Source organism: Nonomuraea sp. NPDC003727, assembly GCF_053586935.1.
Map to the genome: position 1 here is coordinate 1 of NZ_JBSFNE010000022.1, position 55,589 is coordinate 55,589.

The 55,589-nt window shown below is 71.4% G+C and carries 54 protein-coding genes and 1 tRNA gene (1 of these 55 running past the window's edge); 36 read left to right on the forward strand and 19 right to left on the reverse strand.

From position 1 onward, the window contains the following. Window positions 1–101 precede the first annotated feature (101 nt). The 3 genes from ACWDLG_RS37635 (at window position 102) to ACWDLG_RS37645 (ending at window position 1,993) form a co-directional block, all read left to right on the forward strand. A tRNA-Glu gene (locus tag ACWDLG_RS37635) sits at window positions 102–174 on the forward strand. An 83-nt stretch (window positions 175–257) separates the two neighbouring features. Beyond that, window positions 258–1,370 (forward strand): sensor histidine kinase, encoded by a 1,113-nt coding sequence (locus ACWDLG_RS37640; protein ID WP_449929273.1) that lies wholly within the window; start codon window positions 258–260, stop codon window positions 1,368–1,370. After that, the gene (locus ACWDLG_RS37645; RefSeq protein WP_449929274.1) at window positions 1,361–1,993 is read left to right on the forward strand and encodes a response regulator transcription factor; all 633 of its coding nucleotides are present in this window, start codon (window positions 1,361–1,363) and stop codon (window positions 1,991–1,993) included. Before ACWDLG_RS37640 ends, ACWDLG_RS37645 begins: the two co-directional genes overlap by 10 nt. On the opposite strand, the gene ACWDLG_RS37650 is transcribed toward ACWDLG_RS37645, so the two are convergent. Next, on the reverse strand, window positions 1,983–3,350 hold the full coding sequence (locus ACWDLG_RS37650) for a serine hydrolase domain-containing protein (RefSeq protein ID WP_449929275.1): 1,368 nt from the start codon (window positions 3,348–3,350) through the stop codon (window positions 1,983–1,985). The genes ACWDLG_RS37645 and ACWDLG_RS37650 overlap by 11 nt on opposite strands. A gap of 137 nt (window positions 3,351–3,487) precedes the next feature. Here ACWDLG_RS37650 and ACWDLG_RS37655 point away from each other — a divergent pair, with 137 nt between their 5' ends. Continuing rightward, a complete protein-coding gene (locus ACWDLG_RS37655) occupies window positions 3,488–3,868 on the forward strand; it encodes a hypothetical protein (protein ID WP_449929276.1) in 381 nt (126 codons plus the stop codon). Window positions 3,869–4,006: 138 nt separating this feature from the next. Here ACWDLG_RS37655 and ACWDLG_RS37660 read toward each other — a convergent pair whose 3' ends face one another. Both ACWDLG_RS37660 and ACWDLG_RS37665 read right to left on the reverse strand, forming a co-directional pair. After that, complete coding sequence (locus ACWDLG_RS37660) at window positions 4,007–5,725, reverse strand: hypothetical protein (RefSeq protein WP_449929278.1); 1,719 nt, start codon at window positions 5,723–5,725, stop codon at window positions 4,007–4,009. 144 nt (window positions 5,726–5,869) lie between these two features. Beyond that, entirely contained in the window at window positions 5,870–6,586 is a 717-nt protein-coding gene (locus ACWDLG_RS37665) for an IclR family transcriptional regulator (RefSeq protein WP_354909607.1), read from the reverse strand. Window positions 6,587–6,649: 63 nt separating this feature from the next. Here ACWDLG_RS37665 and leuC point away from each other — a divergent pair, with 63 nt between their 5' ends. The 4 genes from leuC (at window position 6,650) to ACWDLG_RS37685 (ending at window position 9,282) form a co-directional block, all read left to right on the forward strand. Continuing rightward, window positions 6,650–8,035, forward strand: a complete 1,386-nt coding sequence (leuC, locus tag ACWDLG_RS37670) for a 3-isopropylmalate dehydratase large subunit (RefSeq protein WP_449929280.1) — start codon at window positions 6,650–6,652, stop codon at window positions 8,033–8,035. Between the two features lie 40 nt (window positions 8,036–8,075). Next, on the forward strand, window positions 8,076–8,663 hold the full coding sequence (gene leuD / locus ACWDLG_RS37675) for a 3-isopropylmalate dehydratase small subunit (protein WP_354909601.1): 588 nt from the start codon (window positions 8,076–8,078) through the stop codon (window positions 8,661–8,663). Next, window positions 8,642–8,881, forward strand: a complete 240-nt coding sequence (locus ACWDLG_RS37680; protein ID WP_354909598.1) for an SCO5555 family protein — start codon at window positions 8,642–8,644, stop codon at window positions 8,879–8,881. Before leuD ends, ACWDLG_RS37680 begins: the two co-directional genes overlap by 22 nt. 101 nt (window positions 8,882–8,982) lie before the next feature. Continuing rightward, the gene (locus ACWDLG_RS37685; protein ID WP_354909596.1) at window positions 8,983–9,282 is read left to right on the forward strand and encodes an HU family DNA-binding protein; all 300 of its coding nucleotides are present in this window, start codon (window positions 8,983–8,985) and stop codon (window positions 9,280–9,282) included. Between the two features lie 88 nt (window positions 9,283–9,370). Here ACWDLG_RS37685 and ACWDLG_RS37690 read toward each other — a convergent pair whose 3' ends face one another. Next, on the reverse strand, window positions 9,371–9,574 hold the full coding sequence (locus tag ACWDLG_RS37690; RefSeq protein WP_354909594.1) for a hypothetical protein: 204 nt from the start codon (window positions 9,572–9,574) through the stop codon (window positions 9,371–9,373). A gap of 56 nt (window positions 9,575–9,630) precedes the next feature. Here ACWDLG_RS37690 and ACWDLG_RS37695 point away from each other — a divergent pair, with 56 nt between their 5' ends. Next, window positions 9,631–10,863, forward strand: a complete 1,233-nt coding sequence (locus ACWDLG_RS37695; protein WP_449929283.1) for an MFS transporter — start codon at window positions 9,631–9,633, stop codon at window positions 10,861–10,863. Here the strand turns inward: ACWDLG_RS37695 and cofC are convergent. Then, the gene (gene cofC, locus ACWDLG_RS37700; RefSeq protein WP_354909589.1) at window positions 10,835–11,473 is read right to left on the reverse strand and encodes a 2-phospho-L-lactate guanylyltransferase; all 639 of its coding nucleotides are present in this window, start codon (window positions 11,471–11,473) and stop codon (window positions 10,835–10,837) included. The genes ACWDLG_RS37695 and cofC overlap by 29 nt on opposite strands. Before the next feature lie 79 nt (window positions 11,474–11,552). On the opposite strand from cofC, the gene ACWDLG_RS37705 reads away from it, so the two are divergent. Genes ACWDLG_RS37705 through ACWDLG_RS37720 form a run of 4 tightly spaced genes read left to right on the forward strand, consistent with a single transcriptional unit; the run spans window position 11,553 to window position 15,323 of the window. Then, window positions 11,553–12,263 (forward strand): lysophospholipid acyltransferase family protein, encoded by a 711-nt coding sequence (locus ACWDLG_RS37705; RefSeq protein WP_354909587.1) that lies wholly within the window; start codon window positions 11,553–11,555, stop codon window positions 12,261–12,263. Window positions 12,264–12,268: 5 nt separating this feature from the next. Next, window positions 12,269–13,279, forward strand: a complete 1,011-nt coding sequence (locus tag ACWDLG_RS37710; RefSeq protein ID WP_449929286.1) for an NAD(P)H-dependent glycerol-3-phosphate dehydrogenase — start codon at window positions 12,269–12,271, stop codon at window positions 13,277–13,279. Beyond that, window positions 13,276–14,217 carry a trans-sulfuration enzyme family protein gene (locus ACWDLG_RS37715; protein WP_449929288.1) on the forward strand — a complete coding sequence of 314 codons (942 nt, stop codon included), beginning with the start codon at window positions 13,276–13,278 and terminating at the stop codon, window positions 14,215–14,217. The genes ACWDLG_RS37710 and ACWDLG_RS37715 overlap by 4 nt, the downstream gene beginning before the upstream one ends. A gap of 11 nt (window positions 14,218–14,228) precedes the next feature. Continuing rightward, on the forward strand, window positions 14,229–15,323 hold the full coding sequence (locus ACWDLG_RS37720; protein WP_449929290.1) for a D-alanine--D-alanine ligase family protein: 1,095 nt from the start codon (window positions 14,229–14,231) through the stop codon (window positions 15,321–15,323). 88 nt (window positions 15,324–15,411) lie between these two features. On the opposite strand, the gene ACWDLG_RS37725 is transcribed toward ACWDLG_RS37720, so the two are convergent. Together ACWDLG_RS37725 and ACWDLG_RS37730 are read right to left on the reverse strand one after the other, a co-directional pair. After that, window positions 15,412–15,834 (reverse strand): DUF3515 family protein, encoded by a 423-nt coding sequence (locus ACWDLG_RS37725; protein WP_354909578.1) that lies wholly within the window; start codon window positions 15,832–15,834, stop codon window positions 15,412–15,414. Next, window positions 15,831–16,064: an Lrp/AsnC family transcriptional regulator gene (locus ACWDLG_RS37730; protein WP_449929292.1), complete on the reverse strand. Its 234-nt coding sequence runs from the start codon at window positions 16,062–16,064 to the stop codon at window positions 15,831–15,833. Before ACWDLG_RS37730 ends, ACWDLG_RS37725 begins: the two co-directional genes overlap by 4 nt. A 122-nt stretch (window positions 16,065–16,186) precedes the next feature. Between ACWDLG_RS37730 and ACWDLG_RS37735 the strand changes: the two genes are divergently transcribed. From ACWDLG_RS37735 to thiD, 3 genes are all read left to right on the forward strand, one after another. Further along, window positions 16,187–17,155 (forward strand): thiamine-phosphate kinase, encoded by a 969-nt coding sequence (locus ACWDLG_RS37735; protein WP_449929429.1) that lies wholly within the window; start codon window positions 16,187–16,189, stop codon window positions 17,153–17,155. Between the two features lie 230 nt (window positions 17,156–17,385). After that, on the forward strand, window positions 17,386–19,032 hold the full coding sequence (locus tag ACWDLG_RS37740; RefSeq protein ID WP_449929294.1) for a cellulose binding domain-containing protein: 1,647 nt from the start codon (window positions 17,386–17,388) through the stop codon (window positions 19,030–19,032). Window positions 19,033–19,049: 17 nt separating this feature from the next. After that, a complete protein-coding gene (gene thiD, locus ACWDLG_RS37745; RefSeq protein WP_449929296.1) occupies window positions 19,050–19,838 on the forward strand; it encodes a bifunctional hydroxymethylpyrimidine kinase/phosphomethylpyrimidine kinase in 789 nt (262 codons plus the stop codon). A gap of 3 nt (window positions 19,839–19,841) precedes the next feature. Here thiD and ACWDLG_RS37750 read toward each other — a convergent pair whose 3' ends face one another. The 3 genes from ACWDLG_RS37750 to rpmB form a co-directional block, all read right to left on the reverse strand. After that, complete coding sequence (locus ACWDLG_RS37750; protein WP_449929298.1) at window positions 19,842–20,273, reverse strand: hypothetical protein; 432 nt, start codon at window positions 20,271–20,273, stop codon at window positions 19,842–19,844. Then, window positions 20,273–20,575: a hypothetical protein gene (locus ACWDLG_RS37755; RefSeq protein WP_354909563.1), complete on the reverse strand. Its 303-nt coding sequence runs from the start codon at window positions 20,573–20,575 to the stop codon at window positions 20,273–20,275. Before ACWDLG_RS37755 ends, ACWDLG_RS37750 begins: the two co-directional genes overlap by 1 nt. A gap of 156 nt (window positions 20,576–20,731) precedes the next feature. Next, window positions 20,732–20,917: a 50S ribosomal protein L28 gene (gene rpmB / locus ACWDLG_RS37760; protein ID WP_354909561.1), complete on the reverse strand. Its 186-nt coding sequence runs from the start codon at window positions 20,915–20,917 to the stop codon at window positions 20,732–20,734. A 193-nt stretch (window positions 20,918–21,110) separates the two neighbouring features. Here rpmB and ACWDLG_RS37765 point away from each other — a divergent pair, with 193 nt between their 5' ends. The 8 genes from ACWDLG_RS37765 to mutM all read left to right on the forward strand — a co-directional run bounded on the left by ACWDLG_RS37765 (window position 21,111) and on the right by mutM (window position 28,896). Beyond that, entirely contained in the window at window positions 21,111–22,667 is a 1,557-nt protein-coding gene (locus ACWDLG_RS37765; protein WP_449929300.1) for a DAK2 domain-containing protein, read from the forward strand. A 36-nt stretch (window positions 22,668–22,703) separates the two neighbouring features. Next, window positions 22,704–24,878 (forward strand): ATP-dependent DNA helicase RecG, encoded by a 2,175-nt coding sequence (recG, locus tag ACWDLG_RS37770; protein WP_449929302.1) that lies wholly within the window; start codon window positions 22,704–22,706, stop codon window positions 24,876–24,878. Between the two features lie 355 nt (window positions 24,879–25,233). Then, window positions 25,234–25,797, forward strand: a complete 564-nt coding sequence (rsmD, locus tag ACWDLG_RS37775) for a 16S rRNA (guanine(966)-N(2))-methyltransferase RsmD (protein WP_449929304.1) — start codon at window positions 25,234–25,236, stop codon at window positions 25,795–25,797. Window positions 25,798–25,811: 14 nt separating this feature from the next. Continuing rightward, window positions 25,812–26,288: a pantetheine-phosphate adenylyltransferase gene (gene coaD, locus ACWDLG_RS37780; RefSeq protein WP_354909550.1), complete on the forward strand. Its 477-nt coding sequence runs from the start codon at window positions 25,812–25,814 to the stop codon at window positions 26,286–26,288. Window positions 26,289–26,341: 53 nt separating this feature from the next. Beyond that, on the forward strand, window positions 26,342–26,911 hold the full coding sequence (locus tag ACWDLG_RS37785; RefSeq protein ID WP_449929431.1) for a YceD family protein: 570 nt from the start codon (window positions 26,342–26,344) through the stop codon (window positions 26,909–26,911). A 1-nt stretch (window position 26,912) separates the two neighbouring features. Beyond that, window positions 26,913–27,092, forward strand: coding sequence for a 50S ribosomal protein L32 (rpmF, locus tag ACWDLG_RS37790; RefSeq protein ID WP_183656428.1), 180 nt, complete (start codon window positions 26,913–26,915; stop codon window positions 27,090–27,092). 235 nt (window positions 27,093–27,327) lie between these two features. Continuing rightward, window positions 27,328–28,068, forward strand: a complete 741-nt coding sequence (rnc, locus tag ACWDLG_RS37795) for a ribonuclease III (protein WP_449929308.1) — start codon at window positions 27,328–27,330, stop codon at window positions 28,066–28,068. Further along, window positions 28,069–28,896, forward strand: coding sequence for a bifunctional DNA-formamidopyrimidine glycosylase/DNA-(apurinic or apyrimidinic site) lyase (mutM, locus tag ACWDLG_RS37800; RefSeq protein WP_354909548.1), 828 nt, complete (start codon window positions 28,069–28,071; stop codon window positions 28,894–28,896). Here mutM and ACWDLG_RS37805 read toward each other — a convergent pair. Beyond that, on the reverse strand, window positions 28,844–29,992 hold the full coding sequence (locus ACWDLG_RS37805; protein WP_449929311.1) for an MFS transporter: 1,149 nt from the start codon (window positions 29,990–29,992) through the stop codon (window positions 28,844–28,846). The two genes, mutM and ACWDLG_RS37805, sit on opposite strands and share 53 nt — an antisense overlap. A gap of 80 nt (window positions 29,993–30,072) precedes the next feature. Here ACWDLG_RS37805 and ACWDLG_RS37810 point away from each other — a divergent pair, with 80 nt between their 5' ends. The 7 genes from ACWDLG_RS37810 to ACWDLG_RS37840 all read left to right on the forward strand — a co-directional run bounded on the left by ACWDLG_RS37810 (window position 30,073) and on the right by ACWDLG_RS37840 (window position 39,929). Further along, window positions 30,073–30,951 (forward strand): LysR substrate-binding domain-containing protein, encoded by an 879-nt coding sequence (locus tag ACWDLG_RS37810; RefSeq protein WP_449929313.1) that lies wholly within the window; start codon window positions 30,073–30,075, stop codon window positions 30,949–30,951. Beyond that, window positions 30,944–31,222, forward strand: coding sequence for an acylphosphatase (locus ACWDLG_RS37815; protein WP_354909542.1), 279 nt, complete (start codon window positions 30,944–30,946; stop codon window positions 31,220–31,222). The genes ACWDLG_RS37810 and ACWDLG_RS37815 overlap by 8 nt, the downstream gene beginning before the upstream one ends. 190 nt (window positions 31,223–31,412) lie before the next feature. Further along, window positions 31,413–31,607, forward strand: coding sequence for a hypothetical protein (locus tag ACWDLG_RS37820; RefSeq protein WP_183656443.1), 195 nt, complete (start codon window positions 31,413–31,415; stop codon window positions 31,605–31,607). Window positions 31,608–31,784: 177 nt separating this feature from the next. Continuing rightward, window positions 31,785–35,471, forward strand: coding sequence for a chromosome segregation protein SMC (smc, locus tag ACWDLG_RS37825; protein ID WP_449929316.1), 3,687 nt, complete (start codon window positions 31,785–31,787; stop codon window positions 35,469–35,471). 64 nt (window positions 35,472–35,535) lie between these two features. Continuing rightward, window positions 35,536–36,708 carry a signal recognition particle-docking protein FtsY gene (gene ftsY, locus ACWDLG_RS37830; protein WP_449929318.1) on the forward strand — a complete coding sequence of 391 codons (1,173 nt, stop codon included), beginning with the start codon at window positions 35,536–35,538 and terminating at the stop codon, window positions 36,706–36,708. A gap of 363 nt (window positions 36,709–37,071) precedes the next feature. Beyond that, window positions 37,072–38,724: a tetratricopeptide repeat protein gene (locus ACWDLG_RS37835; RefSeq protein ID WP_449929320.1), complete on the forward strand. Its 1,653-nt coding sequence runs from the start codon at window positions 37,072–37,074 to the stop codon at window positions 38,722–38,724. Between the two features lie 5 nt (window positions 38,725–38,729). Continuing rightward, window positions 38,730–39,929, forward strand: coding sequence for an MFS transporter (locus ACWDLG_RS37840; protein ID WP_449929322.1), 1,200 nt, complete (start codon window positions 38,730–38,732; stop codon window positions 39,927–39,929). On the opposite strand, the gene ACWDLG_RS37845 is transcribed toward ACWDLG_RS37840, so the two are convergent. From ACWDLG_RS37845 to ACWDLG_RS37855, 3 genes are read right to left on the reverse strand one after another with little or no spacing between them, the layout of a single operon-like run. Beyond that, the gene (locus ACWDLG_RS37845) at window positions 39,895–40,713 is read right to left on the reverse strand and encodes an ABC transporter ATP-binding protein (RefSeq protein ID WP_354922007.1); all 819 of its coding nucleotides are present in this window, start codon (window positions 40,711–40,713) and stop codon (window positions 39,895–39,897) included. The two genes, ACWDLG_RS37840 and ACWDLG_RS37845, sit on opposite strands and share 35 nt — an antisense overlap. Continuing rightward, window positions 40,710–41,753, reverse strand: coding sequence for a FecCD family ABC transporter permease (locus ACWDLG_RS37850; protein WP_449929325.1), 1,044 nt, complete (start codon window positions 41,751–41,753; stop codon window positions 40,710–40,712). Before ACWDLG_RS37850 ends, ACWDLG_RS37845 begins: the two co-directional genes overlap by 4 nt. Next, window positions 41,750–42,745 (reverse strand): FecCD family ABC transporter permease, encoded by a 996-nt coding sequence (locus ACWDLG_RS37855; RefSeq protein WP_449929327.1) that lies wholly within the window; start codon window positions 42,743–42,745, stop codon window positions 41,750–41,752. The genes ACWDLG_RS37850 and ACWDLG_RS37855 overlap by 4 nt, the downstream gene beginning before the upstream one ends. A gap of 100 nt (window positions 42,746–42,845) precedes the next feature. Here ACWDLG_RS37855 and ACWDLG_RS37860 point away from each other — a divergent pair, with 100 nt between their 5' ends. Next, entirely contained in the window at window positions 42,846–43,841 is a 996-nt protein-coding gene (locus ACWDLG_RS37860) for an ABC transporter substrate-binding protein (protein WP_449929329.1), read from the forward strand. Between the two features lie 112 nt (window positions 43,842–43,953). Here the strand turns inward: ACWDLG_RS37860 and ACWDLG_RS37865 are convergent, their stop codons facing one another. Then, a complete protein-coding gene (locus tag ACWDLG_RS37865; protein WP_449929331.1) occupies window positions 43,954–45,024 on the reverse strand; it encodes a PLP-dependent cysteine synthase family protein in 1,071 nt (356 codons plus the stop codon). Window positions 45,025–45,261: 237 nt separating this feature from the next. Here ACWDLG_RS37865 and ACWDLG_RS37870 point away from each other — a divergent pair, with 237 nt between their 5' ends. From ACWDLG_RS37870 to ACWDLG_RS37880, 3 genes are all read left to right on the forward strand, one after another. Further along, window positions 45,262–45,858 carry a sigma-70 family RNA polymerase sigma factor gene (locus ACWDLG_RS37870; RefSeq protein ID WP_354922027.1) on the forward strand — a complete coding sequence of 199 codons (597 nt, stop codon included), beginning with the start codon at window positions 45,262–45,264 and terminating at the stop codon, window positions 45,856–45,858. 653 nt (window positions 45,859–46,511) lie between these two features. Next, the gene (locus tag ACWDLG_RS37875; RefSeq protein WP_449929333.1) at window positions 46,512–47,300 is read left to right on the forward strand and encodes a polysaccharide deacetylase family protein; all 789 of its coding nucleotides are present in this window, start codon (window positions 46,512–46,514) and stop codon (window positions 47,298–47,300) included. Next, window positions 47,297–48,814: a helicase HerA-like domain-containing protein gene (locus ACWDLG_RS37880; protein WP_449929335.1), complete on the forward strand. Its 1,518-nt coding sequence runs from the start codon at window positions 47,297–47,299 to the stop codon at window positions 48,812–48,814. Before ACWDLG_RS37875 ends, ACWDLG_RS37880 begins: the two co-directional genes overlap by 4 nt. A gap of 56 nt (window positions 48,815–48,870) precedes the next feature. On the opposite strand, the gene ACWDLG_RS37885 is transcribed toward ACWDLG_RS37880, so the two are convergent. Together ACWDLG_RS37885 and ACWDLG_RS37890 are read right to left on the reverse strand one after the other, a co-directional pair. Beyond that, window positions 48,871–49,629, reverse strand: a complete 759-nt coding sequence (locus ACWDLG_RS37885) for a MerR family transcriptional regulator (RefSeq protein ID WP_449929337.1) — start codon at window positions 49,627–49,629, stop codon at window positions 48,871–48,873. Window positions 49,630–49,639: 10 nt separating this feature from the next. Next, the gene (locus ACWDLG_RS37890; RefSeq protein ID WP_449929339.1) at window positions 49,640–50,524 is read right to left on the reverse strand and encodes a DUF2268 domain-containing protein; all 885 of its coding nucleotides are present in this window, start codon (window positions 50,522–50,524) and stop codon (window positions 49,640–49,642) included. 401 nt (window positions 50,525–50,925) lie between these two features. Here ACWDLG_RS37890 and ACWDLG_RS37895 point away from each other — a divergent pair, with 401 nt between their 5' ends. Continuing rightward, complete coding sequence (locus ACWDLG_RS37895; RefSeq protein WP_354921982.1) at window positions 50,926–51,576, forward strand: DUF2461 domain-containing protein; 651 nt, start codon at window positions 50,926–50,928, stop codon at window positions 51,574–51,576. Window positions 51,577–51,939: 363 nt separating this feature from the next. On the opposite strand, the gene ACWDLG_RS37900 is transcribed toward ACWDLG_RS37895, so the two are convergent. Continuing rightward, window positions 51,940–54,489, reverse strand: a complete 2,550-nt coding sequence (locus ACWDLG_RS37900; protein ID WP_449929341.1) for a hypothetical protein — start codon at window positions 54,487–54,489, stop codon at window positions 51,940–51,942. A gap of 218 nt (window positions 54,490–54,707) precedes the next feature. Continuing rightward, on the reverse strand, window positions 54,708–55,589 hold the 3' portion of the coding sequence (gene typA / locus ACWDLG_RS37905; RefSeq protein WP_449929343.1) for a translational GTPase TypA. 972 nt of this gene lie beyond the right edge of the window; the window shows 882 of its 1,854 coding nt (coding positions 973–1,854); its start codon lies off the right edge, out of view; its stop codon occupies window positions 54,708–54,710.

Sequence of the window (55,589 nt, forward strand, 5' to 3'; positions counted from 1 at the left end):
TGATCGCGGGCCCGCTCGTCGGCGGCTTCATCACCGACCACCTCGACTGGCGCTGGGCCTTCTACGTCAACCTGCCCGTCGGCGCCGTCGCCCTGTGCTTCGGTCCCGTCGTCTAGTGGCCCAGGACGCCGCCCTCTCAAGGCGGTAGCGCCGGTTCGAATCCGGTCGGGACTACATCGGCAGAAACCCGGATGCCCGTCGGCATCCGGGTTTCTGCGTTTTCGGGTGGATCACCGGCCCTGGCTAGACTCCGCCTCATGCGACGATCGGCCACGACGCTTCCCCGGCGCGCGATCGGCCTGATCGCAGGCGTTCCCACCGGGCTGGCCGGGCTCGGCTGGTGCGGCCTCGCCTGGGTGGCGGGGGAGCGCCGCGCCCGCACGGTCACCGCCACCCTCGTGCGTCTGGAGCGGGCCCGCCTGGCCGCCTGGTACGACCACCACGCGGGCGGCGCCCGGGGCGGCCGCGCCTACCTGGCGCTGCGCGGCCTGACCGGCCTGCTGGGCGGCTACCTGGCCGCCATGGGGGCGTTCGTCGCCGCCCTCCTCCTGTACGGCGGCGCCGCCCAGCTGGCGTCAGGGGAGGCGGACCTGCTGCCGCTGGAGTTCCCCGGCCTCCGCCTGATCGGCAGCAGCTGGGCCTACGGGCTCGTCCTCGGCGCGATCGTCCTGGCGCTGACCGGTGCCTGGAGCGCCGCGGTGATCGGTGTCGAGCGCCACCTCGCCGACCGCTTCCTCGGCCCCGATCCGAACGAGGCCATGGCCCGCCGGATCGCGGAGCTGACCGTCTCCCGCTCCGGCATCGTCCGCGCGGTCGACGAGGAGCGCAGGCGGATCGAGCGCGACCTGCACGACGGGGTCCAGCAGCGGGGCGTGGCCCTGGCGATGCTGCTCGGCCGCGCCCGCCACACCGCCGACCCCGCCCTGCTCGACGAGGCCTACGTCGAGTCCAGGAGACTGCTCGACGAGTTGCGGAGCGTGGCCTGGCGGGTCTATCCCACCGCGCTCGACACGCTGGGGCTGCGGGAGGCGCTGACCGAGGTGGCCGACCGCTCGGCCGTACCGGTGCGCGTCGCGTACGCGGTCGACGGGCGGCCGGCGCCGGAGATCGAGACCGCCGTCTACTTCGTGGCCAGGGAGGCCGTCACGAACGCGAACAAGCACGCGGAGGCAGGCCTGATCGTGGTCGAGGTGCGTGCGCGGGAGGGGGAGGTGGCCGTGACGATCACCGATGACGGCAGGGGCGGCGCCGTACCGGGCGGTGGTCTGTCGGGGCTGGAGCGGCGGGTGCGCGCGCTGGACGGCAGCTTCGCGGTCGACAGCCCACCGGGCGGCCCGACCACGGTGACGGCGAGGCTGCCGTGCGCCTGATCCTCGCCGACGACTCCGTGCTGCTCAGGGAAGGGCTGGCCCGGCTCCTGCAGGACGCCGGACACGAGGTGACGGCCGCGGTGGGCGACGCCGACGCGCTCATGGCCGCCGTGGCCGAGCACCGGCCCGACGTGGCGGTGATCGACGTGCGCATGCCGCCCTCCCACACCGACGAGGGGCTGAGGGCGGCGCTGGAGATCCGCGGCGGGTGGCCGGAGGTGGGCGTGCTCGTGCTCTCGCAGTACGTCGAGCAGGCCTCGGCGGCACGGCTGCTGGCCGGGCCCTCGGAGGGCCTCGGCTACCTGCTGAAGGACAGGGTCTCGGAGGTGGCCGAGTTCCTCGACTCGGTCGAGCGGGTCGGATCGGGCGGCACGGTGTTCGACCCCGACGTCGTCCGGCGGCTGCTGGCGGCCGCCCCGCTCGGCACGCTGTCCCCCCGCGAGCGGGCCGTGCTCGAACACCTGGCCACCGGCATGGTGAACACCGCGATCGCCGAGCGGTTGCACGTGTCGCAGAGCACGGTCGAGAAGCACGTCAACGCCGTCTTCGACAAGCTCGGGCTCGCGCCGACGCCCGGCTACAGCCGCAGGGTCCTGGCCATCCTCCGCTATCTCAACGGCTGAGCCGCACGGCCGTCACCACCACGCCCGCGGCGGCGGCCGTCACCAGCCAGAGCATGAACGTGGGGTACAGGTAGAACACCTGGATCCACATGGCGTCGCGCCCCCGGGCCAGGAACCTGAAGACGGGCGCCGCCGCCGCGCACAGCGCCAGGGGCGCCAGGAGCGGCAGCACCCACAACCGTCCCCATCCCGTACGGCGGGCCGCCCACCGCCGCGAGCGGGCCAGGCCGCGCGCCGCCAGGGCGACGGTCACCAGCGTCAGCAGCAGGAACACCAGGTCGGTGACCAGGTAAGGGTCCGACGGCGGCTCGGGGGTGCCGCCCTCGATCATGGCGACGAGACCGTCGAGGAGGGCGGAGCTGTCGCCGAAGGCCATGCCGGTGTTGGCCATGACCGCGATGCCGTAGCCGGACTCCGGCATGAGCAGTTGCTCGGCGGTCGAGGTGAACAGCTCGCCGCTGTGCCCGATGGCCAGGTTTCCGCGCGGGGTCCTACCGATCGACCAGCCCAGCGCGTAGGTGTCGTTCTGCCGGGACGGCGTGCGCAGCTCCGCCGTGCTCGCGGGCGAGACGATCCCGGAGCGTTGCGCGATCAGCCATCTGGCCATGTCGTTCGCCGTGCTGATCACGCCGCCGGAGCCGTTGCCGAAGCCGGGCGGCTCGGGCACGGCGACCGCCTGTCCGAGGACGGTGAGGTGGCCGCGCGCGCTGTCCGGCATGTCGCGCTCGGTGTCGATCGTGGTGCTGTGGCTCATGCCGAGGGGGGTGAACACGTGGGTCTTGAGGTAGGCCGCGAACGGCTCCCCGCTGACCACCTCGACCAGTCGCGCGGCCACCTGGTAGTTGGTGTTGTGGTAGCTGAAGGCGGTGCCGGGCGCGGTGGCGAGCCGGGCGTCCTTCAGTCGCGCCACGGCGCCCTGGAGGGAGTCCGGCTGGGGCAGGCTCTTCTCGCGGAAGGTGGTGTCGGCCATGCCCGAGGTCTGGTTCAGCAGCTGGCGAACGGTGATCCGCGCGGCTCGTGGATCGGCCATCGTGAACTCGGGCAGGTAGCCGCGCACCGGCTGGTCGAGCCGGATCGTGCCCTTCTCCACCAGCTGCATGACGGCGAGCGAGGTGAACGACTTGCTCACCGAGGCGACGGCCATGGGGGTGTCGGCGGTCAACGGGGCGCCCGAGGCGGTCCTGCCGTACCCGGTGGCGTGGACGACCCTGGATCCCCGGGTGATCGCGACCGCCACCCCCGGCAGGCCCGTCCTCTCCCGGTAATCGGCGACGTAGGCGTCGACCTGGGCGGGGGTGATGTCCACGGCGGGTGGCGGGGCGGCGAGGAAGAGCGCGGTCAAGACGGCTGTGAGCATGCGCCGACGCTAGTGACGGCGCCCTGCCCGCGACCATGGCGAGAATCCTTCGCGTTCGTTACGGGAAACCGCCAGTTGACTGGATAGTGAAGCTATCCAATAATGGAGAGTGTCACTATCCAATCAGGAGGTGCCGAATGGCGATCATCACCCCGTGGATTCCCGGCCCCGCCGCGGCCCATGACCAGCCCGTGCAGGTCATGGCGTCGCGCTTCGAACTGCGCAGCCTGTGGCACGTGCCCGGCTTCCTGTTCCAGTCGATGCGCATCCTGCTGCAGGCCCGGCGGAGCCCCGGCGCGGTCGGCGCCGCGCTGAAGGCCGCCCCCCTGCGCCGGACGTTCTGGACCCTGTCGGCCTGGACGTCCGACGAGGCCCTGTCCACCTTCGCCCGCAGCCAGCCGCACCGGAGCATCATCGGCGCCTACCGCGACCGGATGGCGGGCTCCACGTTCAAGTTCTGGACCGCCGAGCGGCCCGCGGACTGGGCCGAGGCGCACACCCGCCTGAAGGAGGGGTGAAGGCCCGCCGGCCGCACCCGGCCCTCACCCGGACCCCGCCGGTCGCCACGGCCACCTCGCCGCCGCGACCAGGCAGGTGATCCTCCGCCCGGAGACGCGCAAGCCCCCCGCCGGGCACCGGCGGGGGGCTGCGGAGGGTCAGGAGGTCGAACGGGCCTTGAAGAGCGCTCGCTTGGCCGCCTTCGCCACATGCTTGTCCGGGTGGACCTGCGAGATCAGCTCCAGCAGCTCCTCCACATGCGCGTGCGGGATCTTCCAGATCACCTCGAGCAGGTTGTTGAGCAGGTCGGGCCCGATGTCACGCAGGCTGCTCACGAACTCCGCCCGCCCGAGACCGGCGGAGATCGTCCACATGTCCAGGATGAGCCAGTGGGTGTCGTCCTGGGTGGGCTCGGGAGCGCCCTCCACCTCCAGCTGCGTCAGGTGGGTGGCCGCGTACGGACGCAGCGAGGGCTCCTTCAGCGCCGCCTGCCAGGCCGGGATCGCGTCCTCGCCGAGCGTGCCGACCACGCTCGCCGCCTGGACCCTGATCAGCGCGTCGGTGTCGTCCTCGCCGGCCGCCTCCAGCAGCTCGCGGGCGGCCTCGCCCGGCTCGCGCAGCTCCATCCACGCCGCGAACTCCGCGTCGGCCTCGTCCTCGGGCAGCTCGGCGCTGAAGGCCAGCAGTTCGAGGGCGGTCATCGCGTCGATCGCCGGGCGGGCGTCGAGCTCGATGTCGGCGTCGTCGACCAGGTGCACGACGCCCTCGGTGCCGAGGGGAGTGAGCGTGACCTCGTCGCCGGTGACGGTGAGCATGCCGTACCCGACGAGCCAGTCGAGCACCGGCGCCAGCGGGTCGCCGTAGTGGTCGCGGGCGGCGGCCCAGGCGTCGGCGCCGAGCTCGTCGATGTCGGCGGCGGCCTCGGCGAGCTCCTCACGCAGCGCGGCCAGCCCGCGCGAGCCGCCGCCCAGCAGCAGGCGGACCAGCAGCCCGCGGCTGAGGCCGCCGAGCGCCATCGTGAGGTCGTCGTCCTCCAGCTCGGGGTCGCCGTAGTCGACGGAGTGGAGGCCGAGCATCCAGGCGTCGAGCACGTCCTCGTCGTCGTCGAAGGGCCACTCGGCGGTGTCGTCGTCGACGCTGACGGTGTCGTCGCCGTCGGGTTCGAGGAACTCCAGGTCGACCGCGAGGTTCCAGATGTTCCACAGCTGGGGGACGGCCTTGGACAGCGAGCCCTCGGTCGCCGGCCTGGGCAGGCCGATGACGGCCAGCGCCTCCTCCACCTCGGCGTCGGACAGCAGGCTGTCCTCGCCCACCTCGCGCGCGTCGCCGACCCAGACCGCGAGGTCGCGGGCCTTGGCGATGAGCGGGACGGCCCGCGCCGCGGCGGCGAGCTCGGCGTCGGGGCGCAGCCGGATCGTGGGCAGGTCGGCCAGCTCGTCGGCGAAGGGCTCGAAGTCGCCGAGGTCGCCGGTCTCCTCGCGCACGTCCTCGTCGTCGTCGATGAGGTCCTCCATGGCCTCGACGAAGTCGTCCTCCAGATCGTCGAGCTCGTCGAGCAGATCATCGAGGGAGTCGGAGCCCTTGGCCAGCTTGTCGGTGTCCGACAGGAAGGTCAGATAGGCGCGCACCGCGCCGATCATCCCGTCGGCCGCCTCGTCCGGATCCTCGACGACCTTGGGCATGCGGTCGAGCAACACCGTCCTGAGGTCGGCGCGGCGCCACCGGGCGACGTCGTCGGAAGCGGACAGCCGGTGCCACAGCGCGGCAGGGCCGACCAGGTCGGGGTCGCTGGCCGGGGCGTGTTCCCGTGCCCACACGATGAACTCTTCGAGCAGGGGACGCAGCTCATCGGCGGCTAGCTCGATGCGATCTGTCACCCACTCAGGCTAGTGCGCTCCGGCCGCGGTCGGCCCACGAAATCGACGGAGCGCCGATCACGAAAAGTCGCGAAACGGGGGGACGGAGCGCGTGGGAGCGCGTCCAACCGCTCCCACACCGGTCATCCCGTACGGCACGCGCGGTCAGTTGGCCCGGCGCATCGCCTCGGTGATCCGTTCGGCGGCGGCCATGACCGGCACCGCGTGCAGCCTGCCGGGCGTGCGGGTCAGGCGCTCGATCGGTCCGGATACCGAGACGGCCGCGACCACCTTGCCGCCCGTGCCCCTGATGGCCGCCGAGACGCTGGCGACGCCCTGCTCGCGCTCGCCGACGCTGTGGGCCCAGCCGCGCCGCCGTACGGAGGCGAGGGTCGCGGCGGTGAACTTGGCCCCGCGCAGACCCCTGTGCAGCCGGTCGGGCTCCTCCCAGGCCAGCAGGATCTGCGCGGCGGACCCCGCCGTCATCGGCAACGCCGAGCCCACGGGGACGGTGTCGCGCAGGCCGCTGGTGCGCTCGGCCGCCGCGACGCAGACACGCTCGTCTCCCTGGCGGCGGTACAGCTGCGCGCTCTCGCCCGTCAGGTCCCTGAGCTGGGTCAGGACGGGCGAGGCGACCGCGAGGAGCCGGTCCTCGCCGGCCGCGGTGGACAACTCCGACAGTCGCGGGCCGAGGACGAAACGGCCCTGCGTGTCGCGGGAGACGATCCGGTGATGCTCCAGCGCGACGGCCAGCCGATGCGCCGTGGGACGGGCCAGTCCGGTGGCCTGCACGAGCTGGGCCAGCGAGGCCGGGCCCGCTTCGAGGGCGTTGAGCACGAGAACGGCCTTGTCCAGTACGCCGACTCCGCTAGAGTTGTCCATACACCGATACTGCCGTCTCGACATATGAGAAGGCAAGTCGGGGCAATCTCAAGGAGGAGATCAATGGGCCGCACACTCGCGGAGAAGGTCTGGGAGCAGCACGTCGTGCGCCGCGCCGAGGGCGAACCCGACCTGCTCTACATCGACCTGCACCTCGTTCACGAGGTCACCAGCCCGCAGGCCTTCGACGGCCTGCGCATGGCGGGACGCAAGGTGCGCAGGCCCGATCTCACCATCGCCACCGAGGACCACAACGTCCCGACCGTGCTCGGCCCGATCTCCGACCCCGTCTCCAAGACGCAGGTCGAGACGCTGCGCAAGAACGCCGCCGAGTTCGGCGTCAGGCTGCATCCCATGGGCGACGCCGGCCAGGGCGTGGTCCACATCATCGGCCCGCAGTTCGGCCTGACCCAGCCGGGCATGACGATCGTGTGTGGCGATTCTCACACCTCCACCCACGGCGCCTTCGGCGGCATCGCGTTCGGCATCGGCACCTCCGAGGTGGAGCACGTGCTGGCCACGCAGACGCTGCCCGCCTACCGCCCGAAGACCATGGCCATCGAGGTCGGCGGCGAGCTGCCGGTGGGCGTCACGGCGAAGGACCTGATCCTGGCGATCATCGCGAAGATCGGCACCGGCGGCGGCCAGGGCTACATCGTCGAGTACCGCGGCGAGGCCATCCGCAAGCTCTCCATGGAGGGCAGGATGACCATCTGCAACATGTCCATCGAGGCGGGTGCCCGCGCCGGCATGATCGCGCCCGACGAGACGACGTTCGCCTACCTGAAAGACCGCCCCCACGCCCCGAAGGGCGAGGCGTGGGACCAGGCCGTCGAGCACTGGAAGTCGCTCAGGAGCGACGACGACGCCGTCTTCGACAAGGTCGTGGAGATCGACGCCACGACGCTGACGCCGTTCGTCACCTGGGGGACCAACCCGGGACAGGGGCTGCCGCTGGGCGCGGCCGTACCGTCGCCCGAGTCCTTCGCCGACCCCGTCGAGCGGTCGGCGGCCGAGCGGGCGCTGGAGTACATGGGTCTGACGGCCGGCACGCCGCTGCGCGAGATCGAGGTCGACACCGTCTTCGTCGGCTCGTGCACCAACGGGCGCATCGAGGACCTGCGGGCCGCGGCCGACATCCTGCGCGGCCGGCAGGTCAAGACCCGCACGCTGATCGTGCCCGGCTCGATGCTGGTGAAGCTGCAGGCCGAGAAGGAGGGCCTGGACGAGGTGTTCGAGGCCGCGGGCGCGGAGTGGCGGCAGGCCGGGTGCTCAATGTGCCTCGGCATGAACCCCGACACGCTCGCCCCGGGCGAGCGCAGCGCCTCGACCTCCAACCGCAACTTCGAGGGCCGGCAGGGCAAGGGAGGCCGCACCCACCTGGTCTCGCCCGCGGTCGCCGCGGCCACGGCCGTGACGGGCCGGCTGACGGCTCCGGCGGACCTGTAACCCTCTCCGGCCTCACCACACGACTTCAAGGACAGCCACGATGGACGCTTTCACCACGCACACCGGCACGGCGGTGCCGCTGCGCCGCAGCAACGTCGACACCGACCAGATCATCCCCGCCGTCTGGCTCAAGCAGGTCAGCCGTACCGGCTTCGAGAAGGGCCTGTTCTCCGCCTGGCGCGAGGACCCCTCCTTCGTCCTGAACGACCCGGCCTACCAGGGGGCAAGCATCCTGGTCTCCGGCCCCGACTTCGGCACCGGCTCCTCGCGCGAGCACGCCGTCTGGGCGCTGCAGCAGTACGGCTTCCGCGTCGTGATCGCCGCCAGGTTCGGCGACATCTTCCGCAACAACTCCACCAAGATGGGCCTGCTCCCCGTCGTCCTGCCGGGCGACAGGGTCGAGGCGCTGCAGGCGGCCGTCGAGGCCGACCCGAACCTGCCCGTCACCGTCGACCTGGCCGAGCGGCAGGTCCGCTGGGCCGGCGAGGTCGTGGCCTTCGAGATCGACGACTACACCCGCTGGCGCCTGATGGAGGGCCTGGACGACATCGGCCTGACCCTGCGTCACGCCGACGACATCACCACGTACGAGAATGGTCGGCAGTCATGGCTGCCGACGACCGTCTAGAGGACGACGAACTGGCGCGGCGGTTGCGCGAGGCGCACCGCCGCGTCCGCCTGCTGCCCACGGCCCACAGAGAACGTTTCGCGCGCCGATACCTGGCCATCTGTGATCTCGCCAAACGTGATCCCGAACGTGCGGCGACCCGGTTGGCGACCTTCCTCGCCGAGCTGAACAGCGAATCCGACACGCCGGGTGCCCAAAAAAACGCGTCTGGTGATTGAGTTCCTTCGCAATCCCCCTTTAGATTCAACCCGTAAGGGGTTTCTCGACCGTTGGACTCGTTGCTGGAACCCCGAGCCGTAACAGGGGGAGCGAAACCTACATGAACAAGCGGGAACTCGTCGACGCCATCGCGGACCGGGTGGGCGACAAGAAGACGGCGACCGAGGCCGTGAACGCCATTCTCGACGCCATTCAGAAGGCCGTCGCGAGTGGCGACAAGGTCTCGATCACGGGCTTCGGCGCGTTCGAGATGGTCCACAAGCCGCAGCGCACGGCCAGGAACCCGTCGACCGGCGCTGAGATCAAGGTGGCCGAGAGCTGGGGGCCGAAGTTCCGTCCTGGCTCGGACTTCAAGGAGCTGGTCAACGCCGGAGGCAAGAAGGCCGCCAAGAAGAAGTAAGTAACTACGGAGCGCCCGGACACCCGATAAGGGGGTCCGGGCGTTTTATTTGCGAAATCCAGGTGTGCTATTTGCGTAAGCGGGCCGCTCAGCCGGGCACCGGGAAAGTCGACAGCGTGACATAGGTGATCTCCTCTCCGGAGACGCCGAGATTCACGCGCTGTCCCGTACGCAACAGCCGTAGCGGCCCCGCGTCGAACGCCTCCGCGCCGAACTCCAGCACACTTCCGTCGTCGAGGAACACCGACCCCGAACGGGTCTCCGGATCGAAACTCCGCACCGTCGCCTGCACGAGCCCCAGCGTAAATCGTTTGACCTCGCACAGGGAACCGGTGAGGATCCCGCTTCGTGCCCGTTGCGCAAAGCGTCTGGCGGAACTCCGCCTTCCGGCGGCTGGTCGGCGCCGACGTCCTCAGCCAGTTCGGCACCCAGGTGACGCTGGTGGCCCTGCCGCTGACCGCCCTGCTGGTGCTGGACGCGACCCCGTTCCAGCTCGGCCTGCTCACCGCCGCGGAGATGGCCGCCTTCCTGGTCATCGGCCTGCCGGCCGGCGTGTGGGCGGACCGGATGCGCCGCCGTCCCATCCTGGTCGCCGCCGACGGCGTGCGCGCGCTGGCGCTGTTCAGCGTCCCGGTGGCGGCCTTCGCCGACGTGCTGACGCTCGCCCAGCTCTACGCCGTCGCGCTGGTCATCGGGGTCGGCACCGTCTTCTTCGACGTCGCCCACATGAGCCTGCTGCCCTCGATCGTGCGCAAGGACGGCCTGTCCACCGGGATCGGCACCCTGGAGACGCTGCGCAACGCCGCCTGGCTGGCCGGGCCCGGCTTCGGCGGCTGGCTGGTCCAGGTGCTCGCCGCGCCCTTCGCGCTGCTGGCCGACGCGATCTCGTACGCCTGCTCGGCGCTGGTCCTGTCGACGATCAGAGCCGACGAGACCCCTGCCGCCCCGGCGAAGCGCAGGAGCGTCAAGGCCGAGGTCGCCGAAGGGCTCAGATACGTGCTCGGCCACCAGGTGCTGCGCCGCGTCGCCCTGGTCGGCGCGCTGAACATGCTCACCAACGGCCTGTGGGCGATCGTCCAGCCGCTGTTCCTGGTGCGCGAGCTCGACCTCGGCGCCGGAGCCTACGGCCTGATCGTCTCGGCCGCGGGCGCCGGCGGCGTGCTGGGCGGCGCGCTCGCCCCGAAGATCGTCGCCAGGTACGGCAACGGCGGCGCCATGTACGGCGGCGCCGTCCTCGCCGGGCTGTTCCCGCTGATCGGCGGGTTCGCCGGCGAGGGATGGCGGGTCCTGCTGTACCCGCTGGGGCTGTTCCTGATGCTCGTCGCCGCGGTCGTCTTCAACGTCGCCCAGAGCAGCTACCGCCAGGCCGTCACCCCCGACCACCTGCGCGGCCGGATGAACGCCAGCATGCGCTTCCTCATGTGGAGCGCGATGCCCGTCGGCGGCCTGCTCGGCGGCCTGCTGGCCGAGCGGGTGAGCGTGGGCGTGCTGCTGTGGGTGGCCTGCCTCGGCACGGCGACGGCCCACCTGCCGGTCATCGTGTCGCCGTGGATCAGGCGTCTGCGAGCCGAAGCCGGCTGACCACCTCGGCGGTGTGCGGGCCGAGGCCCAGCGCGATGGCCGCGCGCAGGTCGTCGGGGGTGTCGACGTCACGCCTGACCGACTCGATGCCCTCCAGGGTCAGCTCCTTGGCTCCGCCGGCCAGGTGCTTGGCCCTCGACTCGCCGCCGAAACGGGGGGTGAACGGCACGCCGGGCCGTACGCCGTAGAAGGTCGTGCCGACGTCGAGCGCGTCCGGCACGAACGCCTGGTCGAACTCGGCCGCCGCCTCCAGCACCGTGGCCAGCTCTGCGGGGCGCAGGGCGGGCAGGTCGGCCTGGAGGGCGCCGACGGCGTCGCCAGGCGCCAGCCGTACCGCATGGGCGGCACCCGCGCGCAGCGCGGTGTTGAGACCGCGGTCGGGGTCGGGGACCACCACGGCCCCCAGCGCGGCGAGCGGCCCTGCGGCGCCCTGGTCGGCCGTGACCACGATGACTCTGGCCACGGGCGCGGCGGCCAGCGCCGCCGACAGCGTGTCGCCGGCCACCGCGACCGCGAGCGCGGTCCGGTGCGGCCCGGTCGCCGCGGCCAGCCGGCTCTTGGCCGCTACCAGCGTCTTCACCGGGATGACGAGTGACCAGCGGATGCTCATAGGCTTAAGCATCTCGTCTCGACATCCTGAGCGGCCAACCGGGAGACTTGGGGCGCAGTCGTCTGTCTTGGAGGAGTTCATGAGCCGCCCCGGCCGACCATCCCGCCCTTGGGAGACCTTCGCGGTGGTGATCGTCAAACCGCTCTCGTGGCTGCTCGTCAAGAAGGACTGGCGCAGGGGCGAGCTGATCCCGAAGACCGGCGGGCTCATCATCGCGACCAATCACCTGTCGTGGACCGATCCCGTTCTCATCGCGCACTTCCTCTACAACCACGGGCGCTGGCCGGTCATTCTCGCCAAGGCGTCGCTGTTCAGGGTGCCGTTCCTGGGCGCCGCGGTGCGCGCGCTGCAGGCGATCCCGGTGGACCGGGGCACCGCCGAGGCCGCCCGGTCGCTGGAGATCTCCGAGCAGCGGCTGCGCGACGGGGGCGCGATCATGTTCTACCCCGAGGGGACCGTCACCCGCGATCCCGGGCTGTGGCCGATGGTCGGCAAGACCGGCGTCGCCCGCCTGGCGCTGCAGACGGGGGCGACCGTCATCCCTGTCGCCCACTGGGGTGCGCACGAGCTGTTGCCCTACGGGGAAAAGAAGCCGAGACTCTTTCCTCGCAAGACGTTCACCGTACGGGTCGGACCTCCCGTCGACCTGTCGAAGTACGAGGGGCAGCCGTTGCGAGGTCCGGTGCTGCGTGAGGCGACCGCCGACATCATGGCCGCGATCACCGTTCAACTGGCGGAAATCAGGGGAGAGAAAGCTCCGGAGACCCCCTACGACCCGGCAGGGCGGTGAATCAGATGACCAAGGCTGCCGTTTTCGGAACCGGCTCGTGGGGCACCACGTTCGCCATGATCCTGGCGCGCGCCGGCGTGCGGACCACGCTGTGGGGCCGCCGCCCCGAGATCGTCGAGGCGATCGACCGCCGCCACGAGAACCCCGACTACCTGCCGGGCGTCCTGCTGCCCGAGACGCTGCGCGCGACGACCGACCCGGCCAAGGCGCTGGACGGCGCCGACTTCGTGGTGCTCGGCGTCCCCTCACAGACGCTCAGGGAGAACCTCACCCTCTGGAAGCCCCACCTGCCGGACGACGCGGTGCTGGTCAGCCTGATGAAGGGCATCGAGCTCGGCACCACCAAGCGGATGAGCGAGGTCATCTGCGAGGTGGCCGAGGTGCCGCAGGAGCGGGTCGCGGTCGTCTCCGGCCCCAACCTGGTCGGTGAGATCGTCAGGGGCCAGCCGGCGGCCACCGTCGTCGCCTGCCCCGACGAGCGCACCCTCGAACGCCTGCAGGAGGCCTGCCACGTGCCGCCGTGGTTCCGGCCCTACACCAACCCCGACGTCGTGGGCGTGGAGCTGGGCGGCGCGGTCAAGAACGTGATCGCGCTGGCGGTGGGCGTCGCCGTCGGCATGGGCATGGGCGACAACGTGGCCGCCATGCTGATGACCCGCGGGCTGGCCGAGATCTCCCGGCTGGGCGCGGCGCTCGGCGCCGACCCGCACACGTTCGCGGGCCTGGCCGGCATGGGCGACCTGGTCGCCACCTGCACCTCGCCGCTGTCGCGCAACCGCACGTTCGGCGAGAACCTCGGCAAGGGCATGACGCTGGCCGAGGTCGTCGCGGTCACCAAGCAGACGGCCGAGGGCGTCAAGTCCTGCGAGTCGGTGCTCGAGCTGGCCAGGAAGCACGACGTGGAGATGCCGATCACCGAGGTGGTGGTGGGCGTGGTCCACGACGGCATGACCCCCGAGGAAGCCGGGGTGCTGCTGATGTCGCGCACCCCCAAGCCGGAGAGATACGGCGTGTGAGAGAGAACACCCGGTGCGTCCGTGCGCCCGCCGGGGGCGGGTACGCCACGGCCGTGGCCGCCCTCGAGGGCGTGGCCGCGCCAGAGAACGTGGCAGGCAAGACGTTCGCCTCGGGCGATGCCGCCCTGGCCGCCGTCCTGCTGACGTTCCTGCGCGGCGGCTCGCACGTGATCGCTCCCGCGCCTGGGGCCGGCGTGCTCGCCAACGTGCTCGGCAGGTTCGGCGTCAGCGCCGACTTCGTCGACACGGGTGACCTGGCGGCCGTACGGCAGGCCGTCCGCGGCAACACGAAGATCATATACGTCGAGACGCTCTCCGACACCGCCGTGGCCGACCTGCGCGGGCTGTACCGCCTGGCCAGGGAGGCCGGCGCGATGCTCGTGGTCGACTCCACACTGGCCACGCCGATCGTCTGCCGCCCGCTCGAACACGGCGCCGACCTGGTCATCCACTCGACCGGCACGCTCCTCGGCGACCGCGAGGGCGGCGTCGTCGTCGGCCGCCACGACCTGATGCGCAGGCTCACCGACGACCTCGGCGCGCCCCTCTCGCCCGCCGACGAGGCCGCGCTGCTCGGCGCGCTGGAGACGCTGACGCTGCGGGTCAGGCGCAGGTGCGCGACCGCCATGGAGTTCGTCGCGGCCGTGGCCAAGCATCCCGGCGTGGCCGCCGTCGACTACCCGGGCCTGCCCCACCATCCGGGGCACCACCTGGCCCGCCGGCTGTTCGACTCGGGACCCGAGGGCACGCGGTTCGGCCCGCGGGTGAGCGTCACGCCGCGCGGCGACGCCGACGACCTCGTCACGTCGCTGCGGCTGATCGGCTGCAGCACCTCCGCCGTCAGGCAGGGCGCCGCCGTACGCTTCACGATCGGGCTCGAGGACGTCGAAGATCTCGTGGCGGACGTGACACGAGCCCTTGACTCCCAAGCAGGGTAGATTCGGGCGACATGAGCAAGCCACGCGTCGCGGTCGTTTTCGGTGGTCGCAACTCCGAGCACGCCGTCTCCCTCATGGGGGCGGGCAGCGTACTCGAAGTGATCGACAGGTCCAAGTACGAGGTGATCCCCATCGGGATCGCCCAGGACGGCCGGTGGGTGCTCGCCGCGAGTGACCAGCGGTTCGCCATCGAGGACGGCGAGCTGCCCGTGGTCGACACCTCGGGCGCCGAGCTGGCCCTGCCGTCGGGCGAGGGTGCGCTGGTGACCTACGAGCAGGGCAGCATCCCGGTCGAGCTCGGCACCGTCGACGTCGTCTTCCCCGTCATGCACGGCCCCTTCGCCGAGGACGGCACGATCCAGGGCCTGCTGGAGATGGCGGGCGTGCGCTACGTCGGCTCCGGCGTGCTGGCCAGCGCCGTCGGCATGGACAAGGCGTACATGAAGGCCATCCTCGCCGCCGCCGGGCTGCCCGTCGGCCGCCACGTGGTGGTGCGCGAGCGTGACTGGCGCCTCGACAGGGAGCGCGTGGTCAAGGAGGTGGAGGAGCTCGGCTGGCCGGTGTTCGTCAAGCCCGCCCGCGCGGGCTCCAGCCAGGGCATCTCCAAGGCCCACGACCGGGCGTCGCTGGAGGCGGCCGTCGAGCACGCCCGGGCGCACGACCCGAAGGTGCTGGTCGAGGCGGCGATCGTCGGGCGCGAGATCGAGTGCGCGGTGCTGGAGTCGCTCGGCGACGAGCCGCCGGCCGCCTCCGTGCCCGGCGAGGTGCTCGTGCAGGGCGGCCAGGAGTTCTTCGACTTCGAGGCCAAGTACTACCCGGACCAGATGTCGCTCGACGTGCCCGCGGACATCCCGGCCGGCAAGGCCGAGGAACTGCGGGCGATGGCGGTACGAGCCTTCGAGGCGCTCGGCTGCGAGGGGCTGTCCAGGGTCGACTTCTTCTACACCCCTGACGGGCGGCTGATCCTCAACGAGATCAACACCATGCCCGGGTTCACGTCGCTGTCGGTGGCGCCGCAGCTGTGGGCGGCCACCGGGCTCGACTACGGGCAGCTGGTGGAGCGGCTCATCCAGCTCGCGCTCAACCGCCGCGCCGGGCTGCGCTGAGCCGTTCCGCGCCCCTGACCGGCGCTCGGGGGCTGTTCCCCGGGGCCGGCGTCCGGGGGCGCGTCTCCTGCCCCGGCCGGCCCCCCGGTCAGCCGGTGGCCTTCTTGACGGGCTCGGCCAGGTCGATCAGCACGCTGGACGCCTCGTGCGTCTTCGCGATCGTCACCTCGACGTAGGCGGTGTCGGTCACCGCCGTGAACAGCGTCGGCGTCGTGGGGTCGGCGAACCAGCCCACCCCGTCGAGTTCGAGGAGCTGGTCGGTGGCGGCCATCCGGGCAGGCCGCGGTACCCCGCAGCGCAGCGCGATCTCGGCCGAGCCCCAGACGGCGACGTACGGCGACTCGGGCGTGGACGCCACCCGCCCCGCCCCGTCGACCTGCTGGGGCAGCAGGCGGGAGAGTTTCGTGCACGCCGCCACCGCCTCCCCCTGGGGGACGGGTGGTTCGACCTGGACGGCGCCGCCGCACCCGGCGAGCAGGACCAGCGCCAGGACGGCGACGCCTCGCTTCATATGTGGACGATAGGGCACGTCAGCGTACGCGTTATCCCCTCGACCGCCTGGATCTGGGCGACGACCAGCTTGCCGAGCTCGTCCACGTTGCGGGCCTCGGCGCGCACGATCACGTCGTAGGGACCTGTCACGTCCTCGGCCTGCGTGACCCCGATGATGCCGGAGATCTCGCGAGCCACTGCGGCGGCCTTGCCGACCTCGGTCTGGATCAGGATGTACGCCTGCACCATTACGTCCTCCCGGGCGATTGGATCAGCGCCGAAGGGCCACCGTACCCTGTGTGCCACCTCATGAGAAACGTGGGTTCTGTCCATGCCGTACGGTGGCTGGCGTTTTGGTGGGCATGTCTCTTATGAGTAGGAGGTGCGTCATCACAGTCGGAGATCTCGGCGAGTTCGGAGTTGTAGCACGCATTGCTCGGCGCTTGCCACAGGGTGAGAGCGTGCTGCTCGGTCCTGGTGACGACGCCGCGGTGGTGAAATCGCCCGATGGGCGGGTCGTAGTGACAACGGACTTGTTGATCGAGGGTAGGCACTTTCGCCGTGATTGGTCCAGCGCGTATGACGTAGGCAGGAAGGCCGCAGCACAGAATCTTTCCGATATTGCCGCAATGGGGGCTGTTCCCACCTCGCTCGTGGTGGGGCTCGGCATGCCGGGTGACGTTCCCGTGGAGTGGGTCGACGGGCTGGCCGACGGGTTCAGGGACGAGTGCGCGCTGGTCGGCGCCAGCGTGGTCGGCGGTGACATCGCCCGCTCCGAGCGCGTGGTGATCGGTGTGACCGCGCTGGGCGACCTCGCGGGGCAGGCGCCCGTCACCCGTGCGGGAGCGCGCCCCGGCCAGGTGGTCGCCTACGCGGGGCGGCTGGGCTACGCGGCCGCGGGGCTCGCCGTGCTGGACGCCGGGATCGTTCCGGAGGCCGGGCCGCTGCTGGAGGCGGTCGAGGCGCACCGGCGGCCGCGACCGCCGTACGAGCGAGGTCCAGAGGCGGCTCGGCTGGGCGCCACGGCGATGCTGGACGTCAGCGACGGGCTGCTGCAGGACCTCGGACACGTGGCCGAGGCGAGCGGTGTGGGCATCACCCTCGATCCCGCCGCCTTTCCCATCGGCGAGCCGGTCTCAGCCGCCGCGAAGGAGCTCGGGACCGATCCACTCGACTGGGTGCTCACGGGTGGCGAAGATCACTCTCTGGCCGCGGTCTTCCCTGCGGAAGTGCGGCTTCCGCCCCACTGGACCGTCGTCGGCCACGTGACCAAGGGGGCGAAGGTGCAGGTCACCGGACGCGCGGTGGGACCCGGCGGCTGGGATCACTTCAGAGCGTGAAAGAGCCGTTCCGAGAAGATACCCTCGGGAAAGTTGTGACAAACGCGTATTAAAGATGTTATTAAGATGGGCGGCCCATGTATCCGGCAGGAAGGGCAAACATGGCCCGCCACGGCACCGGCGAACCAGAGAACGCGTGGAACCAAGGGGGACGCGACTCGGAAGACCCCCGTAAGGCGGACTTTCGCTCCTCCGACGACCCCATCACCACGGGGGCCTTCATGGCGCCCGTGGCCGATCAGGCAGGGTGGCCCGCACCGCCCGACCAGATCGACCAGCAGTTCCAGGCCGGTCCCTCGACGGGGGAGTGGGCTGTGCCGCCGCAGCAGCCCGACATGCTGGGCCGTCCCGCGACGGAGCCCATGTCGGCCCGTGACGCCTTCGGCGACCCCGTCTCCGCCTTCGGCGGCGGCCCCTCGGGCGCCGGCTCTTCCTTCTTCGGCGACCCCGGCCCCGGCTCCGGCGACCGCGGACCTCGCCCGGACTCCTTCTTCGGCGACCCCGGCCCTGGCCAGGACTCCTTCTTCGGCGACCCCGGCCCTGGTCCCGACTCAGGCTTCGGTGACCGGGCGTACGGCGGTTCGGCGTTCGGTGACGCGGGCCGGGCCGCGCCCGGCTTCGGGGAGCAGGCTCCCGGCGGCCGTGGCCCCGCTGACCCCGCATTCGGCGGGCAGGGCGACGACGCTTTCGGCGGACCCGGGCACGGGGAGACCGCCGTGTTCGGCGACCGCGTCTTCGGCGACCCCGCGTTCGGCGACCCGGTCCCCGGCGGGGCACCGTACGGCGGGCAGGGCTTCGACGACGCCGGAGGTCCCGCCACGGGCCCCCATCCCGTCACCAGCTCGCCGACCGACAGGCTCGTGGCCACCGGCCCGCCGCGGCAGCCCGTGGCCGCGTGGGAGGACGCCGCCGAGCCCAACGAGACGGCCTTCCTCTCCGGCGGCGAGTGGAGCGAGAACGCGGACTGGGAGGACGAGCGGGAGGACCGGTCGTCCCGCGGGCGGCGCGGCAGGCGCCGCCCCGCCGCCGAGGCGCGCGAGTCGGGGCAGGGCGGCAGGGGCAAGGTCGCGCTCCTGTCGGTGGCCGCCGTCGCCATCGTGCTCGGCGGTACCGTCGTGGGCGTGCGGATGGTGAGCTCCTCCGGCGAGGCGTCCAAGGCGGGCGCGGGGACGACGAGCCAGTCGGCCTCACCCGTCTCCGAGACCTCCGAGGCCACCGAGCCCGACCCGAGCGCGGAGGAGAGCGACCCCGCCGCTGAGGAGACCGCCGAGGAGCCCACGGAGGAGCCGACGGACCAGCCGTCGGAGACCAAGGCCGCGGTCCGGCCGCGCCCGTCGGCCTCGACCGCTCCCGAGCGCGGGCCCCGCCGTACCACCACGCCGCGGCCGTCCGACCGGCCCACCAGGTCCGCCGTGCCCGAGGACCCCGAGCCCTCCGAGGAGCCCACGCCCACGGCCGAGCCGTCCGACATGCGGGAGGCGAACAACACCGGCCAGCCCGGTGTCCCCGATCCCGTGACCAGCTCCACCTCGGGCACCGGGTCCGGCTCCCAGTCCAGCTCCACCAGCAGCGGCGGCGCGGCCGTCAACGTCAGGTTCGACGTCGTACGGCAGCGCCTGGCCGGTTACACCGCCGAGGTGCAGGTGGTGAACGACTCGACCAGGTCGCTGAACGACTGGACCCTCAGCATCCCCGTGGACGGCCTGGTCTCCGCGGTCCGGGGGGCGCAGTGGGTGCAGGACGGCGGCCTGCTGGTCCTCCAGCCGCGCACCACGCTGGCCGCCGGTGAGTCCGTCGAGGTCACGTTCACCGCGACCGGCAGCGGCGACGCCCCGGTCTCCTGCGGTCTGGTCGGCGGGGAGTGCACGGTCGGCTGAGTGGTTGGATGGATGCCATGACCCCTCCTCGCGTACTCACCGTCGCCGGATCCGACTCCGGTGGCGGCGCCGGCATCCAGGCGGACCTCAAGACCATGCTGGCGCTCGGCGTCCATGGCATGAGCGTCATCGCCGCCGTGACCGCGCAGAACTCACTGGGTGTGCAGGGGTACTGGGAGCTGCCGCCCGAAGCGGTGCGCGCCCAGCTCGACTCGGTGCTCAGCGACATCGGCGCGCAGGCGATCAAGACCGGCATGCTGGCGTCGCCGGTCCTCGTCGAGACGGTCTCCGAGGCGCTGGCCGCGGCGGGGGCGCCCGTCGTCGTGGACCCCGTGGGGGTCTCCAAGCACGGCGACCCGCTGCTCGTCCCTGAGGCGATCGACACGATCAAGACGCGGCTGCTGCCGATCGCGACCGTGGTCACCCCGAACCTGTGGGAGGTCGAGCAGCTCACCTCGGTCAAGGTGGAGGACGAGGACGGCCTGCGCCGCGCCGCCGACTCCATCCTCGCGCTCGGTCCCGCGTGGGCCCTCATCAAGGGTGGCCACCTGCCCGGCGAGCCGGTCGACCTGCTGACCGACGGCACCGAGGAGTACCGCTTCAGCGCGCGGCGCCTGGACAACAGGCACACCCACGGCACGGGCTGCACGCTGGCCTCGGCCGTCGCCTCCCGGCTGGCGCTCGGCGACGACGTGCCGACCGCGGTCGGCAAGGCCAAGGAGTACGTCACGGGCGCGATCGCCCGCGGCTTCCCCCTGGGCGACGGCATCGGTCCGGTCGACCACGCGTGGATGTGGCGCCAGTAGCGGTCAGATGTCGGTGATGGCGTGGGCCAGCTCGGGGTCGACGCGCACCAGACCGCCCCGATCGGCGGTGACGACCGTGCAGTCGACCCGTTTGCTCACCCGGCTCCTGCCGCACAGGGCGACGTTGACGTCGACGATGTCGTCGTGGCCGCACTCACCGATCTTCTTGCCGATCTCCTTCGCGCGCTGAGGGGTGAGCTCGTCGAGCATCACGCGTGTGGCGGCGGGCGCGTCGGCGAGCTTCACCAGGGCCGCCAGCCTGGAGTGCCGCAGGCCGGTACGGCGCACCTCGGCCAGCGCCATGCGCGGGATCGTGACGACGATCTGGCCTTCGAGGACCTGGCTGAACAGCTCGATCATCCGCTGGTCGCCTCGTTCGAGCTGGATCAGCGCGCCGGAGTCGAGAACGAAGCGCTCCGCCGGCTCCGGTGTCATCACGACTCCTGCCCGTCGGTCGGCAACCTGCCTTCGCGCGCGGCCCTGGCCCGTTCGAGGGCCTCCCGCGTCCAGGCCTTCGCCTCGGGCCCCGGCTCGCCGAACTCCTCCTTCAGGTCGGCGACCAGCATGGCCAGCTGGGCCAGCTGCCGCCGGGAGGCGAGCGTCTCGATGATGAGACCGGAGACCGAGTCGGCGTGACCCTGCTCGACCATGTCCTGCATCCAGGCGTAGAGGTCGCCGGGGAGGGTGACGCCTATCTTCTTGATCATATTGTGGCGGGGGGTTAGCGTGATCGTCACGCGCTGACCATAGAGACCACACGGAGCGTGACGCAAACCGCTCTTCGAGCAGATGTTCGTCCGGGTGTAAGAAACCTCTACCCGCGGTCTAGCTCCCTCTACAGACGCCGAAAGCCCGGCGCTCAAGAGCGCCGGGCTTTCCGGAAGTCGTGAAGGTTAGCGGGCGACCTTGCCCGCCTTGATGCACGAGGTGCACACGTTCAGCTTCTTCGGCGTGCCGCCAACGACCGCGCGCACCGTCTGGATGTTGGGGTTCCAACGACGACGGGTGCGACGGTGGGAGTGGGACACGTTGTTACCGAAGGTCGGGCCCTTACGGCAGACATCGCAGACCGAAGCCACGGTATCGCTCCTTTTCAGTCGATAAGCCCAGTCCGCTTGGATCTTTCGGGCGGAGGGCATGCCGGGACAACCGGCCAGCCAGACGAGGATATCCGATCCAGGCCCATGACCGCGAACTCACGCGGCAACACGCGGATGTTGGGGATATTCTCCGCAATAAACGCTAGCGCATCGCGGCCGCGAGGGAGCACACATGGAGGTTCTCGACCCGCCCGCGGTGCGCCGCTGGGTACGGCTGGCCGCCGACGCGCTGGGAACCGCGCGGGCCGACATCGACGCGCTCAACGTCTTCCCGGTCGCCGACGGCGACACCGGCACCAACCTGCACCTCACCATGATCTCGGCGGCCGAGGCGGTCGAGGCGCTGCCGGAGGACGTCGGGGCCGCCGTGGTGTGGCAGACCCTCGCGTACGGCGCGCTGGTCGGGGCCAGGGGCAACTCGGGCGTCATCGTCAGCCAGGCGCTCAGGGGCATGGCCGAGGTGCTGAAGGAGCGCGAGGGCACCGCCGCCGACCTGCGCGGGGCGCTGACCAGGGCGGCGGAGCTGGCCAGGGGCGCGGTGGCCAGACCGGTCGAGGGCACCGTGCTGAGCGTGCTGGAGGCGGTCGCCGCGGACCCGGGCGACGGCGATCTCGACGCGACCGCGCGGCGGGCGGCGGCACAGGCGCGGACGGCGCTGCGCCGTACGCCTGACCAGCTCGACGTGCTGGCCCGCAGCGGAGTGGTCGACGCGGGCGGCGCCGGCGTGGCGATCATCATGGAGGCGCTCGCCGAGGTCGTCACCGACTCCTACACCCAGCGCTACGAGGTGCCCGCGCCGACACGGCGCGTGACCCCGATGACCGAGTCGGGCGCAGGCTACGAGGTGATGTACCTGCTCGACGCCGACGACGAGGCGGTCGGCAAGCTGCGCGCCGAGCTCGACGTGCTCGGCGACTCCCTGGTGGTGGTCGGCGGCGACGGGCTGTGGAACGTCCACGTGCACGTCGACGAGGCCGGCCAGGCGATCGAGGCGGCGCTGCGGGTGGGCAGGCCGCACCGCATCAGGGTGACCTACCTGGCCGCGCCCGGCCGTACGCACCGGGCCGCGGGCGGCAGGGGAGTGGTGGCGGTGGCCGCGGGCGCGGGCATCGCGGCCCTGTTCGAGGAGTGCGGCGCCGTCGTCGTACGGCGGGAGCCGGGCTCCAGCCCGTCGCTGCCGGTGATGCTGGCGGCGATCCGCGAATCGGGCAGCGAGGTCGCGGTGCTGCCGAACGACGAGGGCGTGCGGGCGGTCGCCGTCGCGGCGGCGGAGATCGCGCGCGAGGACGGCGTGGTGGTGAGCGTGCTGCCGACCAAGGCCACCGTGCAGGGCCTGGCGGCGCTGGCCGTCCACGATCCGCTGCGCCGCTTCGACGACGACGTGGTGGCCATGACGGACGCGGCCGGCCACACCCGCTACGGCCACCTGACCGTCGCCGACCGGCGGGTGCTCACCAGCGCCGGCCTGTGCAGGCCCGGCGACGTGCTGGGCATGATCGACGGCGACGTGGCCCTCATCGGCGACACGCTGGCCGAGGTCGCCGAGCGGATCGTCGACAGGATGGTGGCCGGCGGCGGCGAGCTGGTCACGCTCGTCACCGGAGCCGACGCGCCCGAACGGCTCGCCGAAACGGTGACCGGCTTCCTGGCGCGGACCAGACCCGACGTGGAGGTCGCCGTCCACGAGGGCGAGCAGGGCGGCTACCCGTTGCTCATCGGTGTCGAGTGAATATCCTGTCGGTCTCAGGCGGTAGAACTGGTTGACGTGAGTCGATTCGACGAGCCGCTGTCCAAGGCGCTCGATCCCAAGACCGCCAAGCTCCTGGAGAGCGTCCTGGAGCTGGAGACCGTCGGCGACCTGCTGCGCCACTACCCCCGCCGCTATGCCGAGCGGGGCGAGCTCACCTCGCTCGACGCGCTCGAGGTCGACGAGCACGTCACCGTGGTCGGCGAGGTCACCAGGCTGATGCGCAAGCCCATGCGCAACAGGGGCGGCACGTGGCTCGAGGTCGAGGTCGTCGACGGCACCGGCAAGAAGATCTACCTGTCGTTCTTCGGCAAGGGCTCCCACGTGGCCGAGTCGCGGCTGCGGACCGGCCGGCGCGGCATGTTCGCCGGCAAGGTCGGTCTGTTCGGCGCGCGCGGCACCCCGCGCTGGCAGCTCAGCCACCCCGAGTTCGAGCTGTTCGAGGACGAGGCCGAGGCGAGCGCGGAGGAGTTCGCGGCGGCGCCGGTGCCGATCTACCCGGCGGGCAAGGACGTCACCCCGTGGGCGATCCGCAGGGCGGTGGGAGTCGTCCTCGACACCCTCGGCCCGCTCGACGACCCGCTGCCGCTGGAGCTGCGCCGCCGCCACAAGCTGCCGGACCTGGCCGACGCGCTGGAGGCGGTCCACCGGCCGAAGGACTTCGGCGACGTGGTGCGGGCGCAGAAGCGGCTGAAGTTCGACGAGGCGTTCGTCCTGCAGTCCGTCCTGCTGCAGCGCAGGCGGGCGGCGGTCGCCTGGCCGGCCAAGGCGCGCCCGCGGGTCGCGGGCGGCCTGCTCGACTCCTTCGACGAGCGCCTGCCGTTCTCGCTGACCGAGGGGCAGGCGGCGGTCGGCGAGGAGATCGCCGCCGACCTCGCCCAGGCGCACCCGATGCACCGGCTGCTGCAGGGCGAGGTGGGCGCGGGCAAGACGGTGGTGGCGCTGCGTTCGATGCTGCAGGTCGTCGACGGGGGCGGCCAGGCGGTGCTGCTCGCGCCCACCGAGGTGCTGGCTCAGCAGCACCACCGCTCCATCACCGCGATGCTGGGCGACCTGGCCACGGGCGGCATGTTCGGCGGCACCACGGTGGCGCTGCTCACCGGCTCCATGGGCGCGGCCGCTCGCCGCGTCGCCCTCCTCGACGCCGCGTCGGGTACGGCGGGCATCGTCGTCGGCACCCACGCGCTGCTGCAGGAACACGTCCAGTTCGCCGACCTCGGCCTGGTCGTGGTCGACGAGCAGCACAGGTTCGGCGTCGAGCAGCGTGACGCGCTGCGCGAGAAGGTCTCCGGCGGGCGGCCCCACGTGCTGGTCATGACCGCCACGCCGATCCCGCGCACGGTCGCGATGACCGTCTTCGGCGACCTGGAGGTCTCGACGCTCTCGCAGCTCCCGTCGGGCCGCGCGCCGATCACCTCCCACGTCGTCCCCGCCGCCGAGAAACCCCACTACCTGGAGCGCACCTGGGAGCGGGTGCGGGAGGAGGTCGGCCTGGGCCGCCAGGCCTACATCGTGTGCCCGCGCATCGGCGACCTGGAGGGCGACGAGGGCGACCTGGCCGCATCCGACGACGACAAGCGACCGCCGCTCGCCGTGCTCGAGGTGGCCGAGATGCTCGCCTCAGGGCCGCTCCACGGGCTGCGGGTGGAGGTGCTGCACGGCAAGCTCCCGCCCGAGGAGAAGGACGCGATCATGCGAGCCTTCTCCCGCGGCGAGGTCGACGTGCTGGTGGCGACGACGGTGATCGAGGTGGGCGTCGACGTCCCCAACTCCTCCGTCATGATCATCATGGACGCCGACCGGTTCGGCGTCTCCCAGCTCCACCAGCTCAGAGGGCGGGTCGGCCGGGGCGGGCTGCCGGGGCTGTGCCTGCTGGTGACGGAGTTCGCGACGGGCACGCCGGCCCGCGAGCGCCTCGACGCGGTGGCCGCCACGCTCGACGGGTTCGAGCTGTCGCGTGTCGACCTGGAGCAGCGGCGCGAGGGCGACGTGCTGGGGGCAGCGCAGTCGGGCAAGCGCTCGTCGCTGAAGATGCTGCAGCTGCTGCGTGACGAGGAGGTGATCGTCGCCGCCCGTCAGGAGGCGGCGGCCCTGCTGGAGGCCGACCCCTCGCTGTCGGCGCACCGGGGGCTCCGGGCGGAGATCGACCGTCTCCTGGGCGACGAGAAGGCCGACTTCCTGGAGAAGACCTGATCGGCGGCCCGGGGCGCGCCGGTGAGCTGGAGTGGCGTGAAGCACGGATGGTCACCCGTGACGGCGGTGGCCGAAACTCGGCTTCGCCGGACAAGATGACCCTGAAAGCGCCCAGCGCCGGGGACGGCCTCCCCCCGAATGCCGTCCCCGGCTGGGCCCACCCTCGGGTCAGGTGCCGAGGGAACCGGCGTGCGGAAGGGCTCACGATCACGCCGGTCGACCTTCATGTGGGTCACCTCGAAGGTCGCAGTCATCATCATGCTGGCCGTCACGGGGTGTGGCTACGACCCTTGCGCAGTCGAGGCAGACACTTGTCCACTCTTGACCTGCACGGACATGCGGAAGAATGGGCGGCATGACGCGGATCATCGCGGGAAGCGCGGGTGGCAGGCGGTTGGCCGTGCCGCAGGGCAGGACGACGCGGCCTACCAGTGACAGGGCGAGAGAAGGGATTTTCTCGACCCTCGACGCGCTGCACGGGCTGGAGGGCGCGCGGGTGATCGACCTGTACGCCGGTTCGGGGGCGGTCGGGCTCGAGGCGCTGTCGAGGGGCGCGGCCCACGCGCTGCTGGTCGAGGCCGATCCGAGGGCGGTCAGGACGATCAAGGCGAACGTCAGGGACCTGGGTTTCGCGGCGGCGAGCGTGGTGGCCGACAAGGTGGAGCGGCTGCTGGGCAGGCCGGGCGAGCCGTACGACATCGTCTTCGCCGATCCGCCCTACGCCGTCACCGGCGAGGAGGTGACGAGGGTCCTGGAGTCGCTGCGCGACAACGGGTGGCTCGCGCCGGGCGCGCTGGTCGCGGTGGAACGCGAGAGCAGGGGAAAAGACCTGGTGTGGCCCCCGGGCTACGAGGAGGAGAGGGTCCGTCGATACGGCGAAGCGGCCGTTTGGTACGGTCGCGCCGCCGGGAACCCGTAAACGTGGGAGGCGATGTGCGCCGCGTAGTGTGCCCGGGGTCGTTCGACCCCATCACCAACGGACACCTCGACATCATCAGCCGGGCCGCCCGGCTGTACGACGAGGTGACGGTCGCCGTTCTGATCAACATCGAGAAGAAGAGCCTGTTCACCGTGGAGGAGCGCATCGACATCCTCCAGACGGTGACCAAGGAGTATCCCAACGTCAGGGTCGAGAAGTTCCACGGCCTGCTCGTCGACTTCTGCCGGCAGAACGACATCCCCGCCATCGTCAAGGGCATCCGCGTGGTCAGCGACTTCGACTACGAACTGCAGATGGCGCAGCTCAACTACCGGCTGTCCGGCGTGGAGACGCTCTTCATGCCGACGAACCCGGAATACTCGTTCCTGTCGTCGTCGCGGGTGAAGGAGATCGCCCGCTACGGCGGCGATGTCTCGGGGCTCGTCCCGGATCTCGTGCACAAGCTCTTGATCGAACGGCTCAGGGGCTGACCGGCGCCTGGTATCGTTTCTATCTGGCCTTGTACGACGGCGACGGTTTCGCCATGCCTAGCGAGAGCAGGATGACTCAGCACCTCGACCCCCGCGCCCCGTGGGTGATCTCCACTCATGACCTGGGCAGGCGGCCGGGTTCGATGCGGCGGATGACCCTGTCCCTCCCGGCACCGGCGAATCTCGGCGTCGACATGATCGGTGTCCCCAAGGACACCGAAGTCGAGCTGGACATCCGGCTTGAAGCAGTGATGGAAGGCGTGCTCGTCACGGGTTCCGCACGCGCGCCCCTCGCGGGGGAGTGCGTACGGTGCCTCGACCCGCTCTCCTCGGAGATCGAGGTCGGCGTGCAGGAGCTGTTCTTCTACACCGACGAGGACGCCTCGGAGGAGGACTCACTGCTCGACGGTGACCTTCTCGACCTCGAGCCGACGTTCCGCGACGCGGTGGTGCTCGCACTGCCGCTCAGCCCGGTCTGCGGTGAAGACTGCCAGGGGTTGTGCGTGGAGTGCGGGGTCAAGCTGGCCGAGGTCGGCGCTGACCACGGGCACGAGAAGATCGACGCTCGCTGGGCGTCGTTGCAAGGTCTGTTTTCCGAGAACGATAACGATCAGGAGAAGTGACGTGGCCGTCCCGAAGCGGAAGATGTCGCGGAGCAACACCCGCTCCCGCCGCGCCCAGTGGAAGACGTCTGCTGTCGCGCTGGTGAGCTGCCCGCAGTGCCGTTCGCCCAAGCAGCCGCACATCGCGTGCCCGACCTGCGGCACCTACAACCGCCGTCAGGTCATCGAGCCGTCCGCCTGATCGCACATTCCAGCAAGGAGCACGGCGCGGTCGTGCTTCTTCACGGCTGTTGACGGAGTGCCGACCGGATGCGAAAGCGCCCGGTCGGCGTCACCGTCTCAGGTGCGTGCGGCGGCGGTTCGCCCGCGGCCGTGGTGGACGCCGGGGCAGTGCCCCCGACGCCCACCACGTTTTCGGGCATCTCTCAGTTCCCTCGCCCACGCGTTCAGGAGAGATGCTCTGAGGAGGAGAGAACGTGGGCACAGGTCCCAAGCCGGTTGCCGTCGAAGTCGCGCGAGACGAGCTTGAGCGGGTGCTGTCCGTCAGGCTCGACCCCGACATCCTGGAGCGGGCGCTGACGCACCGCTCGTACGCCTACGAGAACGGCGGCCTGCCCACCAACGAGCGCCTGGAGTTCCTCGGCGACTCGGTGCTGGGCCTGGTCGTCACCGACACCCTCTACCGCAACCACCCCGACCTGCCCGAGGGCCAGCTGGCCAAGCTCAGGGCGGCGGTGGTCAACATGCGGGCGCTGGCCGACGTGGCCCGCCAGCTCGGTCTGGGCAAGTTCCTGCGCCTGGGCAGGGGCGAGGAGGGCACCGGGGGTCGTGACAAGTCGTCGATCCTCGCCGACACCCTCGAGGCGCTGATCGGCGCCATCTACGTCGACCTCGGTCTCGACGAGGCGTTCAGGGTCGTCCACCTGCTGTTCGACCCGCTCATCACGCGCTCGGCCTCGCTCGGGGCGGGCCTCGACTGGAAGACCTCGCTGCAGGAGCTCACCGCCTCCGAGGCGCTGGGCGTGCCCGAGTACCACGTCGAGGAGAGCGGTCCCGACCACGCCAAGTCCTTCACCGCCGAGGTGCGGGTCGGTGGCGAGTCCTACGGCTCGGGCAAGGGCCGCAGCAAGAAGGAGGCCGAGCAGCAGGCGGCCGAGGCCGCGTGGACCCGCATCAGGGCGCGCCGGGACCAGCGCGAGAGCCAGCCGGCGGGCTAGATGCCGGAGCTGCCCGAGGTAGAAGTCGTCCGCCGGGGCCTGGCCACCTGGGTCGCCGGGCGGACGATCGCAGCCAGTGACGTGCTGCACCCGCGGGCGGTGCGCCGGCAGGCGGGCGTCTTCGACGTCGCCGACCGCGTGATCGTCTCCGCCGAGCGGCGCGGCAAGTACCTGTGGCTGCCGCTTGACGGCGACGAGGCGATCCTGGCCCATCTCGGCATGAGCGGCCAGCTGCTGGTGGTCGCGCCGGACACCGCGCCGGAGAAGCATCTCAGGGTGCGGCTGTCGTTCGCCGACGGCGGCAACGACCTGCGCTTCGTCGACCAGCGGACCTTCGGCCACGTGATGCTCACCTCGCTGGCCGGCGGCGTGCCTGAGCCCATCGCGCACATCGCGCCCGACCCGTTCGAGCCGGCCTTCGACGAGGAGCTGTTCACCCGCCGGCTGCGGGCCAGACGCACCGAGATCAAGCGGGCGCTGCTCGACCAGTCGCTGATCAGCGGCGTCGGCAACATCTACGCCGACGAGGCGCTCTGGCTGGCCCGGCTGCACTGGGCGCGTCCCACGGAGACGCTCTCCAAAGCCAAGATCGCCGAGCTGCTCGCGGCGGTGCGCCAGGTGATGAGCGCCGCCCTGCTGCAGGGCGGCACCTCGTTCGACAGCCTCTACGTCAACGTCAACGGGGAGAGCGGCTACTTCGACCGCTCGCTCGAGGCCTACGGCAGGCGTGACCTGCCCTGCTCGCGGTGCGGCACGCCGATCAGGCGCGACGCGTTCATGAACCGGTCGTCCTTCTCCTGCCCCAGATGCCAGCGTAAGCCGCGGTGAGCAGGGCGAGCGCGGCCCCGAACGCCATGGCCGCGCTCGGCGACGCGGCGTCCACGAGCCGGCCGCCGAGCAGCGCGCCCAGCGCGATGGCCGCGTTGAAGATCGACGACAGCATGGCCATGCCCGCCTCGCCGCCGTCCGCCCTGATGACCCAGAGCTGGCCGGTCACCGAGACGCCGCCGTAGGACAGGCCCCACAGCAGGATCATCAGGGCGCCCGCGAGCGGCAGCCCGGCCGTCGAGACCGCGATGAGGGCGGCGAGCGCCACCATGACCTCTCGCGGGCGGCGGGCCGCCTGGTTGCCGGCGCCGGCGTTGCCGATGACGCCGGCGACGCCGTACGCGAGGAGCAGGCCGCTGATCAGCGCGGGGCCGGCGCCCGAGACCTGCTCGAGGAACGGGCGGATGTAGGTGTAGGCGGCGAAGTGGCCGGTCACCACGAGCGCGGTGGCGACCAGGACGGTCCTGAGGGCGGGGTCGCGCCAGACGCCGGCGAGTTCGGCGGGCCGTACGGCGCGGGTGGGCAGCAGCGGCGGCAGCAGCAGGACGAGAGTGGCCAGGACCGCGACGGCGAGCACCGCCACCGCCACGAACGCCGCCCGCCACCCCGCCCACGAGAGGATCAGGGTGCCCGCGGGCACGCCGAGCACCGAGGCCACGGCGACACCACCGGCGATCATGGCGGCGGCCCTGCCGACGTGCCGTTCGGGCACCAGCCGTCCGGCCAGGCCGGCGGCGAACGCCCAGAACCCCCCGATGCTCACCCCGACCAGCACCCTGGCGGCCAGCATCACCGGGTAGGCGGGTGCCACGGCGGCCAGCAGGTTCGCGCCCACGAGCAGGGCCATGAGCGCGACCAGCACCACGCGCCGGTCGAGCCGGCCGGCCACCACGGTCAGCAGGGGCGCCGAGAGCGCGGCCACGATGCCCGGCGCCGTCATGGTCAGCCCCGCCGTGCCGGCGGAGACGCCCAGGGTCGCGGCCATGGGCGTCAGCAGGCCGACGGGCAACATCTCGCTGGTCACGATGGTGAAGGTGCCCGCCGCCACGGCGGACACGGCGAGCCAGGGCACCCTGGCGGTGTCGATCGTCGTCATGGTCACAGCCTTCGGGGGCCGGGGGTGCGGGAACAATGACGAGGATCGAACCCTTGGTTTAGTCAGGCTAAGGAGTCGTGATGGAGTTCAGGGAACTGGAGTGCTTCGTCGTGCTCAGCGAGGAACTGCACTTCGCCAGGGCCGCCGAACGCCTCTACCTGTCGCCCGGCCGGGTCAGCCAGCTCGTACGGGCGCTGGAGACGCGTATCGGGGCGCGGCTGTTCGACCGCACCAGCAGGCGGGTACGGCTGACGCCGCTGGGCGAGCGCTTCCTGGGTGACCTGCGCCCGGCCTATGACGGCCTGGCGATCGCGGTCGGCAGGGCCAGGTCGGCCGCTCGCCGGGTCGAGGGCGTGCTGCGGGTGGGTTTCCTGGGCACCCCCACGGACGTCGTCACCGGCACGGTCAGGGAGTTCGAGCGGCGCCATCCCGCCTGTGCGGTGGAGCTGGTCGAGGTGCCGATGGCCGACCCGTTCGGCAAGCTGCGCGAGGGCAGGGTGGATCTGAGTTTCACGCTGCTGCCCGTGGACGAGCCCGACCTGGTGACGGGGACGGGGCTGAACAAGGTCCCGCTGAAGGTGGCGCTCTCGCCGCGCCACCCGCTGGCGGGCCGGGCGCGCATCGGGGCGGAGGAGCTGGCAGAGCTGCCGCTCGTGGGTCTCGACGGCCCCGCGCCGCGCCGGTGGCGCGAGCTGACCGCGCCTGCGACGACGCCGCTCGGCCGTCCGATCCCCTCGGCGGGTACGGTCTCCACGAGCCAGGAAGGGCTCACGCTGGTCGCGCTGAACAGGGGCGCCATGCTGTTCTGCACCCCGACCGCGGCCTACCACGGGCGCGACGACATCACGTTCGTGCCGGTCGAGGGGTTGCCCGACTCGGTGCTCGGCCTGGTCTGGCGCAAGGAGGGGGAGACGGCGTCGGTGCGCGCCTTCCAGCAGGCAGGAGTGGGTCATGAGTGAGAACGTACGGTTGACCGCGTGGGTGCGGGGCCACGTGCAGGGTGTGGGGTTCCGCTGGTGGACCAGGGCGCGGGCGCTGGAGCTGGGGCTGGTCGGCTGGGCCCGTAACACCCCGGACGGCCGGGTGGAAGTGGTGGCCGAGGGGTCCAGGGAGGCGGGCGTCAAGCTGGTCGAGCTGCTCAAGGGTTGCGACACCCCGGGCAGAGTCGATGGAGTTGTGGAGCGCTGGAGTGAAGCACGAGGTAGTTTGAGTGGGTTTGTGGAACGGTAGGCCTTTCGTCAAACGCTCCAAATAGGGTATATTTGTATGTCGGGAGTGCCCATCGGAAGGGACATGCGGTGCGTTCGACTTGACCGCCCACACTGCCGATGCGACTCTTGTTAGGTACCACGCGCACCCCTCCCGCAGAACAACAAGTGCGCGAACCAATCTGGTCACTCAGCGTGGAGGACCCTTTACCATGGCGAAGGCTCTACTCGGCCACGTCGGCGGTCCTGATCCTCGGATGGTCTCGGAGATGCGGCGGTTGCAGCAGCGGATCCGTGACCTGGAGGCAGAACTCACCCGGCTCCAGGCACAAAACGACGCTCTTGCGGCGCAGACTCGTGACGAGGCATTCAGCCGTCTGCAGGAGCGCGAGCCGGCTCTCACCTGAGAGATCGGGAGCGCCACATCAGGGACGTCTCGGAGAGACGTCCCTTGCTATTTTCTCCGCCGCCTTTTCTTGGCGGCGTTTTTACTGCCCGTCCCGTGTGGAACGCGCGGTGACCAGCGGCCGGGTCCGCGGCCCAGTAGGCTTTCCCGAAGTCGTTTCAGGGGAGGGCAGCGTTCGGTGTATCTGAAGACCCTCACGCTGCGCGGCTTCAAGTCCTTCGCCTCGGCCACCGTCCTCCGCCTCGAACCCGGCATCACCTGCGTGGTCGGCCCCAACGGCTCGGGCAAGTCCAACGTCGTCGACGCCCTCGCCTGGGTCATGGGCGAGCACAGCGCCAAGTCGCTGCGCGGCGGCAAGATGGAGGACGTCATCTTCGCCGGCACCTCCAGCCGCCCGCCGCTGGGCCGGGCCGAGGTGACGCTGACGATCGACAACAGCGACGGCGCGCTCCCGATCGACTACACCGAGGTCACGATCAGCCGCCTGATGTTCAGGTCGGGCCAGAGCGAGTACGCGATCAACGGCGACACCTGCCGGCTGCTCGACATCCAGGAGCTGCTGTCCGACTCGGGCATCGGCCGCGAGATGCACGTCATCGTGGGCCAGGGGCAGCTCGACGCGGTTCTCCACGCGGGTCCCGAGGACCGGCGGGCCTTCATCGAGGAGGCCGCCGGCGTTCTCAAGCACCGCAAGCGCAAGGAGAAGGCGCTGCGGAAGCTCGACGCGATGCAGGCCAACCTCACCCGCGCCCAGGACCTGGCCACGGAGCTGCGCCGCCAGCTCAAGCCGCTCGGCCGGCAGGCCGAGATCGCCCGCAAGGCCGCCGTGATCCAGGCGGACCTGCGCGACGCGCGGCTGCGCCTGCTGGCCGACGACGTGTGCATCCTGCGCGAGACCCTCGAAAGGGAGGCGGCCGACGAGGCGGCGATCCTGGCGCGCAGGGCGCAGGTGGAGGCCGAGCTGGCCGAGGGGCAGCGGCGGGAGGAGGCGCTGGAGGCGGCCGAGGCCGAGGCGCAGCCCAGGCTCACCGCCGCCCAGGAGACCTTCTTCCGCCTCGCGTCGCTGCGCGAACGCTTCACCGGTCTGGAGCACCTGGCGGCCGAGCGCCACCGGCACGCCCTCGACGCCGCCTCGATCGAGCGGCGCGGCCGCGATCCCGAGGAGCTGGAGCGGGAGGCGGCCGAGGTTCGCGAGCAGGAGCTGGAGCTGGCCGCGGCGCTGGAGCAGGCCCAGGAGCTGCTGGAGGCGGCCGTGGGCAGGCGCGAGGAGGCCGAGGCCGCGCTGAAGGCGGAGGAGCAGCGCCTGGCGATGGCCGCCAGGGCGGCGGCCGACCGGCGCGAAGGGCTGGCCAGGCTGCGCGGGCGGGTCGACTCCGCGCGCAGCAGGGCCCGCGCCGCCGAGGACGAGATCGGCAGGCTGAGCAGGGCGGTCGCGGAGGCCGACGAGCGGGCCGCCCGCGCCCGCGAGGAGCTGCAGGCCCAGGAGGCCGAGGAGCCCGCCGTCGATCCGGCGCTCACCGAGGAGCTGCTGACGGCCCAGGCGGCCGTCGAGGAGGCCGCATCGGCGGCCGACGCCGCGCGCGAGGCCGTCGAGCGGGCCAAGGAGGCGCTGGCCGTGCCGCGCGCGGAGCTGCAGGCCGCCAAGGCCGCGGCCGCCGCGGCACGCGGCGCCGACCAGGAGGCGCAGCGGTCCGTCGCGGCGCTCCAGGCCCGTCGTGAGGCGCTGGAGCTGGGCCTGGCCAAGGGCGCCGACGGCGGGGCCGCGCTGGTGGCGGCCGGCCTGCCGGGAGTGCTCGGGCCGCTGGCCGCCACGATGACGGTCACGCCAGGCTTCGAGGTGGCCGTCGCGGCCGCCCTCGGGCAGGTGGCCGAGGCGGTCGCCGTCGAGTCGCTCGGCGCGGCGGTGGAGTCGCTGGAGCACCTGCGGGCCAAGGACGCGGGACAGGCGACGTTGCTGGTGACGGCGGCCCCTGACGGGCTCGCGGGTTCGGCGGGCGGGCGGGCCGTCCTGCCGGACGCGGGCCGGTGGGCGGCCGAGCTGGTCGGCGTGCCCGAGCAGCTGCGGGCGGCGGTCGACCATCTGCTGGCGGACGTCGCGGTCGTGACCGACCTCGAGGCGGCCCGCCTCCTCGTCGAGCGGCAACCGGAGGTGCGGGCCGTCACGCGGGGCGGCGACGTCGTCGGCGCCCACCTGGCCAGCGGCGGATCCGAGGGCGGCACCTCCGTCCTGCAGGTGCGGGCCGCGCTCGACGACGCCGTCGCCGACCTGGAGGAGGCGAGGGAGCGCGCCGAGCGCACGGCGGTCGACCTGGAGGCGGCAGCGGCCGGCGAGCTGGCCGCGCAGGCCGCGCTGGAGGCCGCGCAGTCCCACGTCAACGAGGCGCAGAGCGCCGCCGGGAGCGCGCAGGCCGGGGTGAGCGCCGCGCAGAGCGCGCTCGACCGGGTCAGGGCCCGCCAGCGCGAGGCCGACCAGGCCGGCGCGGCGGCGGCCAGGCGGCTGGCCCAGCTGGGCGCCGCGGCCACGGCGGCGGCCGAGGAGTCCGAGCGCCTGGCGGCCGGCGTGCGCGCGGCGCAGGAGGCGCGCGAGGAGGGGCTGGCCGAGCTGTCGGAGCTGGAGATCGAGCTCGCCGAGGCCGAGTACGCCCAGGAGCTGGAGACCGAGCCGACCACCGAGGCGCGCGACGAGCTGGCCACCGCCTGCCAGCTGGCCAGACAGGCCGAGATGGAGACCCGCCTGCAGGTCCGCACGGCCGAGGAGCGGGTCAAGGGCATCGCGGGCCGGGCCGACGGGCTGCTGCGGGCCGCCCAGCGCGAGCGCCAGGAGAGGTTGACGGCGGCCGTGCAGCGGGAGCGGCGCAGGCGGCAGGCGGCGGTCGCCGAGTCGGTGGTGCGCGGCGCCAAGCAGGTGCTGCGGGCCCTGATGGCCTCGATCGAGCTGGCCGCGCGGGAGCGCGACGAGGCCGACCTGGCGCGGGTGGCCGTCGACGCCGAGCTCAAGCAGGTACGGCTGCGCGTCAGGGAGCTCGGCCAGGAGCTCGACAAGCTGGTCAACAGGGTGCACGGCAGCGAGATGGCCCGCACCGAGCAGCGGATGCGACTCGAGCAGATGGAAGAGCGGGCGCTGGAGGAGTTCGGCATCTCCTCCGAGGCGCTGATCGCCGAGTACGGCCCCGCCGCCCTGGTCCCCGGCGACCCGCCCGTTCCCTACGTGCGCGAGGAGCAGGAGAAGCGGATGAAGGCCGCCGAGCGGCAGATGAACCAGCTCGGCAAGGTCAACCCGCTGGCGCTGGAGGAGTTCGCGGCGCTGGAGGAGCGCCACGCGTTCCTGACCTCCCAGCTCGAGGACCTCAAGAAGACGCGGCGCGAGCTGATGACCGTCGTGCAGGAGGTCGACAACAGGGTGGAGCAGATGTTCGCCTCCGCCTACGAGGACGTGGCCAGGGAGTTCGAGCAGATCTTCACCCGCGTCTTCCCCGGCGGGGAGGGGCGGTTGATCCTGACCGATCCCAGCGACATGCTGACCACGGGCATCGAGGTGGAGGCCAGGCCGCCGGGCAAGAAGGTCAAGCGGCTGTCGCTGCTGTCGGGCGGCGAGCGGTCGCTGACGGCGGTCGCGTTCCTGGTCTCCATCTTCAAGGCGCGGCCGTCGCCCTTCTACGTGATGGACGAGGTCGAGGCGGCGCTCGACGACACCAACACGCAACGCCTGCTGACGCTGTTCGAGGAGCTGAGGGAGAATTCCCAGCTGATCGTCATCACGCACAACAAGCGGACGATGGAGATCGCCGACGCACTGTACGGCGTGTCGATGCGCGGCGACGGCGTCACCCAGGTGGTCTCTCAGCGTCTGAGGGAGAACGTCTGATTTTGTACAGCACGTGGCATTGCGGGGCGTGACCATCCCGGACGATCTGGAAAACTGAGTTGCTGTGAGTGAATACCTCGGCATCATCGTGATCGTGATCGCCGTCGCCGTTCTGGCGGTCGGCGGCATGTTCTTCCTGTACAGACCGGGGCGTAAGGCCGTGCCTCCGCCGGTCGAGGCGCCCGAGGTCAAGCCTGCCCCCGAGCCGGAGGCCGAGCGGGCGCAGCCCGAGGAGGAAGGCGCCACGACCACGGTGCCGCCTCCGGTCAAGCCGGCTGAGCCGCTCATCAAGAAGCCCGAGGTGGAGATCCCTCCACCGTCCGCGGGCCGGATGGTACGGCTGCGCTCACGCCTCGCCCGTTCGCAGAGCGTCCTGGGCAAGAGCCTGCTGGAGCTGCTCTCCCGCGACAGGCTCGACGACGAGGTATGGGACGAGATCGAGGAGAGCCTCATCACCGCCGACGTCGGCATCGCGCCGACCCAGGTGATGGTGGAGGAGCTACGCACCAAGGTCAAGGTCCTGGGCACCCGCACCCCGGAGGAGGTGCGCGGGCTGCTGCGCGAGGAGCTGCTCAAGCAGATCGACCCCGAGCTCGACCGGACCCTCCGGGTGGGCAAGCACGGTGAGCGCCCGGCGGTCGCGCTGGTCGTCGGCGTCAACGGCACCGGCAAGACCACCACGACGGGCAAGCTGGCCCGCGTCCTGGTCGGTGACGGCAAGAAGGTCGTGCTCGGCGCGGCCGACACCTTCCGCGCCGCGGCGGCCGACCAGCTGCAGACCTGGGGCGAGCGGGTCGGCGCCGAGGTGGTGCGCGGCCCCGAGGGCGGCGACCCGGCCTCGGTGGCCTTCGACGCGGTCTCCAAGGGCATCGACGACAAGGCGGACGTGGTCATCGTCGACACCGCGGGCCGCCTGCACACCAAGACGGGCCTGATGGACGAGCTCGGCAAGGTCAAGCGGGTCATCGAGAAGAAGGCCACGGTCGACGAGGTGCTGCTGGTCCTCGACGCCACCACGGGCCAGAACGGCATGCGGCAGGCGCAGGTCTTCGCCGAGGTGGTCAACATCACCGGCATCGCGCTGACCAAGCTCGACGGCACGGCCAAGGGCGGCATCATCATCGCGGTGCAGCGCGAGCTGGGCGTGCCGGTGAAGCTGGTGGGCCTGGGCGAGGGCCCGGACGACCTGGCGCCGTTCGACCCCGAGGTGTTCGTCGACGCGATCCTGGGCGACTGACGTTCAAACATGTTTTCGGCTGCCCCGTGCTCCCGCACGGGGCATGTCCGTTTAAGCGAGGAAATGTCCCTTATCGGACATTCTCTTGATCTCGATGATCAGCCGTGTTCACATGAGTCGGTCAATACGAGATCGCGGACGGCTGCGCGAACGTCCGCGGTCTCTTCGTGGGGTCCGACGAAGAAGGTGGACATGAAGAAGGTTGTCGTGTACAAGAGCGGCTCCGTCAAGCCGGCAGGCTCCGCCGCTCCGCGGCACAAGGGCTGATCGGCGGGTGGCCGGCGTCCCCCTGACGGGACGCCGGCCACGCTGCTGTCCGGACCACGAAACCGCTCAGGAAACCCTCAAGGGGATCGCGTACACGTGACCGTCATCGACGCCGACCGGCGCATCCACGGGCCCTACACGCTCGCCGCCGCCCTCCTCGACCTGTTCGTCCCCGAAGCCCTCGAGCGACGGCCCGACCTGGTGGCCGCGCACGACATCGAGATCGCCGCCGCCGCGCCGCACCTGAAGATCCCGAGGAGCAGGTCCTCGCTGGCCGAGGCGCTCCCGCAGGCGGAGCGCATCCTCATCCCCGGCGCCCGCCGCACGTTGCGGATCGCCAACGGGCTGGCCCAGTTCGTCCGGGCCTGCCTCGACGGCGAGCGCCGCACCGTGACCGTCGACAACCTCGAAGCGGCTGACCAGACCGACACCGAACTGGTCGAGGTCCTGCGCAGGCGGGTGCCGGAGCTGACCGTCGTCGCCGGCGCCTCACGACCGGGCGGCCCCGTCCCGCCCGACTTCGACCGCTACCGCGACGAGGGGTTCCACCACGCGATGGCCGAGGCGGGGCTGGCCGCGCTGGAGGATCTGCGCCACGACGACGACCCCGAGCGATGGATGACACTCATCCACCGGACGGCCGGGGCCCTGGAGGCGATCGACAGGGAGGACGCGGCGTCCGACCTGTACGAGCAGGCCAGGCGGCACACCGTCGACCCCAGGCACCGGGCGTCGGTGGCCTGCTCGCTGGCCACCCTGCTGGTGCGCCACCACGACCAGGCCGCGCGCGATCCCGAGGCGGCCGTGGCGTGGATCAACGAGGCCATCACGATCACCTCGCTGCTGGCCGACCCGCGCGAGCGCGCCTTCCACCTGGGCTTCGACCTCAACGCCAAGGCGCTGATCGAGGTGCGCAGGAAACGGTTCGGCGAGTCGGCGCGCCTGGTCCAGGCGGCCATCGACCTGGCCGAGCGGGATCTGGCCGACGTGCACCCGATCCACCGGCTCGTGCTGTACGCCAACAGGGCCCAGCTCAGGGCGATGTCGGGCGAGCCGGAGCAGGCGCTGGCCGACTACACCCGCGCCATCGAGATCGACCCCGGCTATCCCGACTACTACCTCGACAGGGGAGACCTGCTGCGCAGGCTCGGCCGGACGGAGCAGGCGCTGGCCGACTTCGAGAGCGCCATGCGGCTCAGCCCGCCGTGGCCGGAGCCCTACTACAACCGGGCGGAGCTGCGCTACGCGGCCGGCGACCTGGACGGCGCGCTCCACGACCTCGACCACGCGCTGGAGCTCGATCCCGACTTCGCCCCCGCCTACGTCAACCGGGCCGGGCTCAGGGCGGCGACCGGGCGGTACGGCCCGGCCAGGAGCGACGTCGAGCGAGGGCTCGGCCTCGTTCCCGGCAACGCGCACCTGCTGTGCGTGCTGGGCCAGATCGAGGCGGCCGAGGGCAGACCGGCCGAGGCGCGGGCGGCCTTCGACGCGGCGCTGAAAGCCGACCCCGGCCTGGTCGAGGCGTGGGCGAGCAGGGGGGCGCTGGAGTTCGACCTCGGCCGGTACGGCGAGGCGGCGGCCGACCTCGACCGGGCCGTGGCGTTGAAGGAGAACCCCGAGCTGCTGTTCAACCGGGCGATGGCGATGCGGGCCGCGGGCCGTACCGAGCAGGCCACGGCGGACCTGCGCAGGGCCGCCGAGCTGGCCCCCGACGACCAGGACATCAGAGCGGCGCTGTCGGGGGAGTGAGAGCGATGGGCGCGGGGTTCTGGCTTCTGCTGTCCGGGTTCCTGGTCTCCTCGCTCGGGACGTGGATCTACCGGCTGGCGCTGCCGCTGCTGGTGCTGGAGCTGACGGGCTCCGCGCTCGGCACCGGTCTGGTCTACGTGCTGGAGTACCTGCCCTACCTCGCCCTGGCGATGTTCGGCGGCGTGCTGGCCGACCGGCACAGCCGCAAGGTGATCCTCGTGGCGGGCGACCTCGCCGCGGGTGCCCTGGCCCTCGCCCTGGCCGTGGTGGTGACGCTCGGCGCGCCGCCGCTCTGGCTGATCTACGCGATGGCGTTCCTGCTGGCCTGCGTCGATCCCCTCTACCAGCCCGCCTTCCGGGCGCTCGTGCCGTCGCTCGTGCCCGTCGAACGGCTGGCGCCGGCCAACGCGCGCATCCACATCGGCGAGCACGCGGTCAACCTGCTCGGTCCGATGCTGGGCGGCGCGCTGGTCGTCGCCTTCGGCCACCAGGTGGCGATCTACGTGGACGCGGCCACCTTCCTGCTGTCGGCGGCGCTGATCGCGCTCATCAGGACCGCTCCGGCCGTGACGAGGGCCTACCGGTCGGTGCTCGCCGACCTCAGGGAGGGGTTCGGGTACCTGTTCGGCGCGGACCGGACGGTGCTGACGCTGGCGGTGTTCGCTTTCGCGGGCAACTTCGGGGTCTGGCTGCTGCTGGCCGACATGGTGTTCTACCTGACCGCCTACCACCACTTCAGCCCCGGGCAGATCGGCGTGGTCTACGCCTTCCAGGGCGCCGGCGCGGTGCTCGGCGCCCTGCTCGGTGGCCGCCTGCTGCCCAGGGTCAGGCCCGTCACCCTGATCAGCGCCGGCATGCTGCTGGAGGGCGTGTCCATCCTGGCGCTGATCCCGGCCCGCGGGCCGCTGCTGATCGGGCTGGCGTGGATGGGGCAGTTCGCCGCGGCGGGCGTGGGCATCGTGGCCGTCATGACCGTACGGCAGCGCCTCGTCCCCGACCACCTGCTGGGCCGGGTGCTGGGCACCGCCCGCATGATCGCCTTCCTGGCCATCCCGCTGGCCGCGCTGACCGCGGGGGTCTTCGAGTCGGCCGTGCACGACGCGTACGCGCTCATGGCGTTCGCGGGAGCGGTCAGCCTCCTGATCGCCCTGGCGGCGGCGAGGTCGCCGCTCAGAAACGTGGTTCTGGAGCCAGCCGCTCCCTGACCGGCACCCTGGTGCCGATGGGGACGACGAGCGGGGTGCCGGCGACCGGGTCGTCGATCACCATCGCGTCCAGCTCGAACACCTCGCGCAGGAGGTCCTCCGTCAGCACCTCGTGCGGCGTGCCGGCGGCGACGACCCGTCCGGCGCGCATGGCGACCAGGCGGTCGGTGTAGCGGGCGGCCAGGTTGAGGTCGTGCAGCACCATGACGATGGTCCGGCCGGCCTCGGTGTGCAGGTGCCGTACCAGCTCCAGCACCTCCACCTGGTGTGCCAGGTCGAGGAAGGTGGTCGGCTCGTCGAGCAGCAGCAGGTCGGTGCCCTGGGCCAGGGCCATGGAGATCCACGCGCGCTGCCGCTGGCCGCCCGACAGCTCGTCCAGCGGGCGCTCGGCCAGGTCGGCCAGGCCCGTCATCGCCAGCGCCCTGGCGACCGACGACTCGTCGTCGGACGACCACTGGCGGTACCACGTCTGGTGTGGGTGCCTGCCCCTGGCCACCAGGTCGGAGACCGTCAGGCCCTCCGGAGCGGTGGGGGACTGGGGCAGCATGCCGAGGACCTTGGCGACCTCGCGGGTGGGCATCCGGTCGATGCGCTTGCCGTCGAGCAGCACCTCACCGCCCGAGGGCTTCAGCAGGCGGCCGAGGGCGCGCAGCAGGGTGGACTTGCCGCAGCCGTTCGGCCCGATGATCGTGGTCACGGTGCCGGTCTCGACGCCGAGGTCGAGCCCGTCCACGATGACGCGCTCGCCGTAGCCGAGCCTCACGTTCACGGCCTGGAGCCTCATGTGCGTGCCCTCCAGATGAGGTGGATCAGGTACGGCGCGCCCAGCACCGCGGTCACGACGCCGACGGGCAGCTCGATGGGGGAGAAGGCGACACGGGCGATCAGGTCGGCGGCTGCGGTGAGCAGCGCGCCCACGACCGCCGAGGACACCAGCGGCGGCTGCGCCGACCTGGCCAGGCGCAGGGCGATCTGCGGCGCCGCCAGCGCGACGAAGGCGATGGGGCCGGCCGAGGCGGTGGAGACGGCGGCCAGCAGCACGGCGGCCAGGAGCATCAGGCCGCGTGCCAGGTTCATCCGCACGCCGAGCGAGGTGATCGTGTCGTCGCCGTAGCGCAGCGCGTCGAGAGAGCGGGTGCCGAGCAGGGTCAGCGGGACCAGCACCGCCACCGCGATCGCGACGGGATGGACGTGCTCCCACCCGCGGCCGTTGAGCGAGCCGGCGATCCAGACCATGGCCCTGCCGGTGTCGTTGACGTCGCCGACCGTCAGCAGCCAGAACTTCACGTTCGTGAACACCGCGGCCACACCGATGCCGACCAGGACCAGGCGGTAGCCGTCGAGGCCGCGCCGCCACGCCAGGGCGTAGACGATCGAGGCGCCCAGCAGGCCGCCCAGCAGGGCGAGCGCCGGGATGCCGATGCTGGCCAGCAGGCCGCTGACGCCGCCGTAGGCACTGCCCGACAGCACGACGCCCGCCACCACGGTGACGGAGGCGCCGGTGGTGACGCCCAGGATCTCGGGGCTGGCCAGCGGGTTGCGGGCGATGGACTGTGTGATCGCGCCGGCGAGGGCGAGCGCCGCGCCGACGAGCGCGCCGGTCAGCGCGCGGGGCAGGCGCAGGTCCATGACGACGAAGTGGTTGGCGCTGCCGGTGTCGACCACCGCCCTGGCGACCTCGACCAGCGTCATCGGGATGTCGCCGATGCGCATGTTCAGCGCCATGACCAGCAGGACCAGGGCCAGCCCGACGACGCTGACGGCGGCGCCGCGCAGCCGTACCCGCCAGGACAGGCCGCCGATCCTCAACGCGAGAGACGTCACAGCCGCACCGGCTTCCTGCGCCGGACCAGCGCGACGAAGAAGGGGGCGCCCATCAGCGCGAGCACCACGCCCACCTCCAGCTCGCCCGGCGGGGCGACCACCCGGCCGATCACGTCGGCCACCAGCAGCAGCGCGGCCCCCACCAGGCCGGAGAACGGCAGCAGCCACCGGTGGTCGGTGCCCGACAGCGGGCGGGCCAGATGGGGGACGATGAGCCCGATGAAGGACAGCGAGCCGCAGGCCGCGACCGTGGCGCCCGACAGCAGGGTGACGGCGGCGATGCCGACGCCCCTGGTGAGGGCGATGTTCTGGCCGAGGCTGCGGGCGACGTCCTCCCCGAGGGAGAGGGCGTTGAGCCCCGGCGCGTTGATCATCGCGAGCACGAGGCCGACGAGGATGAACGGCACGACCTGCCAGACGACATCCGCCCCTCTGGCGGCGATCGAACCGGACTGCCAGAACCGGAAGACGTCCATGGCCTGCTCGTCCACCAGGACCAGCGCCGAGGTGAGCGCGTAGAGGAAGGCGCTGACGGCGGTGCCCGCGAGAGCGAGCGTGACCGGGGTGGGGCCGCCGCGCCCGCCCACCATGCCGAGCGCGAACACGCCCGCGCTGGCGAGTAGCGCCCCGGCCAGGCCGAACCAGATGTAGGCGTACAGGCTCGTCGCGCCCAGGAAGACGATGCTCGCCACCATCGCGAACGCCGCGCCCTGGGTGACGCCGAGCAGGCCGGGGTCGGCCAGCGGGTTGCGGGTGTGGCCCTGCATCAGCGCGCCCGCCACGCCCAGCGCGATCCCGGCGAGGATGCCGAGCGCGGTACGCGGCACGCGCAGCGAGCGGATCACGATGTCGTTCTCGGTGCCGGTGGGGGACACCAGCGCGTGCCACGCGTCGGCGGGCGGCACCGGCTTGGACCCGATCGTGATGCTCATCACGGCGGCGACCGCGACGACGGCGAGAAGCCCGCAGAACACCGCACTGCGTCGTCCCACGTGGCTTTCCTTCCTTGTTGCCGGCCCCGGTGAAGTATGCCAGCTTAGGCATAGCTAATCTAAATGAGGTTTGCCTAACCTAAACCTGGAGAGAGATTCGATGAACGCGTTGCGCGCTGTGGCCATGGGCGTGGCGGGAGCCGTACTGAGCCTGGGCATGGCCGCCTGCGGCTCGACCACCACCCCGGCGGACCAGCCCGCGGGCACGCAGTCGGCAGGGGCCGCTCCCTTCCGCGTGATCAAGCACGCCATGGGCGAGACGAAGATCCCCGCCCAGCCCAAGCGCGTCGTCGCGCTGGACCAGAGCTTCGTCGACGCGGTGCTCACGCTGGAGACGCCGGTTGTCGGCTACACCACCTACCGCTCCATCGACGACAAGCTGCCCGACTACCTCGGCGAGGTGGCCCAGCAGTACGGCAAGGAGGCCACCCCCGTCGGCACGCTGGAGCAGCCGAGCCTCGAGAAGATCATGGCGCTCAAGCCCGACCTGATCGTCTCGGCCAAGGTCAGGCACGAGGCCCTCTACAGCAAGCTGTCGCAGATCGCGCCGACCGTGTTCAGCGAGACCACCGGCGCCATCTGGAAGGAGAACATCCGCCTCATGGGCCAGGCGCTCGGCAAGGAGGACCTCGCCGACACCAGGATCAAGGCCTTCGAGGAGCGCGCGGCCACCATCGGCGACGAGATCAAGAAGAAGGACGGCGCGCTGCCGACCGTCTCCGTCGTCCGCTTCGCCGGCGAGCCGACCACCCGCCTGTACGTCGAGAACTCCTACTCCGGGATCGTGCTGAAGGACGTGGGCTTCACCCGTCCCGCCGACCAGCCGAAGGACCCCAAGGCGATCGCCGTCGACATCAGCCAGGAGCGCATCGCCGAGTTCGACGCCGACCACATCTTCGTCTCCACCTACGCCGACCCGTCGGCCGAGGCGCCGAAGCAGCAGTTCGTGAACAACCCCCTGTGGGGCAAGCTCAAGGGGAAGAAGCACGACGTGGCCGACACCACGTGGATGAGCGCGGTCGGCATCCAGGGCGCCCATTCCATGCTGGACGACATCGCGAAGATCTTCGGCGTGGACCCGGCGCGGTCCGCCTGACCCTCCGCTCCCGCACGCGGCCCCGTGCCACCTCCGGCGCGGGGCCGTCGCGCTCTTCCGGGGCCCCGTCAGGTTTTCCGGGGACCCTGTCAGGTTTTTCCGGGGACCCTCGTCAGGAGGACAGGAACGCCCGGAAGGCGGCCAGGTCCGGCTGGATGTCGATGCCCTGGGCGGCCAGCCACGCGTCGTCGCCGTAGGTGCCGCGGTAGCGGTCGCCGCTGTCGCAGATCAGCGTCACCAGGCTGCCGTGCTCGCCCTGGGCCCGCATCTCGGTGATGAGCCGCACGGCCGCCGCCACGTTGGTGCCGGTCGAGCCGCCCACGTCGCGCCCGGTGACCTGGCGCACCCACCGCATGGCGGCGATCGAGGCCGCGTCGGGCACTCTGATCATCCGGTCGATCACGCCGGGCAGGAACGACGGCTCCACGCGCGGCCGCCCGATGCCCTCGATCCGCGACCCCGGCGCGCCCTCCTCCTCGCCCGACACCCACGACGGGTAGAACGCCGAGCCCTCCGGGTCGACGACCGCCAGCCGCGTGCTGTAGCGGCGGTAGCGGATGTAGCGCCCGATCGTGGCGGAGGTGCCGCCGGTGCCGGCCCCGACCACGATCCACTCAGGCTCGGGGTAGGGCTCCATGGACATCTGCGCGTAGATCGACTCGGCGATGTTGTTGTTGCCGCGCCAGTCGGTGGCCCGCTCGGCATAGGTGAACTGGTCCATGAAGTGGCCGCCGGTCTCGGTGGCGATCCGGTGCGACTCGGCGTAGATCGCGGAGGGGTCGTCGACCAGGTGGCACTTGCCGCCGTAGAACTCGATGAGGGAGATCTTCTCCGGCGAGGTGGTCGCGGGCATCACCGCCACGAACGGCAGGCCGAGCAGCCTGGCGAAGTACGCCTCGCTGACCGCGGTGGAGCCGCTGGACGCCTCGACGATCGTGGTCAGGGGGCCGATCCAGCCGTTGGCCAGGCCGTACAGGAAGAGCGAGCGGCCCAGGCGGTGCTTGAGTGAACCGGTGGGGTGTACCGACTCGTCTTTCAGGTAGAGGTTTACCCCCCAGTGCGGGGGAAGCGGAAACACATGGAGGTGAGTGTCAGAGCTGCGGTTGGTGTCGGCCTCCACCTTCCGGATGGCCTCGGCGACCCAGCGCCGGACCCGACTGTCGTGACGGTCCACGTATTCCATGGTCCATACGCTATCTCATGTGACTCTGCCCACAGTTAGGGCGCAATTGAGTAAAGAGTGTTACGATAATGAGACTTGTCCGGCCGTGGACGTGATGGTGCACGCCGCGAGCATACGGACCGATAGGCCCCCTGACCAGGTAGAACTCCTAACACCACCCTTACGTGTGGTTCGCGAGGATGGTTACGCCTGGGCGACTGACAGGCACCGGGGGGAGAGCATGGAGGGGGAATGTACATGATCACTATGACCGAAGAGCAGCGCCAGGACTGGTTCGAGCGCGACGTCGTGCCCGTGACCTCGCAGCTGTTCGCCTCCGCGATGCGTCTGACCCGTAACACCGCCGACGCGGAGGACCTGGTTCAGGAGACGGTGGCCAAGGCCTACACGTCGTACCACCAGTTCCGTGAGGGCACCAACCTCAAGGCCTGGCTCCACCGGATCCTGACCAACAACTTCATCAACGACTACCGCAAGAAGCAGCGCTCCCCGAAGCTCTCGGCCGCCGAGGAGATCGAGGACTGGCAGCTGCATGCGGCCGAGTCGCACATGTCCAGCGGCCTGAAGTCCGCCGAGACCGAGGCGCTCGAGCAGCTGCCCGACAGCGCGGTGATGAACGCGCTGCGCGCCCTGCCCGAGGACTTCCGCGTCGCCGTCTACCTGGCCGATGTCGAAGGCTTCGCCTACAAGGAGATCGCCGAGCGGATGGGCACCCCCATCGGCACCGTGATGTCCAGGCTGCACCGCGGCCGCCGGCAGCTGCGCGGCATGCTGGAGGAGTACGCCCGCGAGGAGGGCGCCCTCCGTCTGCCCGCACAGCGCGTGGCCGCCTAGAGCTTCCCGCGCGGGCGCACCGGCACCACGCCGGACCGCCCGCCCCTGGCCGCCCGACCGGCATCACGCCGTCGCCGCCCGCCCGCCTGCGGCCGCCCGACCGGCGGCCTGTCCCGAGCCCGTGTCCCCGAGGGGCGCGGGCTCCGGCGTTGGACGGCCCCGCGCGTAGATCGATACCAATAGCGTCGAACGGCTTTCCAGGAACACTCCGTGGTTCCATGATTACGGTATGTGTTGTCCGTTGCGGGCACTCGATCGCCCCCAAGCTGGGTACATCCCCCATGTGCGACACGTCCTCGACAGGGGGTTGCGCGTTGACTGAGTCCCGTGCGGCGATCGAGAAGCTTCACGCGGAGCTGACAGGCCTGGGTGTGACCAGCGCCTACGAGGTGGGCGACGACGCCACTCTCTCGGTGTGGATAGGACTTGTCGTGCGGTACCGCGACGGGTTCTACCGATGGCAAGAGGGTTCGGTGAAACGTCGGCATTTGGGTACGGATCCGGTTGGATGTGCTATCAGAGTGGCGCGTCGCCACACCGAGCTCCAGGCTGATATCCCAGTCTGGTGGCATGACCTGGCCAAGGGGCTACGGGGGGGCTCGGTCCAGGACTATCCGTGACGTGGTCCCCCGAGCGCGCTTTCGGGGGGAAGCATGCGGGTGTGGTCAGGGCTGCTGGCCATGATGCTGGTGGCGGGATGTGGCACACCTGCGGCGGTCAAGGGCGGCGGCGTCGTACGGCTCAGCGCGCGGGCTCCCGCCCGTGTCGACCCCGGCGCCCTGGCCAAGTCCCTGACGGCGGTCCAGCCCGGCTGGCCGCATCCCGACCTCACGGTCGACTGCAGGGAGGTCAAGTGCGTGGCGCTGACCTTCGACGACGGCCCGGGCAGGTACACCCCCTGGCTGCTCGACGAGCTCGACGACCTCGAGGTGAAGGCGACGTTCTTCGTCGTGGGACAGATGGTGGCCGCCGACCGCGACCACACGCTGCCCCGCATGGTCGCCGCCGGGCACGAGATCGGCAACCACTCGTGGAGCCACGCCGAACTGCCCAGCCTGTCCGACGAGGGCATCGCGCGCGAGCTCGGCCGTACCCAGGACGTGGTCGAGCAGGTCGCCGGGGTGCGGATGACCGTGATGCGCCCGCCGTACGGGTCGACGGACGCCAGGGTCGCGGCCGAGACCCGCAGGCTGGGGCTGGCCCAGATCCTGTGGAGCGTCGACACCCTCGACTGGCGTGACCGCGTCCCCTCCGTCGTGGCCCGGCGCGCCGCCAAGGCCACGGGCGGGTCGATCGTGCTGATGCACGACATCCACCGCACCACGGTCGAGGCCGTGCCCGACGTGGTCGAGAGCCTCGCCGACAAGGGCTACCGGTTCGTCACCATCTCCGAGCTGTACGGCACGACGCCCGCGGCCGGCAGGAAGTACACCGAACTATGACACACGGCTACGACTTCGAAGGCCCCACCGTCCAGCTCGGCGTCCTCGTCGCCGACGGCGAGCCGCAGGCGCAGGCGCCGATCCGCATGCCGCTGCGGATGTTCAACCGGCACGGGCTGGTCGCGGGCGCGACCGGCACCGGCAAGACCAAGACGCTGCAGCTGATGGCCGAGCAGCTGTCGGCCCAGGGCGTGCCGGTCTTCCTCGCCGACATCAAGGGCGACCTGTCCGGCATGGCGTCGCAGGGACAGCCCTCGGACGGCCTGCTGAGGCGGGTACGGGAGATCGGGCAGGACTGGTCGGGCGCCGCGTGCCCGGTGGAGTTCTACGCGCTCGGCGGGCTCGGCGAAGGGGTGCCGCTGCGCGCCACCATGACCGCCTTCGGCCCCACGCTGCTGGCCAAGGTGCTCGAACTCAACGACACCCAGGAGTCGTCGCTCGGGCTGATCTTCCATTTCGCCGACACCCACGGCCTGCCGCTGCTGGACATGAAGGACCTGCGGGCGGTCATCCAGTACCTCGTCGACAACCCGGAGGTGCTGAAGGGCGTCGGCGGGTTGTCGAAGCAGACGGCGGGAGTGATCCTGCGGGCGCTGACCAACCTGTCGGCCGAGGGCGCCGACCGCTTCTTCGGCGAGCCCGAGTTCGACACCCGCGACCTCATGCGGGTCACCCCGGACGGCAGGGGCGTGGTGTCGATCCTGGAGCTGCCGGCCGTACAGGACCGGCCCGCCCTGTTCTCCACCTTCCTCATGTGGCTGCTGGCCGACCTGTTCGCCGACCTGCCCGAGGTCGGCGATCCCGACCGGCCCAAACTCGTGTTCTTCTTCGACGAGGCGCACCTGCTGTTCACCGACGCCTCCAAGGCGTTCCTGCGCTCGATCACCCAGACGGTGCGGCTGATCAGGTCGAAGGGGATCGGCGTCTTCTTCGTCACGCAGACGCCCAAGGACGTGCCCGCCGACGTGCTGGCCCAGCTCGGGGCGAGGGTCCAGCACGCGCTGCGCGCCTTCACCCCGCAGGACGCCAAGGCGCTCAAGGCCACGGTCTCCACCTTCCCGCACTCCGACTACGACCTGGAGGAGCTGCTCACGCGGCTCGGCATCGGCGAGGCGGTCGTGACCGTGCTGTCGGACACGGGCGTGCCCACACCCGTCGCCTGGACCAGGCTGCTCGCGCCGCGCTCGCTGATGGCGCCCTCGGACCCGGGCCTGGTAGGGGGGATCGTGGCGGCCTCGCCGCTGCTGCCCAGGTACGGCCGGCCGATCGACAGGCAGTCGGCCTACGAGCTGCTGGCCGCCAGGATGGCCCCGCCGCCGCCTGCCTCGCCCTTGCCCCCGCCCGCGCCCGCTCCCGGTCCGCGCGCTCCGCGGGCGCCGCAGGAGCAGCCCTCGGTGCTGGAGGCGGTGCTCGGGTCGGCGGTCTTCAAGTCCTTCGCGCGGTCGGCGGCCAGCGCGCTGGGGCGGGAGATCAGCCGCTCGGTCTTCGGCACGGCCAGGCGCCGCCGACGCTGACCCCCGCCGAGCCGCACACCCCTGGGTACGGCCCTGCACTGCCCGTCCGTGACGAGCTACATCCGGGTCCGCGCGTACGCGTGCAGGGCGTCGCGGACGAATGTCGCCCCTACGGCGTCGTCGTACATGCCGCCGAAGCGGGGGTCGTCGACGTACATGTCCCCCAGGCCCTTCACCATGTCGATCGAGCGCTCCCGGTCGCCCTCGGCCGTGGGGGTACCCGGGATCTGGCTCAGCCACTGGACGTGCCGGGCAGCCAGTGACTGAGCGTGTTCCGATGTCGGAGAAACCCCGGCCTTCACTGCGGCGACCCATGCGGCGACGAGGTCCTCGGCGGCCTGCTTCCAGGCCCGCTGCTGGTCAAGGGTCTTGCCGTGCCACCAGTCGTTGCTCACCTGGAACGCGCGCTCGCCCCAGCGCGAGATCACCTCGTCCTTGTAGCGGTCGTTGAACCCCGCCAACATGACGTCCATCCGCGGTTCCGCCCCCGACTGCAGGGCCTCGAGCGTGTGACGCACAGACCGGATCTGCCGTTCGATACGGTCCCGTTCCTCTTCCAGCGCGGCGATGTGGGCGCGGAGCCCGTCGCACGTGTCCACCTCGTCGGCCAGGACCTCGGCGATGGCCGGCAAGCCCATGCCGAGCCGGCGCATGAGCAGGATCCGCTGTAGCCGGGCGACCGCGGCGGGGTTGTAGTAGCGGTACCCGTTCGCGCCGACCCGGGACGGAGCCAAGAGCCCGAAGCGGTCGTAGTGACGCAGGGTGCGGCTGGTGATGCCGGCCCTCGTCGCGAGTTCCTGGATCGTCCACTCCATCGTCCCAGTGTTACCCGCGGCGGAGCGTGGTGGCGATGATCTCCGAGCTGTCGGCGTGCAGGGCCTGCGCCGCCGTCTGCCCGGTCGCCGCCAGGTAGGTGTCGACCAGCCGGTTGCCCGCGGCGTACCCGGCGCCCATCGGCAGTCCGACCGGGGTGAGGCCGAAGCGTTCGGCGCTGGGGTCGCCGTGCACCCAGGCGGTGAAGTTCTGCATGCCTGTCACGTCGAGCCCGGTGAGCACCTTGCCGAAGATCTCGTCGTCGTGCAGGTGCGGCACGCCGATGCGGGTGGGGCCGAGCTCGTCGCCGTAGAGCTGTCGGGCGAACGCGTCGGCCAGGCCCTCGGAGACGATGTGATCGCCGACTGTGACGGTCATCGGGTCCCACACAACGCCGCCCGGGCCGAACCGCAGGTTGTGGTGGAGTTCGTGCACGGCGGTGGCCTCCAGCCGCTCCACGTTCTCGGGGAAGGGCCAGAGCGTGATCACGATGTGGCCCGAGATGCCGCCGAACCCGGTCACTCCTTGGCAGGGACCCATGAAGTGCTCGTCACCCGGGTCGCCGAGCACGAACAGCACGGTGATGTCCGGGGCCCCCAGCCCCGGCGTCGCCTCCAGCAGTACGGCGAGAGCGTCGTCGAGGGCGCGTCGCATCCGCTCCCAGGCTCCGGCCGCCGCCAGGGTTTCGAGCGCGTCGAGGCAACGCTCCTCGTCGCGGTCGATGGGGAACCCGGACGCTTCGAGGTGCATGGCCACCAGGTCGACCTCGCCGGGGTGGTAGCGGTACATGCCCATGGTGGGCTCCAGCATCGAACGCAGCAGGTCAACGCGGTCCGCGACCGGGGCCAGCAGGATCCGCCGCATGGCGGAGTAGGTGTCAAGAACAGTGATCGACATGGCCCCGATGCTAGAAGTTGACGCAGCGTCAAGGTCAAACAGCTCCAGGGCTCCAGGTCGACGTACAGGCCGTCTTGCCGAGCCGTTCCAGCGACCGACGACGTTGAACAGCGGTCCGCCGAGAAGCCGGCCAGGCCCTCAGCGGTGTGAGAGATCAAGACTCGTCACAGGGCGATCCGCTGCAGGGCCGTCGATCTTCCGCAACCAGGACAGCTGGCCACTCACGTAGGCGGTGTACTCCTCGTCAAGGCTCATGGGTCTCCCCGATCGATGGCTTCACACCCCAGGAGATGCGTCCGGCCCGGGCGCCGGTCGCATGGGACGGGCAGGCTGGGGATCGCAGGGACGTCGGTTCGGGTGGCGGTGCGGTGGCTGTCGGTACCGCATGGCACCCTGTGAGGATGGGATTCACCGGCTTCCCCGACGAGGCCTTCGTCTTCTACGAGGGCCTTGAGGCCGACAACAGCAAGGCCTATTTCACGCGGCACAAGCAGCTCTACGAGGAGGCGGTCAGGGCGCCCATGCTGGCCCTGGTCGAGGACCTGGCCGCCGAGTTCGGCCCCGCCCAGCTGTTCCGGCCGTATCGCGACGTCCGCTTCGCCAAGGACAAGTCGCCCTACAAGACGCACCAGGGCGCCTTCGTCGACGCCATGCCCGGCATCGGCCTCTACGTCCAGCTGGACGCCTCCGGCCTCTACACGGCGGGCGGCTTCTACTCGACCGCCTCCGACCAGGTGGCCCGCTACCGGGCCGCCGTCGACGCGGACATCTCGGGCAAGCCGTTGCAGCGCATCGCCGACACGCTGGCGAAGGCCGGCTACGCCGCCGAGGGCGACCGGCTCAAGACCAGGCCGCGCGGGGTGCCCGAGGACCATCCGCGCCTCGAGCTGCTACGGCATCGCTCGCTCTACTTCGGGCGGCATTTCGAGCCCGAGCCGTGGGTGCACACCGTCCAGGCCGCCGACCGGGTCCGCACGACGTGGCGCGACTACGCACCGCTGGTCGAGTGGCTCTGCGCCCACGTCAGGGGTAGCGAGCTGCCGCCCCGCTGATCCGCACGCCTGTCCCCTGAGTCCGGAAAACCACCCCCGGGCCCCGGATCCATCCGCCCGCCATCCCACGAAGAACGCCCGAGCGGGCCTCGCGTCCCCTGGCGGCGACCGCCGGGCACGGCGACCTCACTTTCCTGGCGGCGACCGTCGTGGCGCGCGACCTCACCTTCCTGGCCGCGACTGCCGGGAAGGCGACCTCGCCTTCATGGCGGCGACCGCCGGGCGCGCGACCTCACCTTCCTGGCGGCGACCGCCGGGAAGCGGCCTGGCTTGCTCCGGGCGAGCGGGCGAGCGGGCGGGCAGACGGGCGGGCGGGCCGGGCAGACGGGCAGACGGGCCGGGCAGACGGGCGGATGGGCGGGGTCAGGGGGCGTTCTGGCTGGTGGTGGAGTCGCCCTTGAGGATCCGGTCCACCGTCTTGGTCGCCGCCGAGGTGGCCGCCGTCGTGCCGGCCGCGATCACGACGGCGACCAGCGGGGTGGCGAGGCTGCGGACGCTGCGGATGTTGCGCACCCTGGCCCACGGCTCCCCGGCCGTGAACATGATCCGCCACTCCCAGTAGAGGCCGAGGCCGATGAAGACCAGCGCGCCCTGTCCGACCACGATCGCGACCACCTGCAACTTGTCCAGGCCGCCGATGTCGGGGTCGACGAGCGACGGGACGTAGGCCGACAGCTCGGTGACCAGTGCCGCGCTCATCACGAAGAGCGCCTTGGTGACCGGCTGCGTGCCGCGCAGGCGCGGATAGAAGTATCCGTAGAGGAACCCGAAGGCGGGCAGCGTGAACATGAACCGGGAGTCGAACACCCAGCTGGTCAGCTCGACCCCGTCGGGCCAGCCGTAGATGAGGGCGAAGGGCAGCGACAGCAGCAGGCTCACCACGAAGGCCGCCAGGCCGTTCTGCCAGGGCGTGCAGGCCGCCGAGGTGGCGAAGGCGGTCTCGGTGTGCGGGGGTTCGACGGTGAGCATGTGGTCGAGTTCGTGGCGCTGGCGTTCGAAGCCCTCCATCGTGAGCTCGCCGGATCCCAGCTTTCCCCTGCTCAGCCGGTAGAGCTCCTGCTCGGATCCGTGCAGCACCCGCCGGTGCAGCGCGTCCCTGACCAGCGCCCGGTGCTCGGCCCGCGAGCAGGGTTCGACGATCTGGGGCCGCGGGCCCGACAGCAGCCAGGTGGCCGCCGCCCACGCCACGAGCGAGGTGATGGCCAGCGACGGCAGCGGCAGCTCGATCACGGTGGAGTCGGGGTCGGCGCGCGGGGTGAGGTAGAGGACCATCAGGCAGACGATCACCGTGGCCTCGACCGCCGGGTCGGCCATGGCGTCGAGTGACGCACCCAGCCGCCGCAGCCGTAGCACCAGCAGCGCGAACGTCAGCAGCAGCAGGCCGAGCGCGCCGCGAGTGACCTCGTTGAGCGGCTGTCCCAGCACCAGCAGGGGCGGCGTCCGGTCGGCGATCTGGTCCGGCTGGACGCTCCACGAGCCCGCGTCGAGCCATTCGGTCGGCCAGCCGAGCAGCAGCAGGCTGCCCAGCACGGCCACCACGATCGCGACGCGCGACCACGACCGGGTGGAGACGGCGATCCCGCCGATCGCGATCAGCGACCAGCACAGCGCGAGCACCAGCCGGACGCTGTCGGGAGGGAAGTAGCCGCCGCTCATCAGCGCCCGCACCCACAGCGCCAGCGCCAGGGCGCCCACCGCCACGCCAGCCGTGACCGCGGCCAGCCTGGCCACCAGGACGGCGATGCCGAGGTCGGTGCTGAAGGCCACGGCCGAGCCCGCCGCCGCCAGCGCCGCCGTCGCGGTGCCCGCGCCGAGCGTCAGCGGCGGCACCTGCCCGTGGACGAACGACCAGAACAGCATGCCGCCGGCCACCAGCACGCCGACGCCGGTGACGAGCAGCGCGTCCGTGGAGGTCCACGGCGGCCGGACGGGCACGACCCGGCGCGCGTGGCGCAGCGCCAGCATGGGCAGCGCGCCGAACAGGATCACCGGCCCCAGGTACGGCATGCCCGCCAGGAGCGTGGCCAGCAGCAGCGCCACCACGCACAGGACGGTGCCGATCGCCAGCTCGCGGTTGGGCGTCCGCCGCCACCACGAGGGGCCGAGCGCCTTGCCGAGGAAGACGGTCAGCGCGATCGCGGTGAAGACGCTCAGCACGGGCGTCCAGGAGAACGGGTCGGTCTCCTCGGCGTCGGGCCTGCCGTAGGACCGGTGCGCGAGATGGACCGAGACCGGCGCGGTGAAGGCGGTGAACGCCAGCCGGCCCGGCTGTTCCGTCTCGGGTGTCACCCGCTCGAGCTTGATCACCGTCCAGGAGGGCGCGGTCAGCGTGATCTCGCGTGCGAGGCCCGCCGCGTCCTGCTCGGTCGGGGGCAGGAAGTCCAGCCGTGGCAGCGCGTCGTCGGCGACCTGGCGCAGCATCGTGATCGTGAAGCGCGCCGTGGTCCGCGAGCCGGACGTGGTGAGCACGGGGGCGAGCCTCGTGGCGGGGGTGAGGACGGCCGCGCGGTCGTCGGTCTTCACCGCCCCGAGCCGGCGGTCGGTGAAGCCCTGGATGTCGTCGGGGAAGGGCCCCTCGGAACGCAGGAGCGTCGCCAGCAGGTCGGTGCGGTCCAGGGCGAGGCGGTGGACCACGGTGATCTTCAGCTGCCGGTCGCGCTCGTCGATCCTGCCCTGCGGCACCGTCGCCAGGTCGGTGTCGGTGGCGTCGGCGATCGTCACCTCGGTGGTCAGCTCGGGCGGCCTGCGGGGGGTGTGGTCCTGCGCGCCGTACACCTCGAGCAGCGAGGGGGTGTGGGGGGTGGGGGTGGGCGCCGCGTAGGTGACGGGTCTGGCCTCGACCACGCACCAGACGATGGCTCCCACGGAGATCGCGGCCAGCGCGTACGCGACGATGCTCCTCAGCCGGCCCACAACCAGCATGATCCACGCCGCTGGGTAACGGAGGGATCACCGCAGGGCACCAGCCGGAGCACGATGACAAGAAAGCCGCGAAGGATGTCAGGTTCGCCGGAAAAGTCCGGGCAGCACGAAGGCCCCCGCACTGTCCGGTGCTCGAGAGAGACCGGACGGCGCGGGGGCCCGAGAGGCTCCGATCCGACGGACCCCGCCCACGGGGGCGGGGCGCCGGGTCAGTTGGTGCGCTTGGCGCGGGCGGCGGCGCGCCCGCGGGTGGCGGCGTCGAGGACGACCTTGCGGATCCGTACGGTCTCCGGCGTGATCTCCACGCACTCGTCCTCGCGGATGAACTCCAGCGCCTGCTCCAGCGACAGCACCCGCGGCGGGATCAGCGTCTCGGTCACGTCGGCCGTGGACGAGCGCATGTTGGTGAGCTTCTTCTCCTTGGTGATGTTGACGTCCATGTCGTCGGACCTGGAGTTCTCGCCCACGATCATGCCCTCGTAGACCTCGGTGCCCGGCGAGACGAACAGCACGCCGCGCTCCTGCAGGTTCGTCATGGCGAAGGCGGTCACCGGGCCGGAGCGGTCGGCGACCAGGGAGCCGTTGTTGCGGGTGCGCAGCTCGCCGAACCACGGCTCGTAGGCCTCGAAGACGTGGTGGACCAGGCCGGTGCCGCGAGTCTCGGTGAGGAACTCGGTGCGGAAGCCGATGAGGCCGCGGGCGGGGACCACGAACTCCATGCGGATCCAGCCGGTGCCGTGGTTGGTCATGTGCTCCATGCGGCCCTTGCGGACGGCGAGCAGCTGCGTCACCGCGCCGAGGTACTCCTCGGGGCAGTCGACCGTCAGGCGCTCGACCGGCTCGTGGATCTTGCCGTCGATGGTCTTGGTGACGACCTGCGGCTTGCCGACGGTCAGCTCGTAGCCCTCGCGGCGCATCTGCTCGACCAGGATGGCCAGGGCCAGCTCGCCACGGCCCTGCACCTCCCAGGCGTCGGGCCGGTCGGTGGGCAGCACGCGCAGCGACACGTTGCCGACCAATTCCTTGTCGAGGCGGTCCTTCACCATGCGGGCGGTGACCTTCGAGCCCTTCACCTTGCCGACGAGGGGGCT

Coding starts and splice junctions, on each gene's coding strand:
- ACWDLG_RS37725 (WP_354909578.1), bottom strand. CDS start 15,834: ATGAAGCGAGGCGTCGCCGTCCTGGCGCTGGTCCTGCTCGCCGGGTGC.
- ACWDLG_RS37885 (WP_449929337.1), bottom strand. CDS start 49,629: ATGGAGTGGACGATCCAGGAACTCGCGACGAGGGCCGGCATCACCAGC.
- ACWDLG_RS37860 (WP_449929329.1), top strand. CDS start 42,846: ATGAACGCGTTGCGCGCTGTGGCCATGGGCGTGGCGGGAGCCGTACTG.
- ACWDLG_RS37765 (WP_449929300.1), top strand. CDS start 21,111: ATGGAGGTTCTCGACCCGCCCGCGGTGCGCCGCTGGGTACGGCTGGCC.
- ACWDLG_RS37870 (WP_354922027.1), top strand. CDS start 45,262: ATGATCACTATGACCGAAGAGCAGCGCCAGGACTGGTTCGAGCGCGAC.
- ACWDLG_RS37640 (WP_449929273.1), top strand. CDS start 258: ATGCGACGATCGGCCACGACGCTTCCCCGGCGCGCGATCGGCCTGATC.
- ACWDLG_RS37650 (WP_449929275.1), bottom strand. CDS start 3,350: ATGCTCACAGCCGTCTTGACCGCGCTCTTCCTCGCCGCCCCGCCACCC.
- ACWDLG_RS37680 (WP_354909598.1), top strand. CDS start 8,642: ATGGCTGCCGACGACCGTCTAGAGGACGACGAACTGGCGCGGCGGTTG.
- rsmD (WP_449929304.1), top strand. CDS start 25,234: ATGACGCGGATCATCGCGGGAAGCGCGGGTGGCAGGCGGTTGGCCGTG.
- ACWDLG_RS37875 (WP_449929333.1), top strand. CDS start 46,512: ATGCGGGTGTGGTCAGGGCTGCTGGCCATGATGCTGGTGGCGGGATGT.
- ACWDLG_RS37815 (WP_354909542.1), top strand. CDS start 30,944: ATGAGTGAGAACGTACGGTTGACCGCGTGGGTGCGGGGCCACGTGCAG.
- ACWDLG_RS37805 (WP_449929311.1), bottom strand. CDS start 29,992: ATGACGACGATCGACACCGCCAGGGTGCCCTGGCTCGCCGTGTCCGCC.
- leuD (WP_354909601.1), top strand. CDS start 8,076: ATGGACGCTTTCACCACGCACACCGGCACGGCGGTGCCGCTGCGCCGC.
- ACWDLG_RS37880 (WP_449929335.1), top strand. CDS start 47,297: ATGACACACGGCTACGACTTCGAAGGCCCCACCGTCCAGCTCGGCGTC.
- ACWDLG_RS37730 (WP_449929292.1), bottom strand. CDS start 16,064: ATGGTGCAGGCGTACATCCTGATCCAGACCGAGGTCGGCAAGGCCGCC.
- ACWDLG_RS37750 (WP_449929298.1), bottom strand. CDS start 20,273: ATGACACCGGAGCCGGCGGAGCGCTTCGTTCTCGACTCCGGCGCGCTG.
- ACWDLG_RS37845 (WP_354922007.1), bottom strand. CDS start 40,713: ATGAGGCTCCAGGCCGTGAACGTGAGGCTCGGCTACGGCGAGCGCGTC.
- ACWDLG_RS37705 (WP_354909587.1), top strand. CDS start 11,553: ATGAGCCGCCCCGGCCGACCATCCCGCCCTTGGGAGACCTTCGCGGTG.
- thiD (WP_449929296.1), top strand. CDS start 19,050: ATGACCCCTCCTCGCGTACTCACCGTCGCCGGATCCGACTCCGGTGGC.
- ACWDLG_RS37890 (WP_449929339.1), bottom strand. CDS start 50,524: ATGTCGATCACTGTTCTTGACACCTACTCCGCCATGCGGCGGATCCTG.
- ACWDLG_RS37820 (WP_183656443.1), top strand. CDS start 31,413: ATGGCGAAGGCTCTACTCGGCCACGTCGGCGGTCCTGATCCTCGGATG.
- ACWDLG_RS37840 (WP_449929322.1), top strand. CDS start 38,730: ATGGGCGCGGGGTTCTGGCTTCTGCTGTCCGGGTTCCTGGTCTCCTCG.
- ACWDLG_RS37785 (WP_449929431.1), top strand. CDS start 26,342: ATGCCTAGCGAGAGCAGGATGACTCAGCACCTCGACCCCCGCGCCCCG.
- ACWDLG_RS37810 (WP_449929313.1), top strand. CDS start 30,073: ATGGAGTTCAGGGAACTGGAGTGCTTCGTCGTGCTCAGCGAGGAACTG.
- ACWDLG_RS37735 (WP_449929429.1), top strand. CDS start 16,187: ATGAGTAGGAGGTGCGTCATCACAGTCGGAGATCTCGGCGAGTTCGGA.
- ACWDLG_RS37655 (WP_449929276.1), top strand. CDS start 3,488: ATGGCGATCATCACCCCGTGGATTCCCGGCCCCGCCGCGGCCCATGAC.
- ACWDLG_RS37895 (WP_354921982.1), top strand. CDS start 50,926: ATGGGATTCACCGGCTTCCCCGACGAGGCCTTCGTCTTCTACGAGGGC.
- ACWDLG_RS37710 (WP_449929286.1), top strand. CDS start 12,269: ATGACCAAGGCTGCCGTTTTCGGAACCGGCTCGTGGGGCACCACGTTC.
- ACWDLG_RS37685 (WP_354909596.1), top strand. CDS start 8,983: ATGAACAAGCGGGAACTCGTCGACGCCATCGCGGACCGGGTGGGCGAC.
- leuC (WP_449929280.1), top strand. CDS start 6,650: ATGGGCCGCACACTCGCGGAGAAGGTCTGGGAGCAGCACGTCGTGCGC.
- ACWDLG_RS37865 (WP_449929331.1), bottom strand. CDS start 45,024: ATGGAATACGTGGACCGTCACGACAGTCGGGTCCGGCGCTGGGTCGCC.
- ACWDLG_RS37720 (WP_449929290.1), top strand. CDS start 14,229: ATGAGCAAGCCACGCGTCGCGGTCGTTTTCGGTGGTCGCAACTCCGAG.
- ACWDLG_RS37665 (WP_354909607.1), bottom strand. CDS start 6,586: ATGGACAACTCTAGCGGAGTCGGCGTACTGGACAAGGCCGTTCTCGTG.
- mutM (WP_354909548.1), top strand. CDS start 28,069: ATGCCGGAGCTGCCCGAGGTAGAAGTCGTCCGCCGGGGCCTGGCCACC.
- cofC (WP_354909589.1), bottom strand. CDS start 11,473: ATGAGCATCCGCTGGTCACTCGTCATCCCGGTGAAGACGCTGGTAGCG.